This window comes from Rhizobium sp. BR 314 (assembly GCF_047445805.1).
GTDB lineage: Bacteria > Pseudomonadota > Alphaproteobacteria > Rhizobiales > Rhizobiaceae > Rhizobium > Rhizobium lusitanum_B.
This window is the reverse complement of the sequence record NZ_JARWLA010000014.1, coordinates 56,309-113,673: the sequence shown is the minus strand read 5'-3', so window position 1 is coordinate 113,673 and position 57,365 is coordinate 56,309. Positions and strand designations below refer to the sequence as shown.

Here is a 57,365-nt window from a genome sequence, read left to right as displayed (position 1 = left end):
CTTAAGCCGTTGTCTTCGATATAGACCGTGCAATCGATGGAAAAAATCCCGGTATCGCAATTGGAAATGCGATTGTCAGCGATGCGGCCGCGCGCATTGCTGGCTGCATAGATCCCAGCCACCGGTGAATTCGTAACGCTGCATTCCGAGAGAATGAAGTCCGTCGTGGATGATCCCTCGAAGCGAATGAGACCGGCTATTCCGGAAGAGGTGATCGCCTGGTTATTGCCGTCGAAATTGATGCCGCGAATGACGACATCCGGAACGTTGTTCACATCCAGCAGATAGGGTGCCGCGCCGCTCAACCTGACGGTAACGGTGCCTTGCTCGGCAAACATTTCAAGGCGGTTTCCGCCGCCGCTTGCCGCGTCGACAAGGATCTGAGATGTGAGGTAGAGGCCGGGGAGCAGCTGAAGCGGTTTTGCACTACTGCGTGCATTATTAACGGCCGTTTGCAGATTTGCTACAGCAGACCATCCGGTGCCCGGCGAGGAAGATGCCTGTGTGATAACCATCAAATTATCGAGTGATTTCTGATATATAGTCATATTTTCCCACTTAGATTTTGATGTTTCAAAGAACCGTGCCCTTCATTGCCGAAGGACGCTATGGTTGTAATTTTTCTTTGTGGCGCCATGTTGTTGAAGCTATGATCTTCTTAGGTTTGCGACCGGCGACTACGTGTCGTTTTGATGTCGCCGGCTCGAAATAAGGCATGCTTCGATGCCGTCTTAAAAACTCCGCTCAGAAGTTGCTCGCAAGAATAAGGTGCCAACACCAAATCATGCGTGGCGTCGAACGAAGATCGCGTAAGGTGTCGAGCAATCGGGCAAAGGCGGGCAGGGAAATGCGCTGGCTCAAACCGCCGACATAAGGCCAGCGGGCGCAATCTCACTTACGGACCGCTTTGCTGTTTCATCGCGATTGATGGCAAATATTCGATCACTGCCAAGCACCTTGAACTTCTCGGCAAAGCCATGCATCCTGCTTTTGAACTGATCGGAAGTCCGACGTATCGCACGTGTGAGCGACGCTTCGGGCATATGGGATTAGCGATGCCGAGCAGTGATGCCTGGGCGGCGGCGCAGATCGGTGCTTTCTGTGTGATGAACCGGATCGCGCGCTGGTTTTGTCATTGGATACTGCAACCAAACGGGCGCTTCGGGGATGCATTGAGGAGGAAAAATCAAATCGATTTAAAAATTAAAATCGATTTAAATATATTGAATTTGTTCGTATTTCTTTGAGTCTCGCGCTTCCTGCTCTGGACAGCGCCCGCTTGTTCTGGTCGATAGTTACGTCAGTTCTTGGGGTAGTCGCAACATTCATGAGGAAAGCATGGCCGACGCAAAACAGATGTGGCAAATGTCCGAGAAGGGGGGCTTCATTGCCGCCCTTGATCAAAGCGGTGGTTCCACTCCGGGAGCATTGCGCCTCTACGGGATCGCGGATTCCGATTATAGCGGCGACGAGGAGATGTTCCGCCTGATGCACGAGATGCGCGTGCGCATCATGACGGCACCCAGCTTTTCCGGCGATAAGGTTATTGGTGCGATCCTGTTCGAAAAGACTATGGATGGTGAAGCCAAGGGCAAGCCGGTTCCGTCCTACCTCTGGGAAGACCGCGGCGTTGTACCCTTCCTCAAGGTCGATAAGGGCCTAGCCGCCGAAGAGAATGGCGTGCAAGTGATGAAGCCTATGCCCGATCTCGACGCTCTGCTCGCCCGCGCGGTGAAAAAGGGCATCTTCGGCACAAAGATGCGTTCGGTAATCGCCAATGCGGATCCGGTCGGTATTGCCGCCGTCGTCAAGCAGCAGTTCGAAGTAGGCCGGCAGATCCTTGGACACGGCCTCATCCCGATCATTGAGCCGGAAGTCTCGATCAAGAGCCCGACGAAGCAGGAAGCAGAAGCCATCTTGCGCGATGAAATCGTCAAGGAGCTTGATGCCCTGCCAGAAGGCGTGCGGGTGATCCTGAAACTCACCATCCCGACCGTGGCGGATTTCTATGCGCCGCTCGTCGCCCACAAGGCCGTTATCCGTGTCGTGGCCCTGTCGGGCGGCTATACCCGTGCCGACGCCTGTGAAAAGCTCAGTCATAACCATGGCATGATCGCCAGCTTCTCGCGTGCCCTGACCGAAGACCTGCGCGTCAGCATGAGCGATGCCGAATTCGATCAGAGCCTCGCTGCGACCATCGACCAGATCTACGCCGGTAGCGTCACAAAGGTCTAAGTCGTTCACTTTGGGGTCTCTGTCAGGTTGGCAGAGACCCTCGGCAGCCCGTAAATCCAGTTTGCCGCCTTTTCCAGATGCGGAGGCTAGAGGACATTGTCTCTATGGCCGCGCCTCAAGCGGTGAGCGCGAAGAGCAGAAGCTCTCCATCGAGCCTCAACCGGAACTTTGAGTTTTTCGCGTCAAGTTCTCAGCAGCGCCGGCGCTGCCATGCCGACGATCATGATGAGAATAGCTATCAGCTGAATGGGAGTTGGGATCTCCTGGAGGACCATCGTGCCCATCAATGTCGTCGCAATCGGAATGCAAGGCATGAACAATGATGCGATATGCGGTCCAAGTTGCCTGACGGCGTAGCTGTATAGAAATATCGCCGCCGCACCGGCGAGGAGCCCCTGGATTGCGAGTTGGATGCCGATCTCACCTACCGATGCCGAGCCGAAACCGGTTGGTGCCAGAAAGTGGACGAATGGCACCGGCAAGCAGGATAGAAAAATGACGGCAGCTGTCGCAGTGACAGCGTCCACTGCCCATCGCCGAAGGAGGACGGCATAGGCGGAAAACATGATGCCGGAACCCGCAAAGAGGATATCGCCGCGCCATGCGTCCCGCACATCGCTGTTGCCAAGCAAAGCAAAGAGTGCCAGCCCGCCAATAATGGCCATGATGCCAACCGAGCGAACGCCGGAAACGGCATCCCGAAAAACGATGCGTGCGAGTAAAAACGAGAAGAAGACGATCGAGGCGGGGCATATGGCGGCAGCGTGCGAGGCCGGGGCGTAAGTCAGACCGGTATTGATAATCAATGGATAAGGAAAGCCAGCGAGCAAAGCCAGCACGGTTGCACGCCTCCACCCGAGCGCCTTCATCTTCGCGAGGCCCGTTCGCCGGATGATGGGCGCAAAGGCAAGGGCTGCCCCTGAAAAGCGTAGGCTGGTGATGTCTGCCGATGTCAAATGCTCGCGCAGGCTGAAGCGAGCCGCGACGAATTGAATGGCAGTAATCGCCACCATTGTCAGCCCGGCGGCGAGGGCAAGTCTTCGATTCGGCTTTTCCTGGTCCCCCATCATGCACACCCGTCCCCTGCAGGAGTAGTTGAGGGGTTACGGAAGGCCAATCGCTCCGTGACCCCTCTACAATCGAAACACAGGCTACTGCGGATGCTGGTGCCACAAAATATATTCATTTCGCATCTTCTAAGTGAATTTCACTGAATTTGTGCCTATTTTGCGTGGATTTCCAAATGAGCGATCTCGATAGCATCGACCTCAGCCTCCTCAGGCTGCTGCAGGAAGACGGAAGGCGCACCACCCTCGATCTCGCTGACCGTGTCGGCCTGTCCCCTACAGGGACGAGCCAAAGAGTGAAACGCCTGTTCCGGGAGGGTTTCATCAAAGCCGTTAGAGCGGTGCTTGACCCGCAAAAACTTGGACGCGGTACGATCGTGTTCATTCAGGTCCGTCTCGATCAGACGGCGCCGCATGTCTTTGATCGCTTCGCGGACGCCGTCGCGAATGCGCCCGAAGTGCTGGAATGCCATATGGTCGTCGGCGGTTTCGACTATCTGGTGAAGGCCAGAATAGCCGACATGACCGTGTTTCAGGAGTTTCTGCAAAGGGTCATCCTGCCATTGCCTGGCGTTCGCGAAACGCACACTTACGCTTCGGTTGCCGATGTGAAACCCGATGCACTTCTGCCGGTTTAGTGCGCCGTGGAATTGGCCGGCACAAATGCCGGAACACTTCTTTTCGATGGGTATTCGTGACGCCCCTCGGATCGGCGGCGCTTTTGCATCAAGTTGCAATAAAGGCAGGGTGGTAAATAGTCGATGTCATCGATGTGAATAGGGTTACAGCAAGTGCTCGTTCACCATGATTGCAGCTTGTCTCCACCGGCCGATAGCCGTTCACTCGAGGATAACCTCTGGAAAGCACAATGTTCTTTGACATTTGTTCTGAGGAAGTCCCTTGACTAAAGGCGTTATTGCGGATCGCAAATTGCCAATCTCCATCTCCGAGGTCGCGCTGGCCTCGTATGCAGCTGTGCTGCGCCAGGGAGCTGAGAATCCTCATCGGGATGTTGACGTCACCGAGCAACAGAGTTGGCTCGAGAACATGATCAATCAGATCCCAGACTATATATACGCCAAAGACCTTGAAGGCCGCTTTCTGTTTGCAAACCAGGCAGTCGTCATCAACAACGGGCTGTTGCATCTGGCAGATTTGGTTGGGCGGACCGATTTCGACTTCCTGCCAAATCATGTTGCAGAAATTGCAGCGGAGGTCGAGCGTCGTGTCACCGAAACGGGGCTGCCTCATTTCGGTAGCGAGGAGTTGGCGTTTCGCACCGACGAGGAACAATGGCTGATGTTCACGCGCGTTCCGTTGAGAGACGCGTCTGGAGCCATCGTGGGTGTCGTCGGGGCATCCCGCGACATTACCGCGCAAAAATCCGCGGAGCGTCGCATGCGCTCCCAAGCCTATCTGCTCGAAATGATAGCGCGAGGAACATCGTTTCGAGATTTCCTCGAAGAGCTCGCACGAATGATCGCGGAATTCGCAAAAGGGGTGCATGTCGCGCTGCTGACAACAGGCACGGATCCGGGGCTGCTGCACTTGGCAGCCGCGCCGACCTTGAACAATGAATATCGCAGACGCTTGAACGCAACCCCCATCGGATCTGCCTCCGCTGACCTTGCGGCGACCGCAGCGGCACTCAAACTTGCCTTCGGTGGGGCCAATATCTCCGAGATTGATCATCAGTGCCGCTGCTTGCCAATTTCCGATGCCGACGGTCAACTGGAAGGGGTCCTTGCACTCTATTCTTCGGAAGACTCACAGTATCAGCCCGGTTTCTCCGAATTCGTCTCGATTGCCGTGCACATGGCGGGGATCGCAGCCAGTCGCCACCGCGCAGAAGCGCGGATTCGATTTCTTGCCGATCACGATCCGCTGACGGGAATGGCCAATCGTGCGTTGCTGGACCGAAAACTCACCCTCGCGATGCAGAAGGCTGATTCCAAAGGGAGTGAAGTTGCGCTGGCATTCCTCGATCTCGACAACTTCAAACTCGTCAACGACAGTCTTGGCCATTCGGCGGGCGATCAACTCTTAAAGATCGTCGCTGACAGGATCTATGGGCTGGCAAGCGACCATGGTTCCATCGCCAGGATCGGCGGAGACGAGTTCGTGATTATCCTGGAGGACATGGATGTCGAGAGCTCCTTGGCCCTGTTGTCCTTGATCAGAGAAGCCGTTGTGCGCCCGATTGCGCTCGACGAGATCGAACTCAGAGTGACCTGCAGTATCGGCATCGCCAGTTATCCCAGTCACGGCAAGTCTGCGGGGGATCTGCTCGCATCCGCAGACTTGGCCATGTATCGCGCAAAGGAGCTGGGACGCGACGGAATTGCCTTATTCACATCGGAAATGACGGCGGCCGTTCGAAAGAAGCTCTCGCGGACCGATGAACTCCGTCAGGCGGTGCTCCGTGACGAGTTCGTGCTGCATTACCAGCCACAGGTGGATGTGCAAACCGGTCGGATCATCGCAGCAGAAGCCCTGGTTCGCTGGCAGCGCCCGGGCGAGGGTTTGGTTTATCCTGGTGACTTCATTGCACTTGCCGAGGAGACCGGCTTGATCATGCCGATTGGCCAATGGGTGCTCAGAACTGCCTGCCGGCAGGCGAGAGCTTGGCAGGATCAAGGACTTCGGCCAATCAGGATCAGCGTCAATGTTTCCGCAAGGCAGTTCCAGGAGGAGCGCTTGATCGAGACGGTGGCGGATGCGTTACATGAGGCCGGTCTCGACCCCTCTTGGCTTGAGCTTGAGATCACCGAGAGCCTGATCATGAAGGATCTCTCCGGTTCAATTGCCAGAATGCACGAATTGCAAAAGCTTGGTGTGAAGCTTGCAGTTGATGATTTTGGGACAGGTTATTCGAGCCTCAGCGCGCTTAAGAGATTCCCCCTGTCCCGCCTCAAGGTTGATCGGTCGTTCATCGCCGATATCCCGCATGACGCCGATGATATGGCCATTACTTCGGCCATTATCTCGCTTGCCCAGAAAATGGGTCTGGAGGTCGTCGCCGAAGGCGTGGAGACGGAGGAGCAGGCCCGCTTCCTGATCGAAAGCGGATGCAACCAGATTCAGGGTTATCTCTATAGCCGGCCGGTGGAAGAAGAGCGCTTCAGTCGCCTGCTTGAGGACAATGGTTGCGATCATAGGTAAACGGTCAGCAAATGCGCTTGGCTTTGACCATGATCTTTGCCCGTCGTCGCCCCTTCAGGTCGACGTCAGAGACGGGTAAAGCCGATCTTTAAATCTCGATCTCCGTGCCAAATTCCACGGCCTGCTTTGGCGGAACTTTGAACCAGACGGCGCTACGTTCCGAATTATGCTGTACGAATGCGAACAGAATCTCGCGCCAATGCGACATTGCGCGTGAATGTTCGGACGGAATAATCGTCTCGCTCCCGATGATGTAAGAAAGCTTGCGAGGATCAAGTCCGTCCAGAATGCCGCTCTCCACCGCTTTTTGGATCGCATGCGGTACATCCGGTTGCTCGGTAAAGCCATAGCTGATGACAACGCGGCTGACCCCAAACCCCAGTTCGGACACCTCCGTTCGTGCGGCATCGGCAATTCTCGGCTGCTCGCTCGATTGTACGGTGATGAGAAGAATGCGTTTGTGGAGTGCATGGTTATGCCGCAGGAAATTCGCCATTGCCAGCGGCATGCCGGTCTTTGCCGAGGTCAGGAAGACGGCGGCGCCGGGCAGCCTGATGAGGTTCGGATCTGCGATCTTTCTGCGCATCTCGTCTTCGGGATGCCGCAAGTCGACACGCATCCTTTCAACGATTTGCTCGCCCCTCCGCCACGTCAGCATGACGAAGGCGATGAGGGCAGCGAGCAGAAGCGGGAACCAGCCGCCTTCCAGTAGCTTCAGGCTGTTTGCCGAGAAGAAGATGGCATCGATTATGAAGAAGCTGCCGTTGACGGCAACGACCGCCACCAGGTTATAGCCCCATTGCCGTGCAATCAGGGCCGCCAGAACTGTCGTAATGATCATCAGCGCAGAAACGGCAATGCCATAGGCGCCGGCAAGTGCGTCGGATGACCGGAATACGAGTACGGCGGCGATGGTGCCGATCGCCAGGAGCACGTTGACGAACGGAATGTAGATCTGACCGATTTCATGCGCCGCCGTGTGCTTCACGTGCATACGAGGCAGGAAGCCGAGCTGTATGGACTGCTGTGTAAGCGAGAACGCGCCCGAGATGATGGCCTGGCTTGCGATCACGGTTGCAGCCGTTGCAAAGAACACCATCGGATAATGCGCCCAGTCAGGCGAAAGCTGGAAGAACGGATTGTCGCTCGCAGCGGGATAGGCGAGCAGATGGCCGCCCTGGCCAAGATAGTTCAAGGTCAGCGCGGGAAGGACGACGCCGAACCATGCGGCGCGGATGGGGCCGCGTCCAAAATGTCCCATATCCGCATACATGGCCTCGCCGCCGGTCACGGCCAGGAAGGCAGCGCCGAGCATGGCAAATCTTACTCCCCAGCTCACACCCAGCAGGAATTCCAGCGCGTTGAGCGGATTCAATGCCGCAAGGATTGCGGGGCCTTCCAGAAGGCCCTTAAGACCCAGAAGCCCGATGGCGATGAACCAGAGGAGCATGATTGGTCCAAAGACGCGGCCAATGGAAGAGGTTCCGTATCGCTGAACCGCGAACAGGCCGACCAGCACCGCAATCGTAATGGGAACGACGTAGGTGCTGAGCGACGGCGCGTCGACCTTTAGGCCTTCGACTGCCGAAAGCACGGATACGGCCGGCGTGATCGTCCCATCTCCGTAGAGCAGGGCGGCGCCGACGAGCCCGACAACAAGCAGGATCGCCCGTGGTGAGCGGGCAGGGGCCTCACGGGCATGCAGCAGCGCCAGCATCGCGACGATTCCGCCTTCGCCGCGATTATCGGCTCGGAGGATCAGAACGGCGTATTTCAGCGAGACAATGAAGATCAAGGCCCAAAAGATGACGGATACCGCACCTATGACCGCCTGAGCAACCGGCGGCGATCCGTTCGCCGCTGCCCTCACCGCCTCCTTGAGGGCGTAGAGTGGACTTGTGCCGATATCGCCATAAACGATACCAAGCGCAGCAAGTGGCATTGCAAAGGTTTTCTTTGGCGGGAGCGCCAGCGATTTGGTGTCGGTCGTCGCTGTCATCAGTCCTCCCATTTTTTGCTTCGAGATTATAGTCGTAAACGCAGTTTGGGAAGAGTAGATGACGGATCGCCGGAAATCATTCTGTTTGTTGCGCCTCTGGCAGAGAGCTGGCTAAGTATTGCCTGTGCTGCCGATATCCCGCCGGGATGTAGATAGGCACCAGAGCTTCATTGGCGAGCGAGGCTGTTCTATTCTCGACTGCGGTGTCTCGATAACGTCAATTGCTGCAACTTGACGATTTGAGTATAGATCGATGCCACCTGCTCCAATCCTCGAATCGGCGGCATCATGCAATCTTCAATGGTATCCGCTGTCGTCGCATTCTGTTCCAAGCGTCCAGCTCGATTGAGATTCGATCTGTCTCCAGATATCTTGAGTGATTGACGAAGCTTCAGGTCGTCGATGTGATGATTGCGTTGTCAGCCAGGTGACGACGTTCGCGCCATGCACTTCCCATGCACTTCATTGCAGTGAGCAAGTCCCGTGAAGGCGGGATCCCAGTGAGCAGGCAAGCTTGGCCTCTTGAAGTATTTAGGCCCGGTTTCGCCAAAACATCGGCCAACCGACCCTGGGGCGGGTGCTCTTGCATCAACGCGGCAGAGAATCCGGCCGTGACACTACAGATATCGTCCAGGCACCCGCACATTGGCCAAGGTCAAAGCGAAATCGGCAGCAGACAGGCTGACCGGCGGAAATAGCCTCCCTCAGCATGCGGCGCGTCTTGGATAACGATGGATACGCCACGCAGCCAATGATGCATCCTCCTCCTGACGTTTCAGGGTCAAGGATGCATCATCGCGCTCGGTGAGCAGGGCACTTAGTCGATCAACCCCTCGCTTGCGATCCCCCGCGTCAGCTCCAGGGCTTGGCGCTCGAACAGTCCGCGGTAAATCCCGCGATTGCGCCGAATGAGGCTGGCATGTGTGCCTTCCTCGGCAATGTGCCCATGTTCGAAGACCAGCAGTCGGTCAAGCGCGCGCACGGTCGACAGCCTGTGCGCGACGACGAGTGTGGTGCGCCCCTCCATCAGCCGTTCCATCGCCTGCTGGATGAGCATCTCCGATTCGGAATCGAGACTTGAAGTCGCCTCGTCGAGGATCAGGATCGGCGCATCGGCCAGGAAAGCGCGGGCGATGGCGATGCGTTGCCGTTCGCCGCCGGAAAGCTTGATGCCGCGTTCACCGACAAGCGTCCCATAACCCTTCGGCAGGGCTTCGATAAAGTCGTGGGCGCTAGCAAGCTCTGCCGCCCGCCTGATTTCCGCATGTGTGGCCGTTGGCCGCGCATAGGCGATATTCTCCGCCAGCGAGCGGTGAAACAGGATGGGTTCCTGCTGCACGATCGCGATCTGACGACGAAGGGAAGTCTGCGCCACCTTCGAAATATCCTGCCCATCAATTAAGACCGTACCGTGATTTACGTCATGCAAGCGCTGGATCAGCTTGATGAAGGTGGTCTTTCCCGAACCGGAATGGCCGACGAGGCCGACGCGCTCGCCAGGCTTGATGGTAACCGAGAAGTCTCTGTAGAGCGGGTCATGATGGTTGCCATAGTGAAAGGTGACGCGATCGAATTCGATCCGGCCAGCCTTGACGTGGAGCGCTGGCGCGCCGGGAAGGTCCTCCACGCCCAAAGGCTGGGCATGGATGGTGACAAGTTCCTCCATGTCGTTCACCGAGCGCTGCAGGTTGCGGATGTGCATGCCGATTTCACGCAAATATCCCTGAAGGATAAAAAACGCCGTTAGCACAAAGGTGATGTCGCCCGCATTGGCCTTGCCGTTGGCCCAGAGCCATAGAGCAAGGCCCAGCACGCAGCCGCGCAACAGGCTGAGAAGTGCGCTCTGCAGGGTGCCATTCACCGTGCCTCGCATCCATGTACGCGCGGTCCGGTCCCGCCACTTGCCCATGACCGTGGCGAGACGCCTATCTTCCCGGTCTTCGGCGCCAAAAGCCTTGACTACGGCGTTGCAGGTTACGGCATCGGCAAGGGCACCGCCGAGGCGCGTATCCCAGCTATTGGCCATGCTGGCCATCGGCGCGACATAGCGCAGCGCCATTGTGGCCGTGAACGCGATAAAGAGTACGGATCCGGCGCCGACGAGCAATCCCATCATCGGCCAGTACCACGTCATCAAAACTGTCGAGCCAATGAGCATAACCAGCGATGGGAACAGCGCGATGAAGACGGTGTCGTTGAGCAGGTCGAGCGCCCACATGCCGCGGGTCACCTTGCGAACAGTGGAACCGGCGAAGCTGTTGGCGTGCCAGTCACTCGAAAACCGCTGGATGTGGAAGAAGGAATTCGCCGCGATCTCCGACATGGACCTCAGCGTGAAGCCGATGATGGCGGTGAAGGTGGCATGCCGAAGAATGACAGCACCGATGGATAGTACCATCAGCCAAAAGAATGCGGTGATGGCATTGTTCCATGTTGCTATGTCGCTGGCCTTGCCGGATACGACCGCATCCACCAGACGACCAGAGAACAAGGGCGTGAGCACATCGGCAAGCGTCGACAGCATCACCGTGAACAGCATGAATGACATGCGGCCCGGCTGATGCTTCCAATGAGCCCAGCAATATTTAAAAACGCTGCGAAAGGACCCGCTGCGGCGGGATTTGAAACCGAGAGCCATTGATGTATCCGGCTTTCGCCGGCTCCGTCATAGGGAAAGGAACGTCCGCGCGAAATCGCGCGAAATGGTTTGGTGAGAGGCGATCGATGAGAAGGTTAGAGCCAGTTCATCGGGTTCTTTGGCGTTGAAAGCGCCGGCGGCTTCAGGCGATAGTCGCGCAAGCCACTGGGGAGTTTGAAAAATTTGTCATTGAAACTCCCTGGAACCGTGTTGAAGATTATCAATCCTAGATTGGTTAAGCGCGCAGGCCAAGTCAAATTTCGCGATATTTACGGCTAAGTTGTGAGTTGCGGCAAAGTTGCAACATCGGCAAGTCCATCGATTTGCGTCAGGAAGTCTGTTCAGTAGCGACAGATGCGGGTCTCGTCGGCATCGCCGCAAGTTGGCGCCGGTTGGCCTGTCCGCTGACAAAAGGCTGGTTTGGAACCATGCTCTGGGTTTTGTCCTCAGCGCGCGATTGGCTCCTTATCCGACGGCGATGGATTTCTCAGATACCTGACCCGTCGAGCTGCTGGGTATCATCGCCTTCCCAGGGAGAAGGCATGGAGGCGCGAGTAAGGCTGGCCAGCGGCATCGGCATCCAGCATTTCAGCTCCGGCTCGGCATATTCGATGATGCGGCCTGGCGCCGAATCGGAAGCCCGCCATCCCTCCGTCCCGAACTGATCGCCATTTGACCAATAGGCGAGATCAACCTCCGCAGGCCCCTGTTCCGATGGGCGGATCGTCACGAGGATCCGGCTGCCGTCTCTTGGCGCACTGGCCATGTGGAGCCAGCGGTTCTGCTCGTCCATTTTTTCCTCCTGCCTTGTTGCAGTTCCGAGTGTCTCCTTGCCGTCGAACGTGGTCAACTCAAACTTTTATACAAACGACCGCGTGAATCCGCTGGGACCATCCTGCCCGCAGAATTCGCTGTGTCCGATCTTTAGAGAGGAGAAAGCCGCGTTGAAGGGGCAAGGAGACGGCTCCTCGTCGCGGCCCAGATTTCGTGGTAGACCCGCACCGGCACCTTCCGGGAAGTTAGCGCAATCCCAGTAAAGTGCCCGACGGTCTTGCGCCTGGAGTCCTGTGAGAACGAGGAGGTTGGGGGCGTGACGTACCCAGGAAAAGAGATGCCTCAGACGTAGGCTTCCCGCTGGCCGAAGTCAGTGGCGCTATCGAAATTCTTGCTGCCGATCCGGTCGCTTTCACCCGAGAGCGTCGCGGTCGATGCATGGTTCTGCTCGTCCGCACCTGCCGTGGATTTCGCTTTGTCGGCATTTTGCAGCTTTTGAAGCTGAGCTTGCAGCTTGGTGATCTGCTTTTGCAGAGCGGCCCTCGTCTTCTCGTCTGTCGCCTTGTCGAGCTCTCTGTTTTTCTCTTTGATCGTGACCTTGAGCTGAGCCTCGGTGGCGGCCGAAGACGAAGAGTTTGTAGTTGCTGCTGCCGTCGATGAAGAGGAGATCGCAGAAACCATATCAATTTTCCCTATTTGGAGCCTCATCAACCTTGCATGGTTTGGGTTAACGCCGTGCTAAATCAGGCGCGCTGGCAGTGTCGGAATGAGCCGCGTCGTAAAGATAAGGGGCGTGGCAAAAGTCGGCACGCAAGGGCGCGCAGAGCCCGGATGTCCGCCGCGGATTGAGATCCGGAAAGCCTCTTCGTCGTGGAGACTGGAAGAGACTCTGTTTCGAATTTTGGTGTCAGCTCTCCTTGTAGAGCTGCGCATAGGCGTTGCGAAGGAGATTTTTCTGCACTTTGCCCATTGTGTTGCGCGGCAGTTCATCGACGAATATTACGCGCTTTGGCTGCTTGTAGCGAGCAAGACGGTCCACCAATCCATCAAGAATAGTCTGCTCGTCGAGCCCGACATCCTTGTCTGCGACGACGATGGCGGTAACGCCCTCGCCAAAGTCGGGATGTGGAACTCCGATGACGGCGCTTTCGACGACCCCCGGCAAGCTGTCGATCTCGGTCTCTATTTCCTTCGGATAGATGTTGTATCCCCCCGAAATCACCAGATCCTTGCCACGGCCTACGATATGGAGATAGCCGCGCTCGTCGATCTTTCCGAGATCGCCAGTGATGAAGAAGCCGTCGGCGCGAAATTCGGCGGCGGTTTTTTCGGGCATCCGCCAGTAGCCCTTGAAGACATTGGGTCCCTTCACCTCGATCATCCCGGTCTCTTCTGATGCAAGCGTGCGACCGGAGTCGGGATCTGTAATGCGAACCTCGACGCCATCCAAGGGGAAGCCGACTGTGCCTGCGATCCGATCCCCGACATAGGGATTAGAGGTGTTCATGTTGGTTTCGGTCATGCCGTATCGCTCGAGAATCGCATGACCCGTCTTTTCGTGAAAGCTGCGATGCGTTTCGGCAAGCAGCGGCGCCGAACCGGAGACGAACAGGCGCATGCCGGTTGTCGCCGTCCGCGTTAGCCCGGGATGCTGGAGCAAGCGAACATAAAACGTCGGAACGCCCATCATCACGCTCGCCGCCGGCATCAATTGCAGGACTTCGTGCGGATCGAACTTGGGCAAGAGATACATCGAGGCCCCGGCAAGCAGGGTTACGTTGGTAGCGACGAACAGGCCATGCGTATGGAAGATCGGCAAGGCGTGGATCAATCTATCTGCACTCGTAAAGCGCCAGGAACGGCGCAAGGTGACTGCGTTCGAGAGGAGATTGTTATGCGTCAACATGGCTCCTTTCGACCGACCGGTCGTTCCTGATGTGTAGAGGATCGCCGCAAGGTCGTCACCGTCGCGATTTACATCGGCAAAGTTCGCCTTCTTGGTTCGGGCAAGATCAAGTAACGAGCCGCCGCCAGTCTCATCCAACGTCGCGACATGGGCGCCATAGGCACTTGCGATGGCGTGTGCGCCTTCAAGCGATCTGGATGACACGACGATAAGCTTGGGTTCGGCATCGCCAACGAAGTAATCAAGCTCCTTCAGGGTGTAGGCCGTGTTGAGAGGGAGATAGACCGCTCCGGCGCGAAGGCAAGCGAGATAGAGCATGAGCGCGTCCGGGCTCTTCTCCACCTGGACTGCCACTCGATCGCCCGGCAACACGCCCAGCTCGCAAATCGCCGCGGCGAGACGCCCGGAGCGATCGAACATATCAGCATAGGATAAGCGTCCACCGTCCGGCGTTTCGATAAAGGTTGCATCCTCTGTTGCGGCAGTGCGTATCGCATCGAAAAGGTAGTTGTTCATTGTAGCAATTCCCCTGAGACGCTTCTTTTGGCGCAGCTTCCATTCATATGGGAGATGAAGCGCTCTCCCGTTGATCTACAATAAGTAGCTTACGAGTGGATGCTGTCGCAATGACTGCGCCACGCGAGCGAATGGTTCCCGGCCAATCTCGATTTGGCCGAGTTCGTGAAAATTGCCGACCATCGCACCACTAGCGCCGCGCATCGCGAGGGGACCCATCGCCATCCCCTCGGCATTGGAAGCCGCGTATGCTGTCAGCAGAAATCATCAGACAGGAGTGCAGGCAAAGGCTGCCGAGGAAGAAGACCGTCACTGGAGCCAATCCGATTGCTAGCAGCGATGTGTGACGATCGGGTCGATAGGCCCAAGAGGGCCGCCCAGATTGGCTTCGACGATACGAGCTGCGGCAAGCAAGGCTGCCTCTCCCCGAGGTTGGCCGATCAGTTGCAGTCCCACAGGAAGCCCATCCTCGTTCAGGCCGACAGGAACGGATATTGCCGGAAGACCTGTGACCGTCGCCAAATATGAAAACCGTAACCAGCTGATATAGTCGTCTAGCGGGACGTCATCGACATGGGTTGGATACTCCTCCTCTATCGGACCCGGCATGAGACCAACCACCGGGCATGCGAGGACATCGAAATTCTCAAGAAAGCCGACCAGATTGTCGAAAATTCGCGTGCGGCCATGTTGGGCGTCGTAAACATCTTCAATGGTGATGGCTTTTCCGAATTCGATGTTTTCGCGAAGTGTGCCCTTGAAATGACATTGCACCTCCGTCGGAGCCCTGCCAGGCAGCGCGGCCCATAGCATTGAACGAAGGACGCGATATGTTCGATCCAAATCCGGCAAAGGCGGGCAGGCCTCCTCGACGATTGAGCCGGCCCGTTCCAAACGAAGCAGCGCCGCGCGCAGATGCTCATCCATCGCTTTGGACGTGACAGCAAACCCATTCATATCGGGTGTATAGGCGATCCGAAGGCTGCCTTCAGCCCGAGTGACGGCATCCTCATATGGATCCGAGGGAGGTGGGTAGGAAATGGGCGACCTAGGGTCGAAACCCGCCATGGCGTCGAGAAACAGCGCACAATCGCGCACGCTGCGCGCCATTGGCCCCTGTACGCCTTCCCTGTGAAACTTGATGGGGCCAGGTCCTCCGCCGGCAATCCCAGGACTGGGCCGGAGGCCAACGACGCCACAATATGCCGCGGGCGTTCGAAGCGATCCGGCAAGGTCGGATCCGTGCGCCAACCATACCTCGCCGGTGGCAAGCGATACCGCCGCACCTCCTGACGATCCGCCCGCGTTTTTCGACGTATCCCATGGATTCCTGGTCATGCCGAACACCGCATTGAACGTGTTCGCGCCTGCGCCAAATTCCGGGGTATTGGTCTTGCCCGTGACGATGCCGCCCCGCGCCTCGAGGCGCAATACAAGCGGATCGCTTTCCTGTGGAATATGCTCGGCGAGCCCTTTTGAACCCATCGTCGTGCGCACGCCGGCAACGTTGGTCAGGTCCTTGATTGATATCGGCAATCCGCAAAGCATGGTGCTCGCGCTATCGGTGCTGTTTGCGATGTGACGGGCCTCAGCTTCCGCTCGCTGCCGGCAGAGGGTCGGCATCGCATTGACGGCCGGTTCGACCGCTTCTATGCGATCATAGGCTGCGCTCAAAAGTTCGGATGGGCTGATTTCCCTCCGTCGCAACAATCCGACGACTTCATGGGCCTCCTTTGCTGAGAGTTCCGGGCCGGTGAACTTGGCATATGACGCCATCTGATAGCCTCTCCATACTTTCTGAGCGTGCCGCGAACCCTGAGCTATGCTTCCTGCGCTCTCAGTCTTTGATCTTGCGCGTGCCGCTGGCGCGACCCCAATCGGGGCGCGCGCCGACCTGATCGCAGACTATTCGGCCTGGGGCAGCGAATACCAATCATCCATTTTGACGGTCCACTTTCCCTCGACAAGCTGCATGACCTTCGTGGCTTTCATTGGCGAATGGGCTTTTGCATCGCCAAAGACGTAGCTGCTGCCGGCCATCGGATAGTTGAGCTTTCCACCTTGCTTCAAGGCTGAAGTGACGGAATCGCGAGTGACCTCGCCGTCGATCCCGGATATCACGTCAATCATCACCTTTGCGGCAAGATAGCCGCCCTGCGAGAAAGCTGTCTTTTTCAAGCCAGCCTTCTCCATGGTCTTGGCCCAATCGGCATTGGCCCCACCGTCCTCAGTATATGGTTCCCACTCGGTTCCGACATAGACAGGTTGCTTACTGTTGGCGAGCGATGTGGCTACGCCTTCGGTGTAGCTGGCCGCCAGAAACAGCCAATTGATACCGGAAATTTTCTGCGCATCAGCAGTCTTGACCCATTGGACTGCTCCCGGCTCCACATGGTTGGTCAGCACGGCATCGCAACCGGCATCGCGTGTCCGAATGAGATAAGGCGTCAAATCCCCCTGTGGTGGGAGCGTCATATCGACGAGGGCCATTTTCTTTCCTCTCGCCTTTTCCCATGCGGATACGGCATTTGCATATGCCTCCTTAGTACCTCCAATGACAATGAAGAAGGCACATAGGTTCTTGGCTTTAAGCGTATTGTTTGCATAATCGAGCATCACGGTACTGAGCGTATATGGACCGACATTGACGGGAGAAATGCTCGGAGCATTAAAGCAGACAGGATCTATACCGACGGCTGGAACTGATAGCACTCCATTTCGATTGTAGATCCCCGCATTGACGGAGCAATCCAGATGGCTTGCGCCGCCAGCAAGAGCGACAACATTCTTGTTGTCAATCAGATCCCGGGCTGCCTGAGATGCTACTTGTGGATCACCTTTGTCATCAGCGATAATATAGTCAACCTTGCATCCATTTGCGCCACCAGCTTCATTGAACGCATCAAATGTTGCTTTTGTTGCCTTTGGTGCATCGGAAAAATCGGAAAGGCCTGTAATTGTTGAGATAGCGCCGATATGAATATGGTCACTTTTGCAGATGGGAGCCGCCTGCACCGACGATGCTACACCTGAGATTGCCATTGCCATGAAAAATGAGCCAGAAAAGATGTCGCAAGTTCTATTCATTTTGTTCCCTCTTATTATCCGGATGCTTCTTGCGGCATCGGATGCATTTTGGAGTTCTCTATCAATGAGTATAACTTATATCTGGCTCGGATATGAGTGCTGCGGTTCCACACATATGAACCAATAGCGCGCCCAGTATAGAGAGGGCTGATGCCAGTTGCGTGTGCTAAATTCATCCAAGCCAGGCTGGCTTTATGGTTTTCCTCCCCACTGGTGCGCCACCAAAAGTCAACGAGCCCATGCTCGACAATGAGGCGAGTTGTTGGGTGTTCGATATTTGAACCCGTTGTTCAATATTAGAATTGATCGCGCAGCCGTGCCTGTCAAGATGATTTACATGTTAAATAAATAACAAAACGGGCGCATTTTCTCGCGCCTGTCACCATTCTCACCGAGGCGGAAACGCCGCCGCATTTGCGAAGTTTGCCTCCCGATCGTTCGAAATGCGGCATTTCGAAGGAGCTCAAAACGGGGTCGGCGAACGCGCAAAAGTGCCCCGCACTTTTCAGGAATGTTCCTCCGTGCGGGCAGAAGGGGTGATTTGCGCACTTCGGATGTCAGTCTGTCGCCATCGATGCCCGAAGGTCTTCCATATCGGCAGGAGTAGGTTCAACGCCGGTGAATGTAACCAGGTAGGAACGCAGGTGAGAGTATCGCTCGGCAAGCGTCTCCCGTACCTGCAAGGTGAAATGGCCGATTTGGGTATAATAGAGAACCCTGGCTCTGGTATTGGCCTCTTCCTGAGGAAAACCATACCGCTCGAACATGCGGGTGACCGCTTCGACGCGCTGCCGGTCCGCTTCATCGACGACCGATCGAATTCTCGGTTCGTGGCGGCCCCAAAAGCGAATTGCGAGATCGAGATCGGGTTCGAAAAGTCTGTTGTCGATCCAGCACTCGAATATATTGCAAACCGCCTTGTTGACCGTTGTGGCCGGTCGCATTGCCCGCTCGATGATCGGACCGGTATTCTTTCGCAGCCAATACGCCAGTATCTGGTCCTGGAGATCCTGAATACTGTCAAAGAACCAATAGAAACTAGACCTTGATACGCCGAGTTTTTTTGCCATGACCTGGATTTTGACCTGGTCCATGCCACCCGCGATCAGGGTCTCCATGGCAAGATCAAGCCAATTCTCCTTCGTCAGCTTCCCACTGCCATCATTCGTTGCTCCAACGGTTGCTTGTGATCGGATAGCCATAGTCGAACCTTCGGACGGTGACGGATGCACGGTGATGCCGGCAAGTTTCATTGTCGGCATCTTCGTACAGCTTTCGCCATCGCCTTACAAATCGAATAAAGGGCATCCGACCTCGTTCGTACTCATTACGCAAGAAACCTGAAAGGTCCCGAACCAGGGCAGAAGAATTATGGTGACGTGCTGGCCTTGACCGCGTTCGGTTCGAGCGTGAGCGTTCGATCGAAGAATGCCGGGATTTCTTCGCCGAGCTGCTTCAGGAACTCCGTACGGTCAAAGCCGGGTGGGTTGGCGCTGATGTCGCCGTCCAATGTCTGGATCGGGGCACTGGCGGTGTTCATGAAGGCGAAGTGCCCGGCATTGGCGACAACGCGATAGGTGGCTCCGGGAATGTTCTGCCCGATCCATGCGGCGTGAAAGCGGGGCGGTAGCCAGCGGTCCTTTTCTGCCGCATAGATCAGGGCAGGCACGGTGATGGCTTTCAAGGATTGCTCCGTGAACATGACGCCGACCGGCGCCATGGCGACGATCGCGCGAATTCGCGGATCGGCGGTCGATTCAAGCGCAAGTGGCGCCTGCATCTGCTGAATGTTGCGGACCATGCCGCAAGTGATTGGGTCCTGCGGGGCCTCGTTTACGCAATGCGCACCAATCCGGGATAGATCGACCCGCCCTCCCGCCAAGGCAACCACGGTGTAGCCGCCGGCCGAGTGCCCGGCGGCGCCGATCCGCGGACCTTGGGCATCCGTAGCGATGCGGTCCTTCCATTCGGGATCCGCAAGCAGCGTGTCGATCACCCGCGAGACCTGGCGGGGCCGCTCGGTGAAGTAGGTGCCGAGCGGCTTTTGCCACAGCGAACTGTCCTGGTAACTGTCGCCGGGGTGACGCAGAGCCGCCACCAGATAGCCGTCCCGCGCGAGAGCCTCGGCCAAGCTGCTTTGGCCGAATTCCGAACCGCCGGTCCCGTGGCTGAGCACGATGAGACCTTTGGTCTTTGCCTCCGGAGCGGCCATAGGGGTCGCGTGGACCGTGAACGATCCCACCATAATCGAGCGGGTAGGCGCCTGCGTTGGGTAGTACAGCGCGGCCGGGATCTTCTCAGGATTGGTGACGGAGGGCGGTACCTCGTAGGGTCGCCAGCCTGCTTCAGCCGCTCTCGCGGCGGAGAAGAGCAGGCTTGTTACGACTGGTATGCTGCAGAGCAGCAAGGTGGCGGAACGAAGCCGTTTGTAAATCGCAAATGTCATTGATGCACCTCTTGTGAGCCGCTATCCTGTTAGGTGCGGGCAGGCGAGCAGGTCGAGCCCGATTTCGCGAACGGTAGGGTTTATTCGCCAGTGACCATTCCCGGCATCCTCTCGGCGGCTGCGCCGCTTCGATGGCACCGTCCCGCTGTCATCTTGCTGCCGCTCATCGCCGCGGCGGCGCTCGCCGTAACCGGGGCGTTCGGCACCTATGTCAGCATGACGCTTCCGCTCCGTCTGCTGCATTTCGTCGGTGTCGCCATTGTCATCTGCGCGATCGTCTTTGCGCTCTGCGAAGTCGTCCAGCGATTTTGGTTCGGTGGCGCATTGCCATTTTGGGCGATGCTCGCGATTGGCGCCATAACGGCTCCAGTCGGCGGCTGGATCGTTCTCGGGGCCTTGGGCTTGTCGGCGCCTCGGGCGCTTGCCCATGTCACCTATTCCGAGCTGACGACACAGGTACTGCTGTCCAATCTTGCGATCGCAAGTCTCGGCTGGATCTTGCTCCGGCAATCCCGCCCACAAAGCACTGCGTGTGATGCGCAGCAGCTTGATCCGACTACCGATCAGGCGCTGCGCGCGAAGCTTCCGGTCGGGATCCGCAGCGCCGTCATCCTCGCCCTGAGCGCCGAGGACCATTATGTACGAGTACGGACCGACCGTGGCGAAGCCCTGATCCTGATGAATCTCGCAGCCGCGATTGGGGCGATGGGCGAGGACGCCGGCGTGCGCGTCCATCGCTCGCACTGGGTGTCGCGCGAGCTTGCCGAAGAGACGGCGGCGCGTGGCAGCAGGCATGGCGTCCGCCTCAATGACAATACGGTGCTACCGGTCAGCCGTTCGGGCCGAAAACTGTTGAGCGAGGCCTTGGCGGGTTAGTCGAGACTGGCCGCAGTGACCGCAATGGTGCATTCAATCCAGATCAGATGCGCCGCGTTTTTATCAGCCGAATGCGTGCTCATCTACGCCTGCGGTAGCCATGACAAATCGCGCATGACGGCTCGCTGTCGCGGCCACGGAAATCATCTCACACCCGTCATGTAGGAAAGCCCTGAGCGCAGGCGTGCACTAGGCTGAAAAGGCTAGAGTGTGGACATAAATGTCCATTGCGTATCTGTGTGAACGCTGGAATTTCTCTCGAGATATTGGGGTAATTCAGACTCAATAGCCGGAATTGCAGGTCTCCGGTTGCGTATAGCTCACTATCGCCTGCGTCCGCGAAATATTTATGGACATAAGTGTACATAATGATTATCGTCTCGTCACTGCAACCTTGACCAGGAGTCCTGCACCTTGCCCCGTTCGATCGGTCGTACGCTGTGCGTCTAGGGATCTTACGCGCCAATGTCACAATGATCGCTGCGCGCCCGATGCAGATCGGCAGGCAATGGCGGCGCGAGGATCCTCCTGGCTTGAGGCGGGTAGCTTCTTGGAAGGCTGGGCGGCTTTTCCGGTCAAGCTTCCTGCGAATCTGGGGCGGGGAGCCGTCATGACAAAGAAATATTCGGCATTTGCCCTCCTGAAAGAGGGGCTGAACAATCAAAGGGGTTGGCAAAAGGCTTGGCGGTCGCCGGAGCCAAAGACGCGCTACGACGTCATCATCATCGGCGGTGGCGGACATGGGCTTGCCACTGCATATTATCTCGCCAAGAACCATGGCATCACCAATGTCGCGATTATCGAGCGCGGTTGGCTTGGCGGTGGCAATACGGGCCGAAACACGACAGCCATTCGTTCCAACTATTTCTTTCCGGAAAGCGCCGCGCTCTATGAACTGGCGCTTAAGCTCTATGAAAACCTGTCCCGTGAGCTGAACTACAACATCATGTTCTCACAGCGCGGCATGGTCAGCCTGGCTCATAGCCCTGCGGATCTCGAAATGGCAGCGAGAACCGTCAACGCCATGCAGATCAACGGCATCGATGCGGAACTGCTGTCCGTTGCGCAGACACGGGCGCTGGTGCCGCTCTACAACGACGCGCCGGACGCGCGCTACCCGATCTTCGGCGGCGTGATCCAGAGACGAGCGGGGACAGCGCGGCATGATGCCGTTGCCTGGGGATATGCCCGCGCGGCCGATACGCTCGGCGTCGATATCATTCAAAACTGCGAGGTCAGCGAATTCATCATCGAAGGCGGACGCTGCCGTGGCGTACGAACCTCGAAGGGCGATATTCGCGCCGAAAGAGCGGGCATGGCCGTTGCCGGGCATTCGAGCGTTCTTGCCGAGAAAGCAGGCTTCCGCCTGCCGATCACCTCCTATGCGCTTCAGGCCTGTGTTTCCGAGCCGGTAAAGCCAGCGCTCGATTGCGTCGTTCTTTCTCCGGCGACCGGCGTCTATGTGAGCCAGTCCGACAAGGGCGAGATGGTCATCGGTGGTGGATTGGACCGAGTTCCCTCTTATGGCCAGCGCGGCAATCTGCCGACGCTTGAGACTGTCATTTCCGGCTTGCTCGAGATGTTTCCGAGCTTCCGCCAGCTCAGGTTGATGCGCCAGTGGGCTGGAATTGTCGACGTGGTTCCCGACAGCTCGCCGATCTTTGGCGAGAGCCCACTTCCCGGCCTTTTCCTGAACTGCGGCTGGGGAACCGGTGGCTTCAAGGCAATTCCGGCCGGAGGTACGCTGCTTGCTCACTTGCTCGCAACAGGCAAGCACCATGAGATAAGCCGGCCGTTCGATCTCGATCGCTTTGCAAGAGGACGTGTGATCGATGAAGCCGCCGGTTCCGGTATCGCGCATTGAGGGGGAATGATGCAGCTTTTTCCTTGTCCATTCTGCGGTCCGCGCAGCGAGAGCGAGTTTCACTACGGAGGCGATTCCGGCAATATACGGCCGGAAGGCTCTGACCTCAGCGACGAGACCTGGTCCTCTTATCTGTACTTGCGCAACAATCAGAAAGGGCCGGCCTCGGAGGTGTGGATGCACATGACCTGCGGCGAGATGTTCCGAATGGATCGCGATACCGTGACCCATGCCGTGGTCTCGTCTGCTGCTTTTCTAGGAGATGCGCAGTCATGACCTCGCATCGCATCGACAGTCTTGGCCGTATTGACCGGTCGCAGCCGATCCGCTTCACCTTCGACGGCGAGGATGTTCATGGCTTTGCCGGCGACACGATCGCCTCCGCGCTTCTTGCAAACGGGATCGGTATCGTCGGACGCAGCTTTAAATATCATCGCCCGCGGGGGATCTGGGGTGCGGGTGTCGAAGAGCCGAACGCGATCGTCGATGTGATTGCGCCTTCTGCCATCCGAAACTGCCGCGCAACGACCGAACTTGCCGTCGATGGCATGATCGTGCGCAGCGTCAATGCCAGTCCGACTGCGGCGAGGGACCGGAATGCGTTCCTCGATCGTTTCGCACGCTTCATCCCCTCGGCATTCTACTACAAGACCTTCATGTGGCCGGACTGGCATCTCTTCGAGCCGCGTATTCGCAATATGGCCGGCCTTAGCGTGCTTGATCCGAACCTTGATCTGCCGCGCTATGCAGAACAGGTGAATGAGAGCTGCGATGTGCTTGTCATCGGCGGTGGTGCTGCCGGCCTCTATACGGCGCTCAAGGTGGCGGAGGCAGGCCAATCAGTCATTCTATGCGACGACGGTCATGAGTTTGGTGGTGCCCTGCTTCACCGGTCCGCCATCATCGACGGCATCGAAGGCGGGGAATGGATTGCCAAAGTCGTCGCAAGGCTCGCTGAACTCGGCACGCGCCTGCTGCCGCGCACGACGGCGTTCGGTGTTTACGATCATATGTTGATCGGACTGAATGAACGCCGGAAAGACGGCACGGATCGGCTGTGGCGGATCCGGCCGAAGACGGTAGTGTTGGCGACAGGAGCCATCGAGCGGCCTCTGCCATTTGCCAATAATGACCTTCCGGGGATCCTGTCGGCAGAGGCCGGACTTTCTTATCTGCGTCGCCATGGAGTGGCGGTCGGAAGGCATGTTGTGATCGCCAGCAACAATGGCCACACCCAGGAGGTCGCCTCGGCATTGGCGGCGGCCGGGTCGAAGGTTACGGTCGTCGACTATCGAAAAGAACAGCGGCTTGCCTCGGCCCACGGCAGGGGCCGGGTCAGCGCCGTGACACTTGAGGACGGAACGAGGATGGCGGCGGATGCGGTCCTCACATCCGGTGGGTTCACGCCGACATTGCATCTCTATTGCCAGGCGCGCGGGAAGCTTCGCTTTGACGACACACTGCTTTCCTTCATCGCCGGCGATGAGTTGGATCGGGTGTTGATTGCAGGTGCTGCTGACGGTCGATTTGGCTTGCAAGACGTGCTGCAGAGCGCCGCGGCCGTCTTGAGCAAGATCGGTGTCGCGATCGAAGCCATTCCCGAGGTCGGATGCGAGGCTCCTGATCCTGCAATCGCCCCGGCATGGCCGCAGCCGGGGATGACGGGTCGTGTCTGGCTCGACCTGCAGCACGACGTCACCGTCAAGGACATCGAGCTTGCGGCACGCGAGAACTTCGTGTCGGTCGAACACCTCAAACGCTATACGACGCTCGGCATGGCGACTGATCAGGGCAAGACATCAAACTTGAATGGTCTTGCCTTGATGGCGCAGCTTACCGATCGCGCCATCCCAGCAGTCGGCACGACAACCTACCGTCCGCCATTTACGCCCGTGCCGCTTGCTTCATTGACGGGAATGCGTGGCGGGCCGCTCATGAACCCACCGCGACGGCTGGCGCTCGAAAATGAGCATCGGGCAGCAGGCGCAAATCTTCGCGAATATGGCGGCTGGCTCAGACCTGCCTGGTACGGCGACATGACCGAAGAAGCCGCCATTCAACTCGAGGCGACCAAGGCTCGAAAGACCGTGGCGCTTTTCGACGGATCGCCCCTCGGCAAGATCGAGGTTCAAGGCCCCCAGGCAGCGGAGTTTGTCGATTTCGTGTACTATAACACCATGTCGACGTTGAAGCCGGGGCGCTGCCGCTATGGCTTGATCCTGAACGAGGCGGGGGGCGTCTATGATGATGGTGTGCTTGTCCGTCTCGAGGAGAACCGGTTCCTGGTGTCGTGTTCATCGTCGCATGTGGCGGGCGTTCATGCACTTCTTGAGGAGTGGCGCCAGGATCAGTTCGATCGCAACCAGCTTTTTATCCACAACGCCACGGCTGACACCGCGACACTGACGGTATCGGGACCAAGGTCGCGCGCTCTGCTGGAAGCGGTCGATCTTGGACTATCTCTCGATGACGAGGCTCTGCCGCATATGGCAACCAGCTGGGGCTGTTTCGGTCCGGAGAATGTCCGCGTCACCCGGGTGAGCTTCACCGGCGACCGTTCCTACGAGCTGTCGATCCGTGCCGATCGCGCGGCGCCGCTCTGGTCTCGACTGCAGGAGGCAGGTCGCGCTTTCGATGCGGTTCTGCTTGGGCTCGAAGCTCTGATGCTGCTGCGTGCCGAAAAGGGTTTCATCGTAATCGGCAAGGATACGGATGGCCTGACCTTGCCGATGGATTTGGGAGTATCCACGCCCCTTGCGAAGAAGCTTGTCGATTTCATCGGCCGCCGATCGCTTTTTTCCGAAGAGGCGCGGCGGCAGGATCGCAAGCAGCTCGTCGGCCTGGACGTCCTGGAAGGCAATACGCCCTTGGCGACGGGAGCGCACGGGATTGAGGCGACCGTGTCCGGCAAGCGCAGCATCGGCTACGTCACCTCCAGCTATTCCAGCCCGGTATTGAACCGGCCGATTGCGCTTGCCCTGATCGAGCGCGGAGCATCGCGTCATGGCGAAATCATTCAGATTCAACATCTGGGAAAGACACGCAATGCACGCGTCGCGCCACCATGCGCCTTTGATGTAAAGGGAGAACGGCTCAATGCTTAAGCCCGGTGTGATGCAGCTCTGGAGACCACTTCCAGCGGAGGATTACCGGGCCGAGTTTGCCGGTGCTCTTGTCCGCACCGTCGATGTCGGCGCCCAGTTCATGGTGAGTGGCGCCCTCGACAAGGCAGCAGGCATTGCGGGAGTGTGCTCCGAGGGGGCCGGAGCATTGGGCCTTGTGACAGGCACGCGCTTTTCGCTTCGCCTGGCGCGCGAACGCCTTCTGATCGTCTCGGACAATGCGGAGGCCTTGGTGCCCGGCTGGCATGACGACGGCTATGCCGTTACATCAATGAGCGGCGCATTGGTCGCCTTCGAAATCGGAGGGCAGGGCGCGATCGAAATCGTCAAGCGAGCGACTGCGCTGCCGCTCACTGAGCCTGGGCGCAGCGCCGCGGTCAGTTTTGCCGGCGCAAATGTTTACCTTTATCGCTTCGGCGACGAGAGCACGATACGCCTCCACATAGATCGGGGTTTGGCCGGCTATCTCTGGCAGTGGTTCGAGGAACTCGGCCGCCTGACACCGATAGAGGCGGGCAGGGCTTAGGAAACCCTGCGACGCGGATGGAGGCTGACAGGTTGTATCCCGGTCGCTGCATTAAAGCCGGTGCCAGCGGTTACAGGCCACCGTTCCGGGCCAATTTATAGCGCGACAACGGGGGAGCGGAAGCATTTGACGGCGAATATGATCCGGGGAGTTTCGAATGGAGGGTTATAGGGGAAATCCACTTAAAATGGATATTGGACATCACTGTTTACACGTCATATGAAGATGTTGTCACTTTCAGAGCGCAACGCAGAACAAGCAGCTCGAAAAACGGAAGCGACGAGGGAGTTGGCCTCCGATAGGAGGCGCCGCCATGCGGCTATAACAAGGGGAATGAGTGAATGAACAAATTTCTGATTATTGGCACGACGATCAGTCTGTTGATGGGTACCGCGGCGCGGGCCGACGATCTGACCTTTGCTGTTGCCGGACCTTTGACAGGTCCGCTTGCGACCATCGGCGATCAGTTTAAGCAGGGTGCGCAGGCGGCAGCTGACGCAATCAACGCCAAGGGTGGCGTGCTTGGCCGCAAGATCAAGCTGCAGCTCGAAGACGATCAATGCGACCCGAAGCAGGCTGTTTCGGTGGCCAACCGCATTGTCGCAAACGGTGTACAGTTCGTCGACGGCCATGCCTGCTCGGGCTCGAGCATCCCGGCTTCCGCGATCTATGCCGAGAACGGCACCTTGATGATGAGCCCGGCATCGTCGAACCCCGCCCTGACCGATCAGGCCGCCGCCAAGGGCTGGACCAACATCATGCGTCTCTACACGCGTGACGATGCCCAGGGCGCCTTCATCGGCCCCTGGATCGCAAAGCAATATGCCGGCAAGAACGTCGCGATCCTGCACGACAAGACCGCCTATGGGCAGGGTGTTGCCGATGCCGTCCGCGCCACCATGAACAAGGCCGGGCTCAAGGAAATCATGTATGAGGGCATCAATCCTGGCGAAAAGGACTACAACGCCCTCGTCACGAAGCTGAAGAACGCAAAGGTCGATGTCGTCTATTTCGGCGGGTACCATCCGGAGGCCGGCCTCATCCTGCGCCAGTCTGCCGAGGCGAGCTACAAGTTCCAGCTGATCATGCCTGATTCCATTGCCTCGCCGGAATTCTGGCAGGTTGCAGGCCCGGCTGGAGAAGGCACGCTGTTCGTCTTCCCGTCCGATCCGCAGTCAAAGCCCGAGGCGAAGGAAGCGGTTGCGAAGATCCAGGCCGGCGGCTTCAAGCCGGAAGGCTTTACCCTATTCTCCTATGCTGTCATTCAGGCATTTGCACAGGGTATCGAGCGTGCGGGCTCGGATGATCCGACCAAGGTTGCTGCTGCCCTTAAAAACGGCAAGTCGATCGACACCGTCGTTGGAACGGTCACCTTCGACGAGAAGGGCGACCTGAAGAATGCCAGCTACGACATCAACCGCTGGAGCAATGGCGCCTACTCCCCGATCGCCAAATAAGATCGCAACGAACAAATAACCGATGCCGCGTTCGTGCGGCATCGAACTCCAGATGCGACGCGGTCATATTGTGAAGATCTCTTCCTGGCCGCGTGTGCACATTACAGTCGCGAACAAGCTCGTGTTCGCAAGAATGAGGGCGGGATCAGAGGAGATCCCGCCCTTATCGCTTATTCTGGACTGTAGCTTACTGCCAATTCGCGCCGACGCGCTCCGGCTGTCCGGCGAATGCTCCGGGACGATCCAACCCGGTCGCGACGACCGACACCCTGAATACGCCGTCGAGGTTTCGATCGAAGATCGCTCCGACGACGATGTCGGCGTCATCGAGAACCTCGTCGCGTATGCGGCTGGCAGCCTCGTCCACCTCGAACAGCGTCATATCCATTCCGCCGGAAATCGAAATCAGTACGCCTCTTGCACCCTTCATGCTCATATCGTCCAGAAGCGGATTGGCAACGGCAGCCTCTGCCGCCTTCAAGGCGCGGCCCGGACCCGATGCTTCGCCCGTTCCCATCATGGCGCGGCCCATGCCGCGCATGACGGTTTTGACGTCGGCAAAATCGAGGTTGATGAGACCTTCCTTGACGATCAGATCCGTGATGCAGCTCACGCCAGCATAAAGAACACGATCGGCGGTCATGAACGCATTGGTGAAGGTCGTGGTGGCGTCTGCGATGCGAAACAGGTTCTGATTGGGAATGACGATGACGGTATCGGCGCTCTCGCGGAGCCGCTCGATCCCTTCTTCGGCGGTGCGCATGCGGCGATTGCCTTCGAAGGTGAAGGGCTTGGTGACGACGCCGACCGTCAGAATACCTGCTTGGCGCGCGACCTTGGCGATGACCGGAGCAGCCCCTGTGCCGGTGCCGCCGCCCATTCCAGCGGTGATGAAGCACATATGCGTTCCGTGGAGATGATCCATGATCTCATCGATGGTTTCCTCCGCCGCCGCCCGACCGATCTCGGGAAGGGAACCTGCGCCAAGACCCTCGGTGACCTGAGCTCCGAGCTGAATACGTCGTGTCGCCTTCGAGGTCGAAAGCGCCTGCGCATCCGTATTCGCGGCGATGAACTCGACGCCCTGCAGCTCTTCGGCGATCATGTTGTTGATTGCGTTGCCGCCACCGCCACCGACCCCCACGATGGAAATCTTGGGAATGACCCCAGATATTGGTGAGCGGATGTCGGCCATGAAGAACTCCATTGTGTCAGGTCACTCAAACGGGATCGCTTGAAGCCCTTAAATAGACACCTTGGCGATTCGCTGGAAGAGACCGATGGTAGCGCGTAACATGGGCGCATTGCGGCGAAAACCGGCCATCCCCACAATTTAACGGGTTGTTCCTTCGATCACGGCGCATGGCCGGACGAGCAATCATCACCGTTACAGCCGCAGATATCTCTGATGCTCTCTATGGCTTACTTGTACAGGACTGATGGCGGCCCATGGTGTTTCGTCCGACGTCAAGGTGCTTTGCGATCAGCGTGCCCGGCGCCTTATGGATCCGGCGTGATTGCTGGCAGCCTGGTTCGGCCGGCGTAAAGTTGAATGAAGGTACTCGCAGCATTGCGCGCGCGCGCCGTAATCTCCATCGGTTGCGGGCGCTCTGCGACACCCAGCAGAAGGCCGATCAGCAGATCGCCCCATAAGAGCCCAAGGAATTGCTCGGCCCGCTCGGTGGGAGTGCCGTCAAGCAGATCGGCCTCGGTTGCCAGGAGCATGATCCGGCGCAATGCGCTGCGCGCCGCCTCGCGGCCAATCGTATCGAGGGTCAATGCGACCTCAGGCGCCCGGGCTGCCTCGGCGATTGCCAGCCTGAAGATTGCGATAACCATTGGATCGCTTATTTCGTGAACCAGCCGGGCGCCGAAAGACGATAGGGCCTCCGCGAAGGTTTCGCGGTCGCGTGGGGCCGGCAGACCGGCGGGAAGTTGCAGCCGCCCGGCGCGGCTTCGGATACAGGCGACAAGCATTTCCTGCTTGTTGCCAACGAGCGAATAGAGCTCCCGTTTCGATGCGCGTGCCTGCGTGGCAATTTCGAGTGTGCTGGTCGCCGCATATCCGTTCTGTGTGAATGCTGTGAAGGCCGCCTCAAGAATTCGCTCGCGAACCGCGACTTCGCCTCCTCCTTTACGTCGCTTCGATCCTGACAGCGCCATTGATCTTCCTTGCTTGACATTGGTACCGATTGGTACCACATTGAATGGTACGAGACAGTACCAAATATGGAAATGACTTTCTGCCTCATAAGATGATCCAGCCTTTCGCACGCAGCAGAGATCGGGCGCGGTCGCATGACTGAAGGATCGGGGCACCGGTAAGCACGCCGACTGGGAGTTTCTGAACAATGTCACCTGCAACGATCTTCAGCATACATCTCGTTTTGGGCTATGTTCCATGGCTGCTCTGTTTCAGCGCGTATTTCTGGCCAAGGCTCAGAACGATGGAACCTGTCGAGGCGCAACGCGCGATCGCAGTCCTTCACGGATTCCGTTTTTTCGGTCTCGTCTTCATTGTCCCCGGCGTCGTAGGGTCTGCGCTGCCAGCTGAATTCGCTACGTTCGCCGCCTATGGCGATTTCGCAACTGGGATCCTGGCTATTCTCGCGCTATTGACGATCAGGCTACCTGCTGTCTTCTGGCCGCTCGTCATCGGATACAATCTTGTCGGGATCGTGGATATTCTGGTCGACTACTATCATGGCGCGCGTTTCGACCTTCCGAGCCTGTCGGGGCAGTTGGGAGCCGCATATATGATCCCAATCATCTATGTGCCACTCCTCATGCTCACCCATTTCGCCTCGCTTTACTTGTTCCTGCATAATAGGCACAAAAAGGACCGCATCCTGGAGAGCGAAGCGCTGCCATCCTAGCCTGCCAAGCATGCGGATTGCGGTCGAGTACAGGCAGGGCCGACAATCCTTGTCGAAATCTCAATGATATCTGCAGACCGGATCGGGGAAACTCTGGCACGGATCGATCAAGAGCACGACCGGAATCGAGCCTTGGATTTCCTCATCCCTGAAACGTGTTGCCGCCGCACGCTTTTGCCGCATAGAGCGCCTGATCCGCCTTTGTAAAGAGCGCGGTCGGCGTCTCTCCCTGCGCAAAGGCAAGCCCAATCGACGCGCCGATGCTGAAGCTGGATCCGGAGCAGTTCATCGGCGCCTTTGCGGCGCTCACCAGTCGTTTTGCTACAGTTTCAATGGCAGGCCGGTCGATGGCGGGGCTGAAGAGGACAGCAAATTCGTCTCCGCCAATGCGGGCAATCAGATCGGCGTTCTGACATATGGTTGTCAGTCGACGGGTGAATTCGATCAGGCATTCGTCGCCGACGCCATGCCCGAGCGTATCGTTGATCTGCTTGAACTGGTCGAGGTCAATGAGCATCAGCGCTCCCCCTGATCCATGGCAGATCTTGGTAAGTTGCACCTGAAATTGAGTGCGGTTGGCAAGACCTGTCATCACATCATGTTCGGCCAGATGCCGGATATGCTCGAAGGCTGCTTTTTCCTCGGAAATATCCTGCTTGATGCCGAAAAGCCCGAGCGGTTCGCCATTCCGACGTTCAACCGTCGCGAATATTCTGATCCATCTCTTTCCGATATCTGGTCCCCGGATCTCGGCGTCGAGCTTGAAGCCGGAACCGCTTTCAATCGCCTCACTCCGTAATTTTTCCAGCCGGACCAGCGATTCCTCGGTATAGCTTCTTAAGATATCGCTGCGCACAAGCCCGCGGCTGTGTTGAAGGCCGAACAGATCATAGGTTCCGTTGCTCCAGGTCAGTTGATCGCCCGGCAATTTGCACTGCCACATGCCCATGGACGCGGTCACCGAGGCGCGCTCGAAGAGTTCTGCACCGGCCAATGCGGATTTCACCTCGTGGAGCAGGGTGGTCTGCTGATCGATCTGCCGACGCAACTGCCAGACAGCTCGTCGGTCGAATGGGCCTTTCAAGACTGAGTGGAGGCGTTCCAGCAAGGCGTAGAAGGTGGCCTGTGGCGCAGATGCTAGATGGTGACCGGAATGGAGGCTCAGTTCAGTGTCTTCTGCTGAATTTTCCATGTTTTCGCCGACTTGTGAGTATGCGCCTCTACAGACAATCCCTACCCTGAAATCGTTAATCTCCGATGAGAGTTCGCAGTGCCCCGATTCGAGACGGACCACGCGAATCCCCTGTAAAGAAAGGGGTCGAGCAGATCTTCCAGCCTGTTCTCACCGCAACTTCGATCCGCTTGCTGTCGAAACACCATTCTGGTGTATCGTCAATTAAAGCAACCGTAGGCACATGATTGTCGCGCCCTGTGGTAGAAATGGCCCGGTAGCGGCAATCAAGGATTAAATCTATACAGTAGTACAACCGATAATTATATTTCGCTGTAGAGGTCCCTGGCTAGGAAAGGCCGCAGAAATATTGCCAATCTATCCATTTCCGTCAAGTGACGGGCGGGGAATACTGTTGCGATATTTAGACGATTTTTAACCATCTTCTAATAGTTCGGAATCTGGAGTGCCTTCGCTCCGACACTGCCATGACGGCATGATTCCAAACACAGACATGCCAATGTCGTGCGAATGAACCGCGCACGAACCGGTAGTGCTATAGGGGGGTTCTTTGCGAACACGTCTCAATCTCATGACCAAGATCCTGCTGGCGGCATCGCTGGCGGTCATCGCCGCCTTTTGTGGCTTCTCGGTCTATATCGATAATCTTCAGCGCACGACCATTGCCAATGGCGTCGCCGCAGAGATTGACTCATCGGGCGAGCTTGCCGCGACGGGGATCGCAAACTGGCTGAATGCCCGTGTCATGCTGACCGACTTTGCAGCCGACGTTGCACGTAAATCGGACAGCGAACAGGACATTCTGCGTCGCTTCGACAATCCGTTGATGTCGCGGGAATTCGCAATGGTCTATTTCGGCAATGAAGCTGACGGAAGCTTTGCCCGCTTGCCAGCCGGTGAGATGCCGAAGGGCTTCGACCCGCGCAAGCGCGGCTGGTACAAGGATGCGGTCAAGCTTGACGCTCCCTTGTTGACCGAGCCCTATAAGGATGCCTCTACCAATGCGCTCGTCATCAGCGCGGCCATTCCGGTCAAGCGCGATGGCAGGCTTCTTGGTGTCGCCGGTACCGATTTTCCGCTGCAGGGATTGCTTGGCATGATCGGGCAGGTCGATCTTGGCGGCATGGGCTCGGCCTTCCTCGTCAACAGCTCGGGAACGGTGCTTGTTCATCCGGACGGCGCGCTGGTGTCCAAATCGCTGACCGATGTGTTTCCGCAGAATACCCCTTCCATCGACGGCAAGGGCGTCATGGAAACCCAATTGGGTGGCAAGTCTGTTCTCGTCAAGTTCATGCCGATCAAGGGGCTGCCCGTAAGCAATTGGTATCTCTGTCTCATCGTTGATCGCGATGTCGCCTATGCGGCTATCGACAAGTTTCGGGTCGCTGCGGCGATCGGCACCGGCGTCAGCGTTCTCGCCATGTTGGGCGTGCTCTATCTGCTTCTGTCGACGCTGGTCATCAAGCCCGTCGTTCGCATGACAGGAATGATGAGCAAGCTTGCCCGTGGTGACGTCTCCGAACAGATTCCGGATGCAGACAGAGTGGATGAAGTTGGGCAGATGGCCGCAGCTGTCGCCGTCTTCCGAGAAAACATCATCGAGCGGGGCCGTCTCGCACGGGAGGCCGAACAAAACGAGGCGTTGAGCGAACAGGAACGACGCGAACGCGAAGCGATCAAAGCGGAAGAAGCTCGGAACATTAACCTTGCCGTCAATGCCGTCGCAGACGCTTTGGGTCGGCTTGCCGATGGCGATCTGGTTTCGCGCATCACAACGCCGTTCGCCGGAGATCTCGACCGGCTGCGCAATGACTTCAACCACTCGGTTTCGAAGCTGCACCAGGCAATGTCGACCGTCGGCGAAAAGGCGATGGCCATTGACGGCGGCGCCAGCGAGATCCGCGCCTCTGCCGACCAACTGGCACGGCGCACCGAGCAGCAGGCGGCCTCCGTCGAAGAAACCGCGGCGGCGTTGGAGGAGATCACCACGACGGTGCGCGATTCCAGCCGACGGGCGGAGGAGGTGGGCTTGCTTGTTGCGCGTGCGCGCACCGGAGCGGAAAAATCCGGCGAAGTCGTGCGTCGCGCGGTCTCCGCTATGCAGGGGATCGAGCAGTCCTCCGGTGAAATCTCCAACATCATCGGCGTGATCGACGATATCGCCTTCCAGACCAACCTACTGGCGCTCAATGCCGGCGTGGAGGCTGCCCGGGCCGGCGAGGCCGGCAAGGGATTTGCCGTCGTCGCTCAGGAAGTGCGCGAATTGGCGCAGCGTTCGGCCAATGCGGCAAAGGAGATCAAGGCGCTGATCACCACTTCGGGTGACCAGGTGAGATCGGGTGTTGCTCTGGTCGACGAGACCGGCGCTGCACTGGAAGCGATCGTTCGCGAGGTGCAGGAAATCAATGCCCATGTCGATGCGATCGTCCTTGCCGCCCGGGAGCAGTCCACCGGTCTTCAGGAAATCAACACCGCCGTGAACACGATGGACCAGGGTACGCAGCAGAATGCCGCCATGGTGGAAGAGCAGACTGCGGCGAGCCACGGGCTTGCCGTCGAAGCACAGGCGCTCAACACCCTGTTGGCTCAGTTCCAGCTCAATGGCGCTGGTGCCACCCTGCAAGCCACGCATTCGCGGATGGTGCGAGCCGCGTAGGCATGGTGCGTTTGTCTCACGGCTCTTCTGTCGAATTGGCAGAATATGCCTGTTGAACCGCCGAGCACTTTGCTAAGTAAAGTCGAGCGCCTCACTTTCATGGTGGGGCGCTTTTTTATTGGAGTGCGCTATCTCAGACGACAGCGAGCGATTTTAGGAGACGAGAAATGCAAGTGGCTCATGCACCGGAACTCACCATATGCGGCATCGAGGAATTGCCTGCACACAGTGCCCGCAAGGTGACGCATGTGTTGTCGATCATTGATCCCGACCGGGCCGAGCTGGACGCCTTTGCCGCCTATGGGCATCATGTCCGCACCACGCTGCGTTTCCATGACATCATCGCCGAGATCTCTGGCCAGATCATGCCGGCGCCCGATCACGTCGCAGAGGTTCTGAAGTTCGGTAAGGCTTTCCTCTCCCGCGCCGACCGCGAGGCATCGAGCCATGTTCTGGTGCACTGCCACATGGGGGTCTCCCGCTCGACGGCAGCAATGATGACGTTGATGGCGCAGGCCAATCCGGATGAGCCGGCCGAGGCGCTCTTTGCTCGCCTTGCAAAGATCCGCCCGCAAGCCTGGCCGAACTCGCGGATGATCGCCTTTGCGGACGAGCAGCTTGGCCGCCGTGGCGAGTTGACGGCGGCGTTGCGTCGCCACTATGGGCGCCAGATCAAGCTTCAGCCGGAGCTCGGCGAGTGGATGAACAGGCTTGGCCGTCAAGCCGAAGTCGATATGGCGCTATAAGGCGCTTGAGACTTGTCGATGCCGCGCACCGGCAAGTCGGCGCGCGTCGCGCGTCCTCCAGCAGTGTCGGAGATGGTTCGTCCTTCAGAGACGCGCTAGCCAGGCATTCAGCATCCGCCGAATGGCGATGGCTGCCGTTTCCTGGCGTGTAAAGGCCCAAACCGTGTGGGCGCCCTGCCACAGAGCGACCATCTCCCATCCAAGGCGGTTTGCTTCCTTCGGGTTGTCGGATAGGCGACGGCCGAGCGCATTGGCAAGGTTGCTAAGCCAGGCTGCACCGCGGGCTCGCAATTTGGGGTTGCGTATGTCTTCCCTCAGCAGCAGCAATCCGTCAGTCGCATCATGTTCGGCGGTCTCGGGAGGCATGAGGCGCATAAGAAGGTTCACGGCACCTTCCGGCGTCGGTGCTGCTTCGGCATCCGCGGCGGCCGTCTCTGCCTGCAGTTTTTCCCAGGCCTGCATCAGGATCGCTTCGACAAGCGTCTCCCTGTCACCATAGCGTTGCACAAGGGCTGCGGGGGATAGGCCGCAGGCCTTGGCGCTTCTTGCGAAGGTAAGGCCGTCAGGCCCTGTCTCCACGATCAGTTCGACAAGAATATCGAGCAAGCGCTCGTCGGAAATCGTCTTGTGTCTAGGCATAATTATTTATAAATGTATATTTAGTTATTAATCAAGGGAGAAGAGTATGGCGAGAATTCTGGGCTATATCGCAAGCAGTCTAGACGGGATGATCGCCGCCGAAAACGACGACCTTGAATGGCTTTTCAAATATGAGGGCATGGACCTCGGCGAGCACGACTACAGCACCTTCCTCAAACGTATCGGCACCGTGGTCATGGGGCGCGGCACCTATGATTTCATCGCAAGGGATCCGTCGCCCTGGGCTTACGCCGACCAGCGAGTCATCGTGGTTACGTCCCGACCGATCGATGATCCCAAAGGAGTTCTCCTTGTTCGCAGCGATGTCGACGCTCTCATTGCCGAGTTGCGCGTATTGACGGATGGAGATGTCTGGATGCTCGGCGGCGGACAGTTGCAGATTGCTTTCCTGGAACGAGGCGCACTCGACGAGATCGAAATTTATGTCATGCCGGAATTGCTCGGCAGCGGTCGGCCGCTCTTTCCGTCTACCGGCTTTCGCGCGAGTCCGAAGCTTGTCAGTGCCAACGCGCTCGACAAGGGTTGCGTGCGGCTGCACTATAGAATGGACGCTGGATAAATGGTCCTAAAGAGCGGGTAGGTTGCCACTGTGGGAATGCCGCTCTTGACGGCTCTATCGAAAACTTGGCCAGAGTGCAGCTACTGAAAGTCCGTCCTGAGCCGGATAGCTTGTCGCGAAACAGCGCACAGAGTCATCAATAGTGAGGAGCGTTCCGGTTGGGCCAATCGGTGAGCCGGTGCGTTGCAATTTCGGCAATGATAGAGGCGAAAATCAGCGCTTCTTCAGAACGCCCTTGTTTGCCATAGTTTGCGGAAAGCGCCCTTGAGAGCGCTGTGAGGCGAGCATCATGGCTTACGTAATTACCGAACCCTGTATCGATACGAAGGATGGAGCCTGCACGGTCGCCTGTCCGGTCGACTGCATCTACGAGGGCGGCCGGATGTTCTACATCCAGCCCGAGGAATGCATCAATTGCGGCCTCTGTCTTTCCGTCTGTCCGGTCGACGCTATCTTATGGGACGAGGAGATGCCGGCGGAGCGGCTCTTCCTGCGCGACGTCAATCGCGACTTCTTTGCTGACGATGTGACGGGCTGGGGCGCGCCCGGCGGCTGGGACAAGAGCCGTACGACCAGCCTCGATCACCCTTTCGTTGCGGCCTATCGCGGCCAGTCTGAAAATCGACACTAGTATACTGGGAGGAGCCTTTCGTGACGCAGACCCGGATTGCCGGCGTAATTGCCGCCGTACCGACGCCTTTCGACCATCATGGCGACATCGATGTCGACGCCTTCACCGAGCATGCCCGCTGGTGCCTGGCCAATGGTTGTGACTTCCTGAACGTGCTCGGCACGACAGGTGAAGCCAATTCCCTTTCGGCGGCTCAGCGGAGCGCCCTTATGACCAAGGCCGCACAAGGATTGGACGGCGGCAGGTTGATGGTCGGTACCGGTACGCCCGATCTTCAGACGACAGTGGCATTGACCCGCCGTGCCTTCGATCTCGGTTTTGCGGCGGCTCTCGTCCTACCACCCTATTACTACAAGCCGGTTGAAGAAGACGGACTATTTGCCTGGTTTGCCGAGCTTGTGAGAATGACGGACGAAACCCCGGTTCCGATCTATCTCTACAATTTCCCGCAACTGACCGGCATCGAGTTTTCGCCGGCTCTATCGGCCCGGCTCGCACAGGCCTTTCCGGAGCGGGTTCATGGGGCGAAGGATAGTTCCGGCAATCTTGGCTATGCCCGCGAGCTTGCAAAGATTGAAGGTTTCGGCGTGTTCCCGAGCAGCGAGGCGGTGCTTGCTGATGCCGATCGCGATGGTTACGCTGGCTGCATCTCCGCAACGGTGAATATTGATCCTCTCTCGTCACAGCAGTTATGGCGGGATCAGCAAAATGCGGGGCTGCTGGACGAGGTCGGTGGCCTTCGGCGTGCCATCGCCGCCCATCCTCTTATTCCGGCGGTCAAGCATCTTGTCGGCAGGCGCACCGGAAATGCAGTCTGGAACAAGGTCATGCCGCCGCAGCTGACGATCACAGACAGGAAGAGGCTCGACGCTCTCGATACATTGCATGTCAGGGCCTTAGCTGACGCGTGATCCTACTTTGGCCCGGTTTCAGCTGACCCCGGGCCAAGACGCATAATAGGCGCGGGTCGCTGCGGACAGAGCATGGACGAGCGGCTTTTGCCTTTCGAGCCTCGGCAGATCGGCTCTCGCCTGTGCCAAGAGTTCGGCCAGCGCCGCATCGAAATCGACGCGCGAGAGCTCGCCGTTGCGCATGATCTCCCGGCCGGCAACGACAAGCCCGGTGGCATAGCGCGCACTCATACGGTTCAACAGGATTTCCGCTTCGTCAACATCGTCGAACAGTGCGTTGGAGATCAGCGCCTGATAATCGACGATCGTGAAGTCCGCCGCATCCGTTGCATTGATCACCCGGCGGCCGAATTTGATCGCCGCGTCGAACAGGCGGCCCGTCGTCAGCTCGCGGGTCAGGCCACATTCGCCCTGAAGCAGGTAGAGGAGCCGCATTTCCCGCCATAGATCCTGATCGTCGTCCAATCCGGTGCCATCGAGGCCGATGGCAAAGGCTGGGCCGCCATGTTCGATCGTAGATGCGATCGGAGCAATGCCCGAGCGCAGGCGCAGATTGGCCGAGGGATTGCTGACCAGTTGCACACCTCGTTCGGCAAGCAGCTCCAGTTCATCCGGGCGCAGCTGAACGCCATGGGCAATGGCGAGACGCGGCGATAGGAAGCCGATCCTGTCGAGATAAGTGACGACACCTTTGGGAAAACGTCGATCAAGCCATATGCGCTGACGCGGGCTCTCAAGCAGATGCATATGAATGCGTCGGCCATGAAGCGCCGAAGCCTCGGCAATCGCCTCTAGAAGCGCGTTCGAGCACCATTGCGGCCCGATAGGTCCATATTGCACGTCGACCAGTGGGCTCGTATTGGCCGCGGCAACGGCCTCGACGGCGGCGAGCTGTGTCTCGACGGATGCATAGGTCGGAATGGTTCCGGAAAGCGCATGCCAGTCATCTTCGCGCAGAAAGGGCTGCAATCGCTGCGGACCGCCATCATAGGCCCATGCGTCATGGTCGAGCAGCGGGCAGGAGAGGGCAAGCCGAATGCCGACATCGCCAGCGGCTCGCATGACCGCGTCCGCCTCATCGACCAGACGGTCGGCATTCAGGGAGTTGTGACAGTGCATTGTCGCGCCGATCCCAGTTTTTGCGAGCCGGCCGAAAGCGACGAGCGCTTCGAGGTAGGGATCTGTGCGCGGTCGAAGTCTGAGGCCCGGTATCCATACCTCAAGTGCGTCATCAGGGGCGCCGAAATCGAGAGTGCGAATGCCATAGCCATGGTCATGGGCATTGACGGGCGAGGGGAGGATGAGAGCGCCGGGCTTGAGAGGAACGGATTGGAGCGTCGGCAGCAGGTCAGCCTTTTGAGCGCATCGCTCGGCGGGGGCATGGCCCGGGTCGAGCAGCAACCGCACGGACATGGGTATTTCCCTTCATCGTGAGACCAGCGTGTTGATCTTGCCGGCGAATTTCGACAGTTCCTCGCCCATCGACTGGGCGACGACCTGTGTTGCATGGGTGAGCTGGCGACGGCGCGAGACGACGATGCCGACTTCGAGGTCCTGCAGCTTCGATCCAGCGATCGAGAGCGCGACCGCATCGCCGGCTTCCAGCTCGCGCAGCAGCCCGAGCGGTGTGAAGAAAGCGACACCTTCGCCGGCAAGGATCATCGGCTTAAGCATCATCTGATTGTTCGTTGCAACAAGTGTGCGCCCGACGCGGTTGAGCGCGCCGAGCTCGACTGCGATCATCGAACTCATCACTTCATTGTCGAGCTGCAGCAGCATGTTGAACTGGGCACATTCCTGCAGCGTCACCGATCTTTGCCGGGCAAGTGGATGTGTCTTGGCGACGATCGCCATCAACGGCATGCGCACGCCATGGATCAGCTTCATGTCGTGCGGCCGGGCAAGATCGAAGGTGACGCCGATGTCGACGTCACCTTCGGCGAGAAAGCGGAATATATTGTTGTAGTTATCGGTGCGGATGCGAAAGTCGACGGCCGGATGCTTCTTGTGAAAGCCGGAGACGAATTCCGGCAGGAACTGGATCGCCAGGCTGTCCAGGGCAGCGATGTGGACGCGGCCGGTATTCTTGCCGTGGAGATCGCCGAGATTGGACTTCATGATCTCATATTCGTGCAGCGTCTCCTTGGCGTGGCGCAGCACGATTTCGCCGGCCGATGTCAGCCGGAGCCCATCGGAGAAGCGCTCGAACAGCGGAGTTCCGAGCTCGTCTTCCAGTTTCTTGATCTGGCGGCTGACGGCGGAGGTCGCGACATGCAGCTCTTCGGATGCCTTGCGGATCGATCCGGAGCGCGCGACCTCGGCAAAATACTTCAGGATGCTGGCATGCATGAAAAGCCCTCGGCGATCTCGAAGCTATAGCACGCCTATATGCCGCGCCAAACGGGCGCTCGCTTCTCCCGAAATGCCGCTACACCCTCCATGGCGTCCTCGCTCTTCAACGCCTTGATGAGCGCTGGCGTCCTGAGCGCCTGAGCCTCCGCCGGGCTCAAATGCGCGGTGCGATTGACCGTCTGCTTGATGGCGCGCAGCGACAGTGGCGCACAGGCGACGATGTCGGAGGTCCAGCGATCGACGGCCGCATCGAGTTCGGCCGCCGATACAACCTCGTTGATGATGCCATAGCTTGCCATTTCCTGCGCGCTGAACTGCCGACCGGTCAGCATCACGGCCATGGCGCGGTTGAACGGGATCTTGCGCTGGAGGAGCACCATGCCGCCATCGAGCGGCATGCGGCCGACGCGAGCTTCGGGCAGACCGAAGCGTGCCGTTTCCACGGCGATGACGATGTCGCAACCGAGCACCATCTCGAAACCACCGCCAAGTGCATAACCATTGACGCGGGCAATCACGGGCACGTCGAGCGAGCGACGGAAGGCAAGGCCGCCGAACCCGTTTTCCCGTCCGACCGTCCAGTAGTCGACACCGGAACTGCCGCTGCCGCCCTTCAGATCGGCGCCTGCGCAGAAGGCTTTCTCGCCGGAGCCGGTCAGCACGACGCAGCTGATGTCGTCGCGTCTCTCGATCTCTGTCCAGATCGCCTCGAGTTCGGCTTCGGTTTCGGCATCGACGGCGTTCATCCGGTCGGGCCGATCAAGCGTGACGCGGGCAACGCGGTCCTTTATTTTGAAGGAGGCGCTCATGCCGCGTCTCCCTGTACTGCGGAAAGCGAGGCCAGAATCTCGTCATTGTGCTGTCCGAGCTGCGGTGGCGAAATCCGCACCGTCACCTGGGCAGCGGACAAGTCGATCGGCGAACCGATCAGTCGGATCGGACCGGCTGCGGTTTCTCCTGCCTCGAGGATCATTTTATTGATAATGGTCTGCTCGTCCTTGAGTGCCTCGGGCAGCGAACGCACGGGTGCGCAGAGGATGTCGACGCCTTCCAGCCGTGCGATCCAGTGGTTGGTACTGTTCTTGGCGAAGTTCTCACGAAAGATGGCCTGCAGCTCCGGCCGCCGCGCCATCTGTGCATCGAAATCCTTGTATTGCGGATATTGCGAGAGGTCCTCGATCTCAAGCGCCTCGCAGATGTCGCGCAAGGGATTTGGCTTGAAGGCGCCGACCATGACGATTGCGCTGTCCGTCGTCTCGAAGACGCCCGTCAGCGGGAAAGCCCCCCAATTCAGATCCCTTTGCCGCATCAGATGCGTTGTGCCTTCCTGCATCTGCATGGCGATCATGGAGTTGTAGAGGCTGACGGCAACCTGCTGGCCTTCTCCTGTCTTGTCGCGTTGTAAAAGGGCGAGCAGAATGCCCTGGACGAGATGCATGCCGGCGGAATAATCGGCGAGCGGCGTCGCATAGATCGACGTTGGGTGGCTGTTGTCTGACTTGCGGCGCATGACGCCGGAAACCGCCTGCGCCAGTACATCCTGGCCGCCTTTGTGCTGATAGGGGCCGGTCAGCCCGAAACCGGTACCGACAGCATAGATCAGGCGAGAATTGATCTTCTTCAGGTCTTCATAGCCGAAACCCATGCGCTCCATGACGCCAGGTCGGAAGTTGTTGACGACCACATCGGCCGTTTCGAGCAGCGCCTGGACTGTCTTGCGGGCGCTTACCTCTTTCAGATCCAAGGCCAGGCTCTTCTTGTTGCGGTTCAAGGAGCAGAAGACTGGGTTGTTGAGCCCGTCGGGATCTGAGCCGAGCGACCAGCGCGAGAGATCGCCGATCTTCACCTTCTCGATCTTGATGACTTCGGCGCCATAGTCGGCCAGAACCTGCGTGCAGGAGGGACCGAGCATCACCTGGGTGAAATCGATCACGCGGATTCCGTCGAGGGGTAAAGTCGTCATTCTGCTGCCTCCAAATATGTCGCGTTTTCCGAGGGAATGTCGCCGGGATCGGCGCCCTGGGCCCGCATCTGCTTCTGAATTGCCCGGATATCGGCCTTGCGAACGGTCGTGCCGGCGTTGAGGGCAACGGTTGCGGCGACACCTGCCGCTTCGCCCATTGCCATGCAGGGGGGGATCTCGCGGCTGGATTTCTGCGCCTGCGGTGTTGCCGAATAGTGCCGGCCAGCGACGATCAGCTGATCGATCTCCTTCGGCAGCATGGCGCGATAGGGTGTGTAGTAGTCGCGGCCGCGGCAGACCGTGTCGGCGAAATGGCGGCGGGTCATGACGTCGTCCTTCGTCACGACATAATCGCCCTGCAACAATCGCGTTTGGCGCACACCGGTCTGCGGCGCGAAATCGACGACATAGGCATTTTCGAAGCCCGGCATCTTTTCGCGAGCAAAGTCGAGCAGCTTGGCGATCCGCGCGCGGCCTTCCATCTCCGCCTTGGTCAAGTCTTCGACCTTGAGGCCGCTTAGCGTTGGCATATGCGGGCAGTTCAGCCAGACGACGCCTGGCAGCGGCGTCTTCAGCCACCAGAAGGACCAGCACCCGCCGATCAGCCGTTTGGCTTCGTGATCGAGCGCCTTGAAGGCTTCCGGCTCCTGCTGTTCGAAGCGCTCCGCCGCTTCCGTATCGACCCCGCCCCAGCGCGACACCGTCGTCAGGATGAAGTTGGAGTCGACATGGGATGCGCCAGCACTTGCGGCGACATCGAGATCGCCTGTCGTGTCGATGACGACATCGCCGAGGATCGCCTGCATGCCCTCCTTCGTCTGGCAGATCACGCCCTTGATTGCTCCACCCTCGACGATTGTCGAGGAGAACCAGCTATGGGTTCTAAGCTTGATCTTGGCCTCACCGATCATGTCATAGGCGGCGCGCTTGAAGGCGTCGGGATCGAAGGCCGCCGAAAAGCAGATCGGATGCGGCATCGACTGCGTATGGAAGTCGAAGAGGCCCCAGCGTGCCCATCGCTGCCAGGCCTCCGGCGTGTCGCGAAATTCGATCAGGCGATCGCGGTCGGTCGGCGTCACGCAGAGCCCCCAACGCTTCATCCGCTCGATCATTTCCATGCAGATGCCGCGCACGGTGATTTCGAGCTCGTTGATCATGTCGTCGAGCACCAGCACCATGCCGCCGGCAGCAAGCCCGCCGACATAGGGATAGCGCTCAAGGAGAGTGACGCTTGCGCCGTTGCGCGCCGCTGATACCGCTGCTGCAATCCCGGCCGGGCCTCCGCCGACGACAACCACATCGGAGCGATCGACGACACGGATATCCCGTGCAGGCTGGTGAATAACCTGTTCCATTGGTGTTTCCTCGATGTTTTTGGGTTCAGTGCTGCCCGGCCGGCTTCCAGCGGATCATCTTCGCCTCGGCAACAGAGACGATGAAGAAGAGGATCACGGCCAAAAGTGCAGCGATGACAACCGTTGCGTAAAGCAGTGGCGAGCGGAAATTATAAGTCGCCTCGATGATGAGCGCGCCGAGCCCGAAGCTGGAACCGATCCACTCCGCCACGATTGCTCCCATGACGCTGCTGGTTGCCGCGATCTTCAAGGCGGCGAACAGGAATGGCAGCGAGCTGGGGAGGCGAACCTTCCAGAGGATTTCGGAGTTGCTGGCCGATAGCACCCGCATCAGGTCAAGCATCGCAGGGCTTGCCGAGCGAAGTCCCTGGACCATATTGACCAGCGTCGGGAAGAAGCAGATGAGGCCGGCAATGATGATCTTTGGGGCAACGCCGTTGCCAAAAATCAAGACGAGGATCGGCGCAAGCGCGATGATCGGGATCGCCTTGATGAAGACGGCGATCGGATAGAAGGCCTTTTCCGCGGTTTTGCTGTGGACGAACCAGATCGCCAAAAGGATAGCGATGAGATTGCCGAAGATAAAGCCGAGAACGGCCTCAAGCACTGTCGGCAGGACGTTTCTGGTGAGCGTCGCGGCATTGTCGCGAAACGCATAGAGGACGTCGAGTGGGCTTGGCGCCATGAAGGTCGGGATCTTGAAAATCCAGATGACCGCCTGCCACAGTGCGATGCAGCCAAGTGCCGCAAGGATTGCCGGCATATGCGAGGAAACGACGCCGACGGTTGCGTCGAGGATGGCGACCTTGCGCGGCGCATTGGCGATGCGGCCAATGTCGGAGTGGACGGCATTGCTCATATGCATTCCTCCAGCAGCGAGCGTAGATGCGCGGTCACTTTGATGAAGTCGACCGTATCGCGCATCGCAAGAGCGCGCGGATAGGGGAGGTCGACCTTCATATATTCCTTCACCCTGCCCGGGTGCGCCTGAAGCATCAGCACATGTTCGCCGAGGAACACGGCCTCGGGGATGGAGTGGGTGACGAAGACGATGGTCGTGCCCGTCTCGCGCCATATGCGCAAGAGTTCCTCATTGAGCTTGTCGCGGGTGATTTCGTCGAGAGCGCCGAATGGCTCATCCATCAAAAGAATGCGCGGCTTGGTCACAAGGGCGCGGGCGATGGCGACCCGCTGGCGCATACCACCGGACAATTCGTGCGGCAGGGCATTTTCGCGCCCCTTCAGGCCGACAAGCGCCAGCAGTTCCATGGGGTCGGCATAGGAACTCTTGTTGTGTTTGCCCACCTCAAGGGGAAGGCGGACATTGTCGATAACGCTGCGCCACGGCAGCAATGTCGCTTCCTGAAAAACGAAGGCAAAGTCACGTCCCTCGCGTGCCTGGCGTGGTGGGCGACCGAATACCGAAACCGAACCATCACTGATATGAACGAGATCGGCAATGCAGCGCAGCAGGGTCGACTTGCCGCAACCCGACGGCCCGAGCATGGTGACGAACGATCCTTCCGGAATGTCGACCGAGACATTGGAGAGGGCGGTGAATTCATTGCCTTTGTCGCCGAAGCGAATGTCGAGATCGCGAACGGAGACGGCAAGTCTCGCCGTTTCGGGTGCTGGAAGCGGCTGCGGCTGTTGGATGGTAGCGGCGCTCATCATGACGGTCACCCGATCTGCTTGCGGATTTCTGATGTTGCGTCGAGGATCGCCATGGTGGCGACGTCGTCGACGGTCGGTGTGGCACCGGTAAATTGCTTGAGATCGGCATAGGCCTTGATCTGGGCGGCCCAATTGTCCTTGTTCATCGCGCCCCAGCCGGTCTGCTTGGTGCTGTCGCCGAAGGAGAAGTCGATGACTGAATGGACGGCCCCGAGCTCGCTCGCCTTGTCGAGATTGGGATAGGCCTCAACCAGCATGTCGACGGCTTCTTCCGGATGGTCGCGCACATAGCCCCAGCCCTTGGCGGCGGCCGTGGTGAAGCGCACCAGCACGTCGGAATGCTTGTCGAGCTGCTCGTCGGTCGTGTAGTAGACGTTTGCGTAGAGCTTCAGGCCCGCATCCCAGAGCATCATGTCGACGCGCTCGTCTCCGAGCACCTTCAGCGCATTGGTGTTCGTCACCCAGCCGGTTACGGCATCGGCCTGACCGGTGATCAGCTGGTTCATGTCGGAACCCATGTTGACCATCTTCACCTTGTCCTCCGGAATACCGTTTTGAGCGAGGAGGGCACGCAGAAGAATGAATGCGGTCGGCTGTGTGGCGATCGTCTTGCCGATCATATCCTTCGGCTCACGGATCGCTGATTTCTTCAACGAGAAATATGTAAATGGATGCTTACGGTATCCGGCAAGAAACGCCTTGACCGGCATGCCGGCGGAACGGGCGAGCATAACTGACGGACTTGAGGAGATCTGGCCGATCGCGGATTGGCCGGCGGCAACGCCGGCGACGCCATCGACATTCGGGCCGCCGGGAATGATGGTGAGATTGATGCCCTGTTCGGCGAAAAAACCCTTCTTCTGCGCGGTAACCTCGCCCAGCAGGCCGTTGGAAGCAAGCCAGCCGAGCTGCATGCGAACCTCGGCGACATCGGCCGCCTTGCCGGCACGGACGCCAACGAAAGTTTGGGTTGCGGCGAGACCTCCGACCAACGCAGCATTGGAGAGAAAACGGCGGCGATTCATCATGAATTGAGACATTCTGACAGTTCCCCTTTTGATTGGGCGATCGGACTTTTCGTCTCGTTATCCACCAATGGTGTGATGATGCGGGAATTTAGCGTTCTAATAAAGAACAATTATGCGTATTATCGATTGCCGAAACGGCAACGCTATCCCTCATGGACGACATTGGACAAATGGGGCATCTGATGGGTGGGATGCCGCCTTAGCCCTCATTCCACGGACGGCATGAGGCGAGACTTGCAAGAGGCCGGATCGGTGATTGCTCCTGCCACTCAATCTGCGGTGCGTTTGGATTGCTGTAGGCTCGCATCTCGCCAGGAAGACCAGCGGCGGCGCAGCTCGCCGGGACGAAGGCCATGCCCTTCCTCGAGCATGTCAGCTGCAAGGATCCGCTCGGTGCGGAAATGGCGAAAACCCTGGCGCAGCTCGCACCACGCCACCAGAATCCGGCTGGTCTCCGCGTAGCCGAGGATAACGGGCCATACGGTTCTCAGCGTTTCCTTACCTGCGTCCGATCGGTAGCGCAGCCGAAGTTTCCTCCCCTCGCGCACGGCAGCCCGAAGCATCGACGGATCGATGCTCTCCTCTTCGGGTTGCTGGATTGCGGGCTTGGCGCCTACGCTCGGTTCGACAATGTAGGGGCGCAGGTGTTCGGGAACCATCGCGGCGATCTTCGCAGCGACATCGCGAGCGGCGTTGGCAAGAGCCTTGTCGGCTCGTCCCGCCACCCATTGTGCGCCGAGCATTACCGCCTCGATCTCTTCGCGTGTCAGCATGAGCGGTGGCATGTCGAAATCGGACGAGAGGATGTATCCGAAGCCGGCTTCTCCCTCGATCGGAACTCGCTGGCTCATGAGATCCGCTACATCGCGATAAACCGTTCGTTTCGAGATCTCGAGCTCCTCCGCCAGTGCAGCAGCGGTCACCGGCCTGCTCGACCTGCGCAAGATCTGGATGATTTGAAACAAACGATCGGCACGACGCATGCTTACTGACTCCTGCTGCCAGTATGGTGGCAACAGGCCCGTGCGACAAGGGTCTTCGAGGCGCCCAGCATCTTACGCGCCGAAGGAGTAGCCGATGAAACTAGCATCCACCCGCCTGATCGCAGCAGACATCAAGAAGGTCGTCAGCTTCTATGAAGCACTCACCGGCCAGAAGGCCGAGTGGCTGGCACCCGTCTTCGCTGAAATCGTTACCCCCGCCGCCGCGCTTGCGATCGGAAGCGCGGAGACTGTCGCCCTGTTCAAGGAGGGAAGTGCCGAGCCCCGAGCCAATCGCTCGCTGATCATCGAGTTTCAGGTCGATGACGTCGATCGCGATTTCCTGCGGCTAAAGGACTGGGCCGACGTCGTGCATGAGCCGAAAATGATGCCATGGGGCAACAAGGCGGCACAATTGCGCGATCCGGAAGGCACGCTTGTCAGTCTTTACACGCCCGTCACCGATGCCGCCAAGCAGCGTTTCGCCACCCGTTGACATCGGACCATCGTCGAAGAAGCGGGCGGCTGTTGAGCCGCCCTCTTTATGTTCCGACCGAGTATGCAAGCAAATCCGCCAGCGTTCGACACGTAAGGTTGCCGTCGCATACTCGTCATTCGACCACCATCAAACGCTGTCGGAGGGTCACGTCGAGTTGACCTAGGCCGAGACCTGTGTTTCCTGCAGATGCCGCCACCGTAGTGGTTGGTCGGGGAGTGCTTCGAGCACGACGGTCGAGCGCCTGACGCTTTGAATTCTATCTGCATCCGATTGCGTTTCGCGATAGGTGAGGCAAGCCCCCTCAGTCCATTGCCTGACGATCTCGATCTCGTCGACCACTATGCGCAGCTTTGGGCTTTTCCCGCGCAGCGGGCCAAAGAAATCGGTCACGGCCTGTTTGTCGAGAACGCCCCCCTGCATGGTGATCATGCGAAACTCCGGTGAGAAACGGTCGAGCAGCAGGGCGAGATCTGAAGGCTGCGCCTCCGCCGTGAACCACGCTTCTATTGCCGCACAGGTCTCGATGATTTCCTCGAACAGTTTGTTGGTGTCAGTCATATCAGGCTCCTTGCCGGATGAGGTTGGACGATGATCAGGCGTGCCCGTCGCCGGATTGCAGGCGCAGAACGAAGGGCAGTGGAAGAACGATCAGAAGGGCCGCAATCACGAAGCAGTACCGATACGGCGCAGGATCGCCCGCATTGTCGCTTCCAGCGAGAAGCAGCCCGAGCAAGCCGCCGAGCATGCTCGCGCCGAGCGAGAAGCTGAGCTGCCGGTTGATGTTCCAAAGCGCGCTTGCCTCCGCCATCCGGTCCGTCCGGACTGACGTGAAGGCCGCCGTCTGCGCCGTGCTCGTGCAAAGGCTCGCTCCGAAGCCCATAGCGGCAAAGGATAAAATTCTCACCATCGGCAGCCCTGCAAATGGTGTGGCCAACAGCAGTACGCCAAGCGACGTGACAACAATTCCAGCGAGGAAGAGTGGCCTTGGGCCTTGCGACGCAAATAGCCGCCGGGTTGACATGATCGCGACGAAGGATGCGCCGGCCCATGGAAGCATCAGCATTCCCGTCTCGGTGGCGGTCAGACCCAAACGATTCTGCAGGTAAAGCGAGGCGACCAGGTTCACACCCGTGAACACGCCCGGTACGCAGAGATAGATTATGCTGCCGGTTCTGAGCATCGGATCGGACAGCAGGCGCAGATCGAGCAGCGGCTCGCGCGAGCGAAGCGCATGATGGACATAGGCTGCGCCCGCTGCGATCGCGACTGCAAGCGCGACTGCAGCGTGAGGGGCGCTTCCTGCTTGGCTAATGAGGGTCAATCCAAGGGGCAGGCAGAACAAGGTGATGGCGCTCAGCAGGAAGCCGGCAATGTCAAGCGCTGGTCTGGATTCGCTTGGTCTGTCAGTTGGCGCCCAGACAAGGGTCAGGGCAGCAATCGCCGCAGCAAGCGGTGCAATGCAGATGAATACCCAGCGCCAGGACAGATGATCCACGGCGATGCCACCGATGGCGGGTGAGAGTGCCGGCACCAGCAGTGCAACGGTCATGACCACCGCCGTCAGATGGGCGCGGTCCTGCGGTGGGTAAGCCCGATAGGCCATGCTCTGACCGACCGGTACGAGGAGCCCGCCGCCCAAACCCTGTACCAGTCGCCAGGCGAGAAGTGCTGCAATCCCGGTGGCGGTACCACCGCCGATGCCGCCTGCCGCCACGACGAGCAGCGAGGAGATGAAGACGCGACGCTCACCGACGCGGCGCGCGAGCCAGCTCCCCACAGGAATCGCGACCGTCAGGCCGAGCATGTAGATGGTGCCGACCCAGGCAAGCTGCGCGACTGATGCGTCGAGCTCTCGTTGCAGTGCTGGCAGAGCGGCGTTGAAGATGAACATGTTGGCGAGATCGACAGCGAAGCCCAGGAGGTAAAGGGTGGCTATGCGGGAGCGGACAGACAAGGGGAAAGCCTTTGATTGAGATCACGCTTACCCGGATATTTCCTTTCCTGTTGCACGCATAGGCGATACAATTCGACATCATCTGTCGAAAATTCTTACCAATTGGAGGAAAACAATGGGTGTTAGTCTTGATCGACTGACGGTTTTCCGTGCTGTCGTGGAAACGGGATCGTTCACGGCTGCCGCCCGGAAGCTCAATCAGGCCAGAGCTGCCGTCAGCTTCAATGTCAAGCAGCTTGAAAGCGAATTGGGGGGCACGCTTCTCCATCGCACCACGCGCAGCCTTGCCCTTACCGATGCGGGTGAGCGATTCTATGCGCGCTGCCTTCGCATCCTCAACGAAGCCGACGACGCGATTTCCGAGGCGCGCATGGCCCAAACGGGACTGAGCGGAAGTTTGCGGCTGACATCAACGGTGGAATATGGCGTCTCCGTGATCGCTCCGGCGCTTCAGAAATTCGCCGCCCTTCATCCGGATCTCGATATCCAGTTCGAAGCGGGCTCGACGAATGTCGATCTATTGCGAGAGCGTTTCGATGTGGCGATCCGCATGGGGCGCAACGAACAATTCCAGACGTCGCCCTATGCGGGTGTGCACCTGACAACATATCGGCTGAGGCCTGTTGCTTCGCCCGGGCTCATTGCCAGTTTTGAGCGGGGCATTGTCGACACTCCCGCGATGTTGGGTATGCTGCCGCACATAAGCAACGCCACCGTCGAACATGTGAAGAGCTGGACCATGTTCGATAGTCACGGGCGCGAATGCCCGTTCGAGGTGCCGCGCAGGTCTCGGTTTCTCGTCAATAACGCATCGGTGGTCAAGGCACTGACGGTCTCGGGCGCGGGGCTCGCGCTTCTGCCGGATTGGTTTGTCGCGCCGGAACTTGGCAGCGGAGCGCTGGTCGACGTCTTGCCATCCTATCGCTTCCCCGATCAGCAGATCTACGCCATGCATCTGCCCGTACCCGTGGTTCCGCAGAAAATCCGGGCCTGGCTCCGCTTCCTCAAGGATCATGTCGGCCGTTGACTTCGCCATGGCCGGATGTCTTGTCCCCTCGGTCGCATCACAGCTGAAGCCGACGCTTTCATCTGCTGGGGACAGCTGTTGTCGGAATTGCGCCCTGGCGGCGAATGGTCCACAAAAGAGCGCGTAGGGTTGTTGTGGCGTCCAGCTTTCATTTTCGGCACGTCCCTGCAACACTTGCGGATCCTACGACGCAAGTCGCGTGGCCGTAGTAATACAAGACGATGTCACATCTCGGAGTTTCCATGCGCCGCTTTGGTCTTTTTGTCGTCGTTACGTTCCTGTTTCTGGCCGTGCTCCTGGCAAGCATCTGGACGGCGCTCGCAGCTTTTTACCGCCTGCAGATGCCGCAACCTGGCCCCATCGCCGTTGCCGCGCTCTTTTGCATCTTCGGATTATTGACACTCATTGCCCTGTTTACGAGACTGCGCTGGCTCGTCTTTGTCATCTTTGCCGCTACATTTGCCGCGGTTCTGATCTGGTGGAGCACCATCACGCCGCCACATGACATCACCTTTGTGCCGGAGGATGCGCAGCAAGTAACCGGCAAGATCGAAGGCGATCGCTTGGTTCTGACCGGTGTGCGCAATTTCGACTGGCGTTCCATGACCGACCATACCGAAAAATGGGAAACGCGCAGCTACGATCTGTCGAAGTTGCGCAGCGTCGACCTGTTCATGTCCTATTGGGCCGGCCCCACCATGGCGCATACGATGATGAGCTTCGGCTTCGAAGACGGTGAGCAGATCGCCTGGTCCATTGAAGTTAGGTATCCGGTGGGCGGGTCCTATTCGCCGATTGCCGATGCCTTTAAGACCGATACACTCATCGTGATTGCAGCCGACGAACGCGACGTCATCGGCCTGCGCACCAACGTGCGCGGCGAGGACGTGTATCTCTATCGCTTGAAGGTGCCGCCCGAGGATATTCGGGCGATATTGGTCGGCTATGTCAACGACGCAAATGCGCTTGCCGCCAAACCGCAATTCTACAATTCGATCACCACCAATTGCACGACGGCAATCGTTCGGATTTTACGACTCGTCGGCGCCAATGTGCCGAACGACTGGCGCCTGCTGGTCAATGGTTATCTGCCCGGCTATCTCTACGATCAGCAGCGTGTCGATACCAGGTTGCCGCTGGCGGAGCTACGCGAGCGTTCGCGCATCAACGAGCGTGCAAAGGCGTTTGGCCTGATGCCGGGTTTTTCGGCAAAAATCAGAGAGGGAGTGCCGGACCCGAACAAATAGCGGCGAGATCACCTTGCGAGCGCGTTCCGTCTCGCTTTGTCACTCTTGCTCAGCCGCAGAGCGCCTTTGTTTTCGCCGGTCACCAACAACAGCCTGTTGCAGACTGACCGGCATTGCAGCGCGTTCTGTAAAATAACCGGAGAGGCCAGTGCCGACAGGCTCCAATCTGCGGTTCAATCCCAGACGGTCAGCATGGCGTTTTCGACAAAGGCGAGATGGGCGTCCATGGCGTCCCGTGCCGCCTGTCGATCGCCAGCGACGATGGCTTTCACGACGCGATCATGGTCGGCCATAATATGCTGGCGGACACTCTCCATATCGGCAAGATGCCGGTGGAACCTTTCGTCGACATCATCCGATCTGGAATTCCACAATTGATCCAGCAACTCGCGTAGCAGCGCATTGCCGCTGCCCTCAGCCACGGTCAGGTGCAGCGCGCGGTCGTTCTCGGGAGACCAGGAGCCGCTCTTCGTCTCCGCGCGCATCTGCTTGGCGATCGCGACGAGTCTTGCCTTCCCGGCTTCGTCGATATTCTCAGCCGCTGAAGCAGCAGCCGCGGGTTCCAGCAGGCGGCGCACGGCCATGACCTCAAGCGGCGAGTGACCGGTTTCTGGAAGACTGTTGACGGGTTGGTTCGGGGCGCTGACGAAAGCGCCGACGCCGACGCGTACATCGATTAATCCGGCAACTTCAAGCGCGATCAGTGCCTCTCGCACTGTCGGTCGGGATACGCCGAGGCTCGAAGCAAGCTCGCGCTCGGACGGAAGTTGATCGCCCTGCCGTGCGGTACCGTCGGCGATCTGCTCGCGAATCTGATCTGCAATTTGAAGATATAGTTTCCGGTTCGATACGGCTTGAAGTTTCATAGTCATGTGGTGTCCCGCTGATCGCAGATATTTGGAAGAAACGAAGTTCGCTGTCAACTTACCTTCCTGGTGGTCAGGCCACTTGACAGCAAGGTGGCTGTACCGTAGTTGAGCAGTCAGCGACACGAAAAGGCTGTCTGGCGGAGGAGCGGATATGACGGATCTAACGGGCAAGACATGTCTCGTGACGGCTGCAGCGCAAGGTATTGGCCGCGCCGCCGCTTTGGCCTTTGCCGCCGCTGGCGGCCGCGTCTATGCGACTGATATCAACAAGGATGTGCTCGACGAGCTGCGTGGTCTATCCGGGATAGAAACGCGGATCTTGAATGTTCTGGATACGGCGGCGGTGGACACCTTAGTCGCCGAGATCGGCCGCATCGACATATTGTTCAATTGCGCAGGCGTGGTTCATGGCGGGACGATCCTTGAAAGCACCGAGGCCGAACTTGATTTCGCGCTCGATCTCAACCTGAAAGCTCAGGTGCGCACGATCAAGGCGGTATTGCCGGGCATGATCGAGCGCAAGGATGGCGCGATCATCAATATGGCGACCGTCGCATCGTCCGTGAAGGCCGTTCCGAACCGCTTTGTCTATTCGGCCAGTAAGGCAGCTGTGATCGGGCTGACCAAATCGATCGCCGGGGACTATGTTGCGCACGGCATTCGCTGCAATGCGATCTGTCCCGGCACGGTCGACAGCCCGTCACTACAGGAGCGGTTGCGTGCGACCGGCGACTATGAGGCGGCCCGCCGCGCATTCATCGCCCGGCAGCCGATCGGCCGCATCGGGACCGCGCAGGAGGTTGCGGATCTTGCCCTCTATCTCGCCGGCGCGACCTACACGACTGGACAAATCCATGTCATCGACGGCGGCTGGACGGCTTGAGGCGATAAGATGAACGCTCTCGTCTCCATGACCGGTATCGACAAAACATTCCCGGGCGTGCGTGCGCTCCAGCATGCCCGCTTCGAGTTGCGCCCCGGCGAAGTGCATGCGCTTATGGGAGAGAATGGCGCCGGCAAGTCGACGATGATGAAGATACTCGCCGGCATCTACCAGGCGGATACAGGCGAGATATTGATCGACGGTCAGAAGTTCGACATCAACTCGCCAGCAAAGGCGCGGGACGCCGGCATCGGCATCATTCATCAGGAATTTATTCTGATGCCGCATCTGACGGCGGCCCAGAATATCCTGATCGGACGTGAATCTCGTCGTGCCTTCGGACTGCTGCTCGATGAGCGCAAGCTCAATGAGCGGGTCCGCGACATATTCCGTTCGATGCGGCTCAATCTCGACCCGAGAGCCATGGTCGAAAGCCTGACGATCGCCAAGCAGCAGATGGTCGAAATCGCCAAGGCGCTCTCCTATCGGTCGCGAATCCTGATCATGGATGAGCCGACGGCGGCTCTGAATGATGCTGAGGTCAACGACCTCTTCGACATCATCAATCGGCTAAAGAGCGAAGGCGTCGGCATTGTCTACATCTCCCACAAGATGGACGAAATAAAGCGCATCGCTGATCGGGTGACCGTCATGCGTGACGGCTCCTACGTCGATACCGTCGATGCCAAGACCACCGAGGTCGGCAAGATCATCTCGATGATGGTCGGGCGAGAAATCACCAGTGAGCTCGCAACCCCGCCGGATCTTTCGCAAAGCCCGATCGTACTCGAGGCGCGGCGGCTCAATCGCGGAACGATGGTGCGCGACGTCTCCTTCACGCTGCGACGTGGCGAGATTCTCGGCTTCGCCGGCTTGATGGGGGCTGGCCGCACGGAAGTGGCGAGGGCCGTATTCGGGGCCGACCGGCTGGTCTCGGGAGAGGTGCTGGTGCATGGCAAACCCGTGCGCATCCGCTCGCCTCAACATGGGGTGCGGGCTGGCATTGGCTATCTCTCAGAAGACCGCAAGCGCTACGGCCTGTTGGTCGGCATGGACGTCCGCAACAATATCGCAATGGCAAGCATGTCGCGCTTTGTGCGAAGCGGCGGCCTTCTGAACGAAAGCGCGATGCAGCGCATCGCCAGGCGCTATATCGGCGACCTCGCCATCAAGACGCCTTCCGATCGCCAGGAAGTACGCTTCCTGTCCGGCGGCAATCAGCAGAAGGTGGTCATTGCAAAATGGTTGCTGCGCGATTGCGACATTCTGATTTTCGACGAGCCCACACGCGGTATCGACATCGGCGCCAAGTCTGAAATCTATCGCCTGCTGAACGAGCTTGCCGCAGAGGGCAAGGCGATCATCGTCATTTCGTCCGAATTGCCCGAGGTCCTGCGGCTCAGCCATCGCATTGCCGTCATGTGCGAGGGTAGGTTGACGGGGTTTCTGCCGGCAGGGGCCTCCCAGGAGGAGATCATGCATCTGGCTACGCTGCGCGACGGCGCCATCACAGAAGGAAGAAGCAAATGACCTCGAACGTCGACGGCGACGAGAGAACGCTGAAAGAACGGTTTTCCGATTCGAGACAGAAGCTTCTGGCTTTCAGTGGCTTGGTCGTCTTGATCGTCCTCTTCGCCGCAGTGAAGCCTGAGGATTTCCTTCAGGTCAGCACATTGACCAACATTCTCACCTCGACGGCCGTCAACGGCACGCTTGCAATAGCCGCGACCATGATCATCATCACCGGCGGCATCGACCTGTCGATCGGTACGTTGATGACCTTCTGCGCGGTTGCAGCCGGTGTGTTCATCACCTGGCTCGGCCTGCCGATGCCGCTTGGCGTGGTCGGCGCGATCCTCACCGGCGTGGTGTGCGGTGGCATATCCGGCTTCCTGATCGCTTATGCCAAGATCCCTCCCTTCATCACGACGCTTGGCATGATGCTGATCTACAAGGGGCTTTCGCTCCAGATCACCAACACCAAGCCGATCTATTTTACCCAGTCGCCGGAATTCCAGCAGATTGCCAGCGGCTCGATCATCAAGGACATCATTCCGGGTCTGCCGATCGCCAACAGCGCCTTGATTATGGCGATCGTCGCGATCGTGGTCGCCTTCGTCCTCGCCAACACGCTGTTCGGCCGCTTCATCTTTGCGCTGGGCTCGAACGAAGAGGCGCTGCGCCTGTCGGGCGTCAATGTCGATCGCTGGAAAATGGCGGTCTACGCGGTCGCCGGCGGCATCTGCGCAATCGCGGGACTGCTCATTGCCTCGCGCGGCAATTCTGCCCAGCCGGCACAGGGGATGGGCTTCGAGCTCGATGCGATCGCCGCTGTCGTCATCGGCGGAACCTCGCTTGCCGGGGGGCGTGGGACGGTGCTCGGCACCATGATCGGCGCCTTCGTCATGAGCGTGGTGCAATACGGGTTGCGCCTCTACGGCATGGCCTCCGAAAAGCAGGTCATGGTGACCGGGCTCATCATCATTCTCGCTGTTTATTCGGACATCTTCTGGCGCAAGAAGGCCTGATCGCCCGACTGCGCCCGTCGAGAGTTGAGACAGTCAAAAAGAGGCAGAACGCCCGCATGCAAGTCAATCGAATTTACCCCACAGGAGGAGTTATGATTACCAGACGTACTATTGTCGGACTTATGTCCGCAGCCGCTTTCCTCGGAACCGTCGGCATGGCCCACGCCGCTGACAAGCCCTACATCGCGCTGATCTCGAAGGGTTATCAGCATCAGTTCTGGCAGGCCGTGCGCCAGGGCGCCGAACAGGCCGCCAAGGACCTTGACGTAACGGTAAGCTATGAGGGACCTGAGGGCGAATCCGCCATCAACCAGCAGCTCGACATGATCCAGGCGGCCCTTGCCAAGAAGCCCGCTGCCCTCGGCCTTGCGGCGCTCGACAGCCAGGCCGCCATTCCGCTGGTCCAGCAGGCCAAGGATGCAGGTATTCCGATCATCGCCTTCGATTCCGGCGTCGATAGCGATTATCCGCTGACCACCGCGTCCACGGACAGCAAGGCGTCGGCAGCGCTTGCCGCCGACAAGATGGCTGAGCTGATCGGCAGCGAGGGCGAAGTCGCAATCGTTGGGCACGATCAGACGAGCACCACAGGCGTCGATCGTGTCGAAGGGTTCAAGGGCGAGATTGCGGCCAAGTATCCGAAGATCACCATCGTCGACATCCAGTATGGCGGCGGCGACCACACGAAATCGGCCGACATCACCAAGGCGATCATCCAGGCGCATCCGAAGCTCAAGGGCATTTTCGGCACCAATGAGGGCGCAGCGCTCGGCGTCGCCATTGGCAAGAAGGAAGCCGAAAGCAAGGTTGTGGTCATCGGCTACGATTCTGGTGCCGGTCAGATCGATGCGATCAAGGACGGAACGATCGCCGGCTCCATCACCCAGAATCCGGTCGGTATCGGCTACAAGACCGTCGAGGCGGCGGTGAAGGCCACCAAGGGTGAGAAGCTGAGCAAACATATCGATACCGGCTTCTATTGGTACGACAAGTCGAACATCGACGATCCGAAGATCGCCGCCGTTCTCTACAAGTAATCGCAAACGGGGCGCCGGCCAGGGCCGGTGCCCCTCCTTATCCGTATCCGGCCAGATGTGTCG

General features: G+C 58.7%; 50 protein-coding genes (1 of these 50 cut by a window edge). 23 read left to right on the top strand and 27 right to left on the bottom strand.

Going from position 1 to position 57,365, the window contains the following annotated elements; translation table 11 throughout:
• Window positions 1–515 carry the start of a TIGR03808 family TAT-translocated repetitive protein gene (locus tag QD461_RS18825; RefSeq protein WP_184705707.1) on the bottom strand. Its footprint begins 874 nt before the window's first position, so only the first 515 of its 1,389 coding nucleotides appear in the window; the start codon lies at window positions 513–515; the stop codon falls past the left edge of the window.
• 273 nt (window positions 516–788) lie between these two features.
• Between QD461_RS18825 and QD461_RS18820 the strand changes: the two genes are divergently transcribed.
• Together QD461_RS18820 and QD461_RS18815 are read left to right on the top strand one after the other, a co-directional pair.
• Window positions 789–1,247 (top strand): hypothetical protein, encoded by a 459-nt coding sequence (locus QD461_RS18820; RefSeq protein ID WP_414089119.1) that lies wholly within the window; start codon window positions 789–791, stop codon window positions 1,245–1,247.
• 91 nt (window positions 1,248–1,338) lie between these two features.
• Entirely contained in the window at window positions 1,339–2,235 is an 897-nt protein-coding gene (locus tag QD461_RS18815) for a fructose bisphosphate aldolase (protein WP_184705711.1), read from the top strand.
• A 182-nt stretch (window positions 2,236–2,417) separates the two neighbouring features.
• Here the strand turns inward: QD461_RS18815 and QD461_RS18810 are convergent, their stop codons facing one another.
• A complete protein-coding gene (locus tag QD461_RS18810; protein ID WP_414089118.1) occupies window positions 2,418–3,305 on the bottom strand; it encodes a DMT family transporter in 888 nt (295 codons plus the stop codon).
• 173 nt (window positions 3,306–3,478) lie between these two features.
• Between QD461_RS18810 and QD461_RS18805 the strand changes: the two genes are divergently transcribed.
• Both QD461_RS18805 and QD461_RS18800 read left to right on the top strand, forming a co-directional pair.
• Complete coding sequence (locus QD461_RS18805; protein ID WP_184705715.1) at window positions 3,479–3,940, top strand: Lrp/AsnC family transcriptional regulator; 462 nt, start codon at window positions 3,479–3,481, stop codon at window positions 3,938–3,940.
• Between the two features lie 262 nt (window positions 3,941–4,202).
• Window positions 4,203–6,464: a putative bifunctional diguanylate cyclase/phosphodiesterase gene (locus QD461_RS18800; protein WP_414089117.1), complete on the top strand. Its 2,262-nt coding sequence runs from the start codon at window positions 4,203–4,205 to the stop codon at window positions 6,462–6,464.
• A gap of 88 nt (window positions 6,465–6,552) precedes the next feature.
• On the opposite strand, the gene QD461_RS18795 is transcribed toward QD461_RS18800, so the two are convergent.
• The 9 genes from QD461_RS18795 to QD461_RS18755 form a co-directional block, all read right to left on the bottom strand.
• Window positions 6,553–8,463 (bottom strand): potassium transporter Kup, encoded by a 1,911-nt coding sequence (locus QD461_RS18795; protein WP_414089116.1) that lies wholly within the window; start codon window positions 8,461–8,463, stop codon window positions 6,553–6,555.
• A gap of 817 nt (window positions 8,464–9,280) precedes the next feature.
• Window positions 9,281–11,101 (bottom strand): ABC transporter ATP-binding protein, encoded by a 1,821-nt coding sequence (locus QD461_RS18790; RefSeq protein ID WP_414089115.1) that lies wholly within the window; start codon window positions 11,099–11,101, stop codon window positions 9,281–9,283.
• A gap of 487 nt (window positions 11,102–11,588) precedes the next feature.
• Entirely contained in the window at window positions 11,589–11,894 is a 306-nt protein-coding gene (locus QD461_RS18785; protein ID WP_414089114.1) for a hypothetical protein, read from the bottom strand.
• Window positions 11,895–12,217: 323 nt separating this feature from the next.
• Window positions 12,218–12,556 carry a hypothetical protein gene (locus tag QD461_RS18780; protein ID WP_414089113.1) on the bottom strand — a complete coding sequence of 113 codons (339 nt, stop codon included), beginning with the start codon at window positions 12,554–12,556 and terminating at the stop codon, window positions 12,218–12,220.
• A gap of 226 nt (window positions 12,557–12,782) precedes the next feature.
• Complete coding sequence (locus QD461_RS18775) at window positions 12,783–14,297, bottom strand: malonate--CoA ligase (RefSeq protein WP_414089112.1); 1,515 nt, start codon at window positions 14,295–14,297, stop codon at window positions 12,783–12,785.
• Between the two features lie 330 nt (window positions 14,298–14,627).
• On the bottom strand, window positions 14,628–16,073 hold the full coding sequence (locus tag QD461_RS18770) for an amidase (protein ID WP_414089111.1): 1,446 nt from the start codon (window positions 16,071–16,073) through the stop codon (window positions 14,628–14,630).
• 129 nt (window positions 16,074–16,202) lie between these two features.
• Window positions 16,203–17,345, bottom strand: a complete 1,143-nt coding sequence (locus QD461_RS18765; RefSeq protein ID WP_414089159.1) for an ABC transporter substrate-binding protein — start codon at window positions 17,343–17,345, stop codon at window positions 16,203–16,205.
• Window positions 17,346–17,941: 596 nt separating this feature from the next.
• A complete protein-coding gene (locus QD461_RS18760; RefSeq protein ID WP_246806343.1) occupies window positions 17,942–18,637 on the bottom strand; it encodes a TetR/AcrR family transcriptional regulator in 696 nt (231 codons plus the stop codon).
• 116 nt (window positions 18,638–18,753) lie between these two features.
• Window positions 18,754–19,830: an alpha/beta hydrolase family protein gene (locus QD461_RS18755; protein WP_414089110.1), complete on the bottom strand. Its 1,077-nt coding sequence runs from the start codon at window positions 19,828–19,830 to the stop codon at window positions 18,754–18,756.
• 90 nt (window positions 19,831–19,920) lie between these two features.
• Between QD461_RS18755 and QD461_RS18750 the strand changes: the two genes are divergently transcribed.
• The 6 genes from QD461_RS18750 (at window position 19,921) to QD461_RS18725 (ending at window position 27,675) form a co-directional block, all read left to right on the top strand.
• On the top strand, window positions 19,921–20,706 hold the full coding sequence (locus QD461_RS18750) for a LytTR family DNA-binding domain-containing protein (RefSeq protein ID WP_414089109.1): 786 nt from the start codon (window positions 19,921–19,923) through the stop codon (window positions 20,704–20,706).
• A gap of 610 nt (window positions 20,707–21,316) precedes the next feature.
• On the top strand, window positions 21,317–22,570 hold the full coding sequence (locus QD461_RS18745; protein WP_414089108.1) for a sarcosine oxidase subunit beta family protein: 1,254 nt from the start codon (window positions 21,317–21,319) through the stop codon (window positions 22,568–22,570).
• 6 nt (window positions 22,571–22,576) lie between these two features.
• Window positions 22,577–22,846, top strand: a complete 270-nt coding sequence (locus tag QD461_RS18740) for a sarcosine oxidase subunit delta (RefSeq protein WP_414089107.1) — start codon at window positions 22,577–22,579, stop codon at window positions 22,844–22,846.
• Window positions 22,843–25,674: a 2Fe-2S iron-sulfur cluster-binding protein gene (locus QD461_RS18735; RefSeq protein ID WP_414089106.1), complete on the top strand. Its 2,832-nt coding sequence runs from the start codon at window positions 22,843–22,845 to the stop codon at window positions 25,672–25,674. The genes QD461_RS18740 and QD461_RS18735 overlap by 4 nt, the downstream gene beginning before the upstream one ends.
• Window positions 25,667–26,218 carry a hypothetical protein gene (locus QD461_RS18730; protein ID WP_414089105.1) on the top strand — a complete coding sequence of 184 codons (552 nt, stop codon included), beginning with the start codon at window positions 25,667–25,669 and terminating at the stop codon, window positions 26,216–26,218. Before QD461_RS18735 ends, QD461_RS18730 begins: the two co-directional genes overlap by 8 nt.
• A gap of 341 nt (window positions 26,219–26,559) precedes the next feature.
• Window positions 26,560–27,675: a branched-chain amino acid ABC transporter substrate-binding protein gene (locus QD461_RS18725; protein WP_414089104.1), complete on the top strand. Its 1,116-nt coding sequence runs from the start codon at window positions 26,560–26,562 to the stop codon at window positions 27,673–27,675.
• A 187-nt stretch (window positions 27,676–27,862) separates the two neighbouring features.
• Here QD461_RS18725 and ftsZ read toward each other — a convergent pair whose 3' ends face one another.
• Window positions 27,863–28,870, bottom strand: a complete 1,008-nt coding sequence (ftsZ, locus tag QD461_RS18720; RefSeq protein WP_184705741.1) for a cell division protein FtsZ — start codon at window positions 28,868–28,870, stop codon at window positions 27,863–27,865.
• Between the two features lie 305 nt (window positions 28,871–29,175).
• Window positions 29,176–29,838: a TetR/AcrR family transcriptional regulator gene (locus QD461_RS18715; RefSeq protein ID WP_414089103.1), complete on the bottom strand. Its 663-nt coding sequence runs from the start codon at window positions 29,836–29,838 to the stop codon at window positions 29,176–29,178.
• Between the two features lie 188 nt (window positions 29,839–30,026).
• On the opposite strand from QD461_RS18715, the gene QD461_RS18710 reads away from it, so the two are divergent.
• Window positions 30,027–30,551, top strand: coding sequence for a hypothetical protein (locus tag QD461_RS18710; RefSeq protein WP_414089102.1), 525 nt, complete (start codon window positions 30,027–30,029; stop codon window positions 30,549–30,551).
• Between the two features lie 142 nt (window positions 30,552–30,693).
• Here the strand turns inward: QD461_RS18710 and QD461_RS18705 are convergent, their stop codons facing one another.
• The gene (locus QD461_RS18705; protein WP_414089101.1) at window positions 30,694–31,845 is read right to left on the bottom strand and encodes a diguanylate cyclase domain-containing protein; all 1,152 of its coding nucleotides are present in this window, start codon (window positions 31,843–31,845) and stop codon (window positions 30,694–30,696) included.
• Between the two features lie 448 nt (window positions 31,846–32,293).
• On the opposite strand from QD461_RS18705, the gene QD461_RS18700 reads away from it, so the two are divergent.
• Window positions 32,294–34,399 (top strand): methyl-accepting chemotaxis protein, encoded by a 2,106-nt coding sequence (locus tag QD461_RS18700; protein ID WP_414089100.1) that lies wholly within the window; start codon window positions 32,294–32,296, stop codon window positions 34,397–34,399.
• Window positions 34,400–34,566: 167 nt separating this feature from the next.
• Complete coding sequence (locus tag QD461_RS18695; RefSeq protein ID WP_414089099.1) at window positions 34,567–35,145, top strand: tyrosine phosphatase family protein; 579 nt, start codon at window positions 34,567–34,569, stop codon at window positions 35,143–35,145.
• A gap of 84 nt (window positions 35,146–35,229) precedes the next feature.
• Here the strand turns inward: QD461_RS18695 and QD461_RS18690 are convergent, their stop codons facing one another.
• Window positions 35,230–35,784 (bottom strand): TetR/AcrR family transcriptional regulator, encoded by a 555-nt coding sequence (locus QD461_RS18690; protein ID WP_414089098.1) that lies wholly within the window; start codon window positions 35,782–35,784, stop codon window positions 35,230–35,232.
• 46 nt (window positions 35,785–35,830) lie between these two features.
• Here QD461_RS18690 and QD461_RS18685 point away from each other — a divergent pair, with 46 nt between their 5' ends.
• From QD461_RS18685 to QD461_RS18675, 3 genes are all read left to right on the top strand, one after another.
• Complete coding sequence (locus QD461_RS18685; protein ID WP_414089097.1) at window positions 35,831–36,364, top strand: dihydrofolate reductase family protein; 534 nt, start codon at window positions 35,831–35,833, stop codon at window positions 36,362–36,364.
• A 289-nt stretch (window positions 36,365–36,653) separates the two neighbouring features.
• Window positions 36,654–36,995, top strand: a complete 342-nt coding sequence (gene fdxA / locus QD461_RS18680; protein WP_414089096.1) for a ferredoxin — start codon at window positions 36,654–36,656, stop codon at window positions 36,993–36,995.
• 20 nt (window positions 36,996–37,015) lie between these two features.
• Window positions 37,016–37,906 (top strand): dihydrodipicolinate synthase family protein, encoded by an 891-nt coding sequence (locus tag QD461_RS18675; RefSeq protein WP_414089095.1) that lies wholly within the window; start codon window positions 37,016–37,018, stop codon window positions 37,904–37,906.
• 18 nt (window positions 37,907–37,924) lie between these two features.
• On the opposite strand, the gene QD461_RS18670 is transcribed toward QD461_RS18675, so the two are convergent.
• From QD461_RS18670 to QD461_RS18630, 9 genes are all read right to left on the bottom strand, one after another.
• On the bottom strand, window positions 37,925–39,319 hold the full coding sequence (locus QD461_RS18670) for an amidohydrolase family protein (RefSeq protein ID WP_414089094.1): 1,395 nt from the start codon (window positions 39,317–39,319) through the stop codon (window positions 37,925–37,927).
• A gap of 12 nt (window positions 39,320–39,331) precedes the next feature.
• Complete coding sequence (locus QD461_RS18665) at window positions 39,332–40,255, bottom strand: LysR family transcriptional regulator (RefSeq protein WP_414089093.1); 924 nt, start codon at window positions 40,253–40,255, stop codon at window positions 39,332–39,334.
• A 35-nt stretch (window positions 40,256–40,290) separates the two neighbouring features.
• On the bottom strand, window positions 40,291–41,067 hold the full coding sequence (locus tag QD461_RS18660; protein ID WP_414089092.1) for an enoyl-CoA hydratase-related protein: 777 nt from the start codon (window positions 41,065–41,067) through the stop codon (window positions 40,291–40,293).
• Window positions 41,064–42,221 (bottom strand): CaiB/BaiF CoA transferase family protein, encoded by a 1,158-nt coding sequence (locus QD461_RS18655; RefSeq protein WP_414089091.1) that lies wholly within the window; start codon window positions 42,219–42,221, stop codon window positions 41,064–41,066. The genes QD461_RS18660 and QD461_RS18655 overlap by 4 nt, the downstream gene beginning before the upstream one ends.
• Window positions 42,218–43,576: an FAD-dependent oxidoreductase gene (locus tag QD461_RS18650; RefSeq protein WP_414089090.1), complete on the bottom strand. Its 1,359-nt coding sequence runs from the start codon at window positions 43,574–43,576 to the stop codon at window positions 42,218–42,220. The genes QD461_RS18655 and QD461_RS18650 overlap by 4 nt, the downstream gene beginning before the upstream one ends.
• Window positions 43,577–43,601: 25 nt before the next feature.
• Window positions 43,602–44,435 (bottom strand): ABC transporter permease, encoded by an 834-nt coding sequence (locus QD461_RS18645; protein WP_184705765.1) that lies wholly within the window; start codon window positions 44,433–44,435, stop codon window positions 43,602–43,604.
• Window positions 44,432–45,250 (bottom strand): ABC transporter ATP-binding protein, encoded by an 819-nt coding sequence (locus QD461_RS18640; RefSeq protein WP_414089089.1) that lies wholly within the window; start codon window positions 45,248–45,250, stop codon window positions 44,432–44,434. The genes QD461_RS18645 and QD461_RS18640 overlap by 4 nt, the downstream gene beginning before the upstream one ends.
• Window positions 45,251–45,255: 5 nt before the next feature.
• Window positions 45,256–46,290, bottom strand: coding sequence for an ABC transporter substrate-binding protein (locus tag QD461_RS18635; RefSeq protein ID WP_414089088.1), 1,035 nt, complete (start codon window positions 46,288–46,290; stop codon window positions 45,256–45,258).
• Window positions 46,291–46,547: 257 nt separating this feature from the next.
• Window positions 46,548–47,261 carry a helix-turn-helix transcriptional regulator gene (locus QD461_RS18630; RefSeq protein WP_414089087.1) on the bottom strand — a complete coding sequence of 238 codons (714 nt, stop codon included), beginning with the start codon at window positions 47,259–47,261 and terminating at the stop codon, window positions 46,548–46,550.
• A gap of 94 nt (window positions 47,262–47,355) precedes the next feature.
• Here QD461_RS18630 and QD461_RS18625 point away from each other — a divergent pair, with 94 nt between their 5' ends.
• Window positions 47,356–47,754: a VOC family protein gene (locus QD461_RS18625; RefSeq protein ID WP_414089086.1), complete on the top strand. Its 399-nt coding sequence runs from the start codon at window positions 47,356–47,358 to the stop codon at window positions 47,752–47,754.
• 162 nt (window positions 47,755–47,916) lie between these two features.
• Here QD461_RS18625 and QD461_RS18620 read toward each other — a convergent pair whose 3' ends face one another.
• Together QD461_RS18620 and QD461_RS18615 are read right to left on the bottom strand one after the other, a co-directional pair.
• Complete coding sequence (locus tag QD461_RS18620; protein WP_414089085.1) at window positions 47,917–48,315, bottom strand: DUF4440 domain-containing protein; 399 nt, start codon at window positions 48,313–48,315, stop codon at window positions 47,917–47,919.
• Window positions 48,316–48,349: 34 nt separating this feature from the next.
• The gene (locus tag QD461_RS18615; RefSeq protein ID WP_414089084.1) at window positions 48,350–49,711 is read right to left on the bottom strand and encodes an MFS transporter; all 1,362 of its coding nucleotides are present in this window, start codon (window positions 49,709–49,711) and stop codon (window positions 48,350–48,352) included.
• A gap of 115 nt (window positions 49,712–49,826) precedes the next feature.
• On the opposite strand from QD461_RS18615, the gene QD461_RS18610 reads away from it, so the two are divergent.
• Both QD461_RS18610 and QD461_RS18605 read left to right on the top strand, forming a co-directional pair.
• The gene (locus tag QD461_RS18610) at window positions 49,827–50,738 is read left to right on the top strand and encodes a LysR family transcriptional regulator (RefSeq protein ID WP_414089083.1); all 912 of its coding nucleotides are present in this window, start codon (window positions 49,827–49,829) and stop codon (window positions 50,736–50,738) included.
• A gap of 242 nt (window positions 50,739–50,980) precedes the next feature.
• Window positions 50,981–51,985, top strand: a complete 1,005-nt coding sequence (locus QD461_RS18605; RefSeq protein ID WP_414089082.1) for a DUF4105 domain-containing protein — start codon at window positions 50,981–50,983, stop codon at window positions 51,983–51,985.
• Between the two features lie 173 nt (window positions 51,986–52,158).
• On the opposite strand, the gene QD461_RS18600 is transcribed toward QD461_RS18605, so the two are convergent.
• Window positions 52,159–52,857, bottom strand: coding sequence for a FadR/GntR family transcriptional regulator (locus QD461_RS18600; RefSeq protein ID WP_414089081.1), 699 nt, complete (start codon window positions 52,855–52,857; stop codon window positions 52,159–52,161).
• A gap of 148 nt (window positions 52,858–53,005) precedes the next feature.
• Between QD461_RS18600 and QD461_RS18595 the strand changes: the two genes are divergently transcribed.
• The 4 genes from QD461_RS18595 to QD461_RS18580 all read left to right on the top strand — a co-directional run bounded on the left by QD461_RS18595 (window position 53,006) and on the right by QD461_RS18580 (window position 57,302).
• A complete protein-coding gene (locus tag QD461_RS18595; protein ID WP_414089080.1) occupies window positions 53,006–53,737 on the top strand; it encodes an SDR family oxidoreductase in 732 nt (243 codons plus the stop codon).
• A 9-nt stretch (window positions 53,738–53,746) separates the two neighbouring features.
• The gene (locus tag QD461_RS18590) at window positions 53,747–55,267 is read left to right on the top strand and encodes a sugar ABC transporter ATP-binding protein (protein ID WP_414089079.1); all 1,521 of its coding nucleotides are present in this window, start codon (window positions 53,747–53,749) and stop codon (window positions 55,265–55,267) included.
• The gene (locus QD461_RS18585) at window positions 55,264–56,265 is read left to right on the top strand and encodes an ABC transporter permease (protein ID WP_414089078.1); all 1,002 of its coding nucleotides are present in this window, start codon (window positions 55,264–55,266) and stop codon (window positions 56,263–56,265) included. The genes QD461_RS18590 and QD461_RS18585 overlap by 4 nt, the downstream gene beginning before the upstream one ends.
• Window positions 56,266–56,357: 92 nt before the next feature.
• The gene (locus QD461_RS18580; RefSeq protein ID WP_414089077.1) at window positions 56,358–57,302 is read left to right on the top strand and encodes an ABC transporter substrate-binding protein; all 945 of its coding nucleotides are present in this window, start codon (window positions 56,358–56,360) and stop codon (window positions 57,300–57,302) included.
• Window positions 57,303–57,365 lie beyond the last annotated feature (63 nt).

What these genes read in the sequence shown, in the direction of transcription:
- QD461_RS18815 (WP_184705711.1), top strand. Translation starts at nt 1,339, where the DNA reads ATGGCCGACGCAAAACAGATGTGGCAAATGTCCGAGAAGGGGGGCTTC.
- QD461_RS18810 (WP_414089118.1), bottom strand. Translation starts at nt 3,305, where the DNA reads ATGATGGGGGACCAGGAAAAGCCGAATCGAAGACTTGCCCTCGCCGCC.
- QD461_RS18805 (WP_184705715.1), top strand. Translation starts at nt 3,479, where the DNA reads ATGAGCGATCTCGATAGCATCGACCTCAGCCTCCTCAGGCTGCTGCAG.
- QD461_RS18795 (WP_414089116.1), bottom strand. Translation starts at nt 8,463, where the DNA reads ATGACAGCGACGACCGACACCAAATCGCTGGCGCTCCCGCCAAAGAAA.
- QD461_RS18790 (WP_414089115.1), bottom strand. Translation starts at nt 11,101, where the DNA reads ATGGCTCTCGGTTTCAAATCCCGCCGCAGCGGGTCCTTTCGCAGCGTT.
- QD461_RS18785 (WP_414089114.1), bottom strand. Translation starts at nt 11,894, where the DNA reads ATGGACGAGCAGAACCGCTGGCTCCACATGGCCAGTGCGCCAAGAGAC.
- QD461_RS18780 (WP_414089113.1), bottom strand. Translation starts at nt 12,556, where the DNA reads ATGGTTTCTGCGATCTCCTCTTCATCGACGGCAGCAGCAACTACAAAC.
- QD461_RS18775 (WP_414089112.1), bottom strand. Translation starts at nt 14,297, where the DNA reads ATGAACAACTACCTTTTCGATGCGATACGCACTGCCGCAACAGAGGAT.
- QD461_RS18770 (WP_414089111.1), bottom strand. Translation starts at nt 16,073, where the DNA reads ATGGCGTCATATGCCAAGTTCACCGGCCCGGAACTCTCAGCAAAGGAG.
- QD461_RS18765 (WP_414089159.1), bottom strand. Translation starts at nt 17,345, where the DNA reads ATGGCAATGGCAATCTCAGGTGTAGCATCGTCGGTGCAGGCGGCTCCC.
- QD461_RS18760 (WP_246806343.1), bottom strand. Translation starts at nt 18,637, where the DNA reads ATGAAACTTGCCGGCATCACCGTGCATCCGTCACCGTCCGAAGGTTCG.
- QD461_RS18755 (WP_414089110.1), bottom strand. Translation starts at nt 19,830, where the DNA reads ATGACATTTGCGATTTACAAACGGCTTCGTTCCGCCACCTTGCTGCTC.
- QD461_RS18745 (WP_414089108.1), top strand. Translation starts at nt 21,317, where the DNA reads ATGACAAAGAAATATTCGGCATTTGCCCTCCTGAAAGAGGGGCTGAAC.
- QD461_RS18740 (WP_414089107.1), top strand. Translation starts at nt 22,577, where the DNA reads ATGATGCAGCTTTTTCCTTGTCCATTCTGCGGTCCGCGCAGCGAGAGC.
- QD461_RS18735 (WP_414089106.1), top strand. Translation starts at nt 22,843, where the DNA reads ATGACCTCGCATCGCATCGACAGTCTTGGCCGTATTGACCGGTCGCAG.
- QD461_RS18730 (WP_414089105.1), top strand. Translation starts at nt 25,667, where the DNA reads ATGCTTAAGCCCGGTGTGATGCAGCTCTGGAGACCACTTCCAGCGGAG.
- QD461_RS18725 (WP_414089104.1), top strand. Translation starts at nt 26,560, where the DNA reads ATGAACAAATTTCTGATTATTGGCACGACGATCAGTCTGTTGATGGGT.
- ftsZ (WP_184705741.1), bottom strand. Translation starts at nt 28,870, where the DNA reads ATGGCCGACATCCGCTCACCAATATCTGGGGTCATTCCCAAGATTTCC.
- QD461_RS18715 (WP_414089103.1), bottom strand. Translation starts at nt 29,838, where the DNA reads ATGGCGCTGTCAGGATCGAAGCGACGTAAAGGAGGAGGCGAAGTCGCG.
- QD461_RS18710 (WP_414089102.1), top strand. Translation starts at nt 30,027, where the DNA reads ATGTCACCTGCAACGATCTTCAGCATACATCTCGTTTTGGGCTATGTT.
- QD461_RS18695 (WP_414089099.1), top strand. Translation starts at nt 34,567, where the DNA reads ATGCAAGTGGCTCATGCACCGGAACTCACCATATGCGGCATCGAGGAA.
- QD461_RS18690 (WP_414089098.1), bottom strand. Translation starts at nt 35,784, where the DNA reads ATGCCTAGACACAAGACGATTTCCGACGAGCGCTTGCTCGATATTCTT.
- QD461_RS18685 (WP_414089097.1), top strand. Translation starts at nt 35,831, where the DNA reads ATGGCGAGAATTCTGGGCTATATCGCAAGCAGTCTAGACGGGATGATC.
- fdxA (WP_414089096.1), top strand. Translation starts at nt 36,654, where the DNA reads ATGGCTTACGTAATTACCGAACCCTGTATCGATACGAAGGATGGAGCC.
- QD461_RS18670 (WP_414089094.1), bottom strand. Translation starts at nt 39,319, where the DNA reads ATGTCCGTGCGGTTGCTGCTCGACCCGGGCCATGCCCCCGCCGAGCGA.
- QD461_RS18665 (WP_414089093.1), bottom strand. Translation starts at nt 40,255, where the DNA reads ATGCATGCCAGCATCCTGAAGTATTTTGCCGAGGTCGCGCGCTCCGGA.
- QD461_RS18660 (WP_414089092.1), bottom strand. Translation starts at nt 41,067, where the DNA reads ATGAGCGCCTCCTTCAAAATAAAGGACCGCGTTGCCCGCGTCACGCTT.
- QD461_RS18655 (WP_414089091.1), bottom strand. Translation starts at nt 42,221, where the DNA reads ATGACGACTTTACCCCTCGACGGAATCCGCGTGATCGATTTCACCCAG.
- QD461_RS18650 (WP_414089090.1), bottom strand. Translation starts at nt 43,576, where the DNA reads ATGGAACAGGTTATTCACCAGCCTGCACGGGATATCCGTGTCGTCGAT.
- QD461_RS18645 (WP_184705765.1), bottom strand. Translation starts at nt 44,435, where the DNA reads ATGAGCAATGCCGTCCACTCCGACATTGGCCGCATCGCCAATGCGCCG.
- QD461_RS18640 (WP_414089089.1), bottom strand. Translation starts at nt 45,250, where the DNA reads ATGATGAGCGCCGCTACCATCCAACAGCCGCAGCCGCTTCCAGCACCC.
- QD461_RS18635 (WP_414089088.1), bottom strand. Translation starts at nt 46,290, where the DNA reads ATGTCTCAATTCATGATGAATCGCCGCCGTTTTCTCTCCAATGCTGCG.
- QD461_RS18630 (WP_414089087.1), bottom strand. Translation starts at nt 47,261, where the DNA reads ATGCGTCGTGCCGATCGTTTGTTTCAAATCATCCAGATCTTGCGCAGG.
- QD461_RS18625 (WP_414089086.1), top strand. Translation starts at nt 47,356, where the DNA reads ATGAAACTAGCATCCACCCGCCTGATCGCAGCAGACATCAAGAAGGTC.
- QD461_RS18620 (WP_414089085.1), bottom strand. Translation starts at nt 48,315, where the DNA reads ATGACTGACACCAACAAACTGTTCGAGGAAATCATCGAGACCTGTGCG.
- QD461_RS18610 (WP_414089083.1), top strand. Translation starts at nt 49,827, where the DNA reads ATGGGTGTTAGTCTTGATCGACTGACGGTTTTCCGTGCTGTCGTGGAA.
- QD461_RS18605 (WP_414089082.1), top strand. Translation starts at nt 50,981, where the DNA reads ATGCGCCGCTTTGGTCTTTTTGTCGTCGTTACGTTCCTGTTTCTGGCC.
- QD461_RS18600 (WP_414089081.1), bottom strand. Translation starts at nt 52,857, where the DNA reads ATGACTATGAAACTTCAAGCCGTATCGAACCGGAAACTATATCTTCAA.
- QD461_RS18595 (WP_414089080.1), top strand. Translation starts at nt 53,006, where the DNA reads ATGACGGATCTAACGGGCAAGACATGTCTCGTGACGGCTGCAGCGCAA.
- QD461_RS18590 (WP_414089079.1), top strand. Translation starts at nt 53,747, where the DNA reads ATGAACGCTCTCGTCTCCATGACCGGTATCGACAAAACATTCCCGGGC.
- QD461_RS18585 (WP_414089078.1), top strand. Translation starts at nt 55,264, where the DNA reads ATGACCTCGAACGTCGACGGCGACGAGAGAACGCTGAAAGAACGGTTT.
- QD461_RS18580 (WP_414089077.1), top strand. Translation starts at nt 56,358, where the DNA reads ATGATTACCAGACGTACTATTGTCGGACTTATGTCCGCAGCCGCTTTC.